The sequence below is a fragment of the Streptomyces atratus genome (assembly GCF_014648655.1).
Lineage (GTDB): Bacteria > Actinomycetota > Actinomycetes > Streptomycetales > Streptomycetaceae > Streptomyces > Streptomyces atratus.
This window is the reverse complement of sequence record NZ_BMRN01000009.1, coordinates 227,634-284,920: the sequence shown is the minus strand read 5'-3', so window position 1 is coordinate 284,920 and position 57,287 is coordinate 227,634. Positions and strand designations below refer to the sequence as shown.

Sequence of the window (57,287 nt, the reverse complement as noted above, 5' to 3'; positions counted from 1 at the left end):
CACTGGCCCTGAACGAGTCGCAGGCGGGGCTGTTGGCCGGACGTACGGATGTCCCGTCGATGAACCTGTATCTGCTCGACGACGGCCCCGGCTACTGTCTTCACGGGCCACTGCGTCGGCACAGCCGGCGCAGTGGTGCCCTGGAGCACCGGGTCACGTCGGTCGGGGCCGATCTCCCACACCAACTGCGCGGGCACGACGTCGTGCACCACGACTTTCACCACGGCAACCTGCTCGCCCTCGACGGTTCGGTCACCGGCGTCATCGACTGGGACGGCGCCGGCCGGGGCGACCGCCGTTTCGACCTGGTCACCCTGCGCTTCGGGCTGCATGCGAACGAGCAGGCCCCGGGCGTCACGAGCCGCCTCGACGAGATTCTGGACGGCCTGCCCGACGATGTCCTGCGTCCCTCCTGGGCGCATATGAGTCTGCGCATGGTCGACTGGGCCATCAGGCACTTCGCGCCGGGTGACGTCGAGCACTGGCTCGACCTGGCGGAGCAACGCGTGTGACGAGCGGAGGGCACGTGTGCTGCGGCGGGGCTGTACTGAGCGAAGCGTTGCAGGTGATGGCAGGGGGATGACCTTCCGCGGTCAGCGGGTTGGCACGAATGGGATCCGCCGCGACCGGCTGCGACCGCCCCCTCACCACCGCCCAGGCACCGAGCTGGCTCGCCGGCCGGGACGGTCCCAGGAGCCGCGGAGCGCGGACCGACCCGGATGCGGGCGGCCGTACACTCACCGCTTCGACTGCTTCCGAGAGCAGGACAGGATCCCGCCGGGCGACTACAGGAGGAACATGAAAGTCGCGATCGAGCAACCGACAACTCCCTTGGGGCCACTGCGAGTTGCCGCTTTCCGGCGGTTCGTCCTCGCCAATCTCATTTCGGCGACCGGGTCCGCGATGGCTCCCCTCGCCCTCGCCTATGCGGTGATCGGACAGGGCGGCGGAGCCGGGTCCCTCGGCATCGTGCTGGCCACGAACTCCGTACCGACGATTGTCTTCACCGTCGCGGGCGGCGTCCTCGCGGATCGTCTGTCGCGCAGCCGGATTCTGTTTCTGAGCAATCTCCTGTCCGCGGCCGCGCAGGGGATGCTCGCCGTGCTGGTGGCCACGCACCATGCGACGACCGCTTCGATCGCCGCGTGCGGCTTCGCGTCGGGGGTCGCCGTGGCCTTCACCGCGCCGGCCGCGATCGGTGTGGTGGGGCAACTCGTCGCGGCGCAGCACCTGCAGCAGGCCAATGCGCTGGTCCGGCTTCCGAACAATGCCGTCAAGGTGCTCGGCCCCGTCGTCGGAGGTCTGATCGTCGCGGTCGGCGGCCCGGCGTGGGCCCTGTCGTGGGATGCAATCACCTTCCTGGTCGCAGCGCTCCTGCTGCTCGGCCTGCGGCTGGGCGCGCCGGTCACGACGGGCAGCGCCCTGGCCGACCTGCGGGCGGGCTGGTCCGGCTTCCGCTCCCGCACCTGGCTGTGGACGTACACCGCCGCCGGAACGGTCGTGGTCGCCGCATGGCTGGCCGGCTTTCAGCTCCTCGGCCCGGTCATCGCCGCCGAGCACTACTCGGGGGCGCGCTTCTGGGGGCTCGTCCAGGGCGCGTTCGCGTTCGGACTGCTTGCGGGGACGGTGGTGTGCCTGCGCTGGAAGCCCCGCCGTCTGCTGGCCGTTGCCGTCGTCACCGGCTCCGGGCTCTGCCTGCCACCGGCGGCATTGGGATCGGGCCTGGACCTGCCCTGGGTACTGCTCAGTGCCGTGCTCGCGGGCGTGGGGCTCGATGTCGCCATCGTGGCGTGGAACACCGCGCTCCAACAGCACGTGCCCCGGGAGGAGCTGGGCCGCATGAGTTCGTTCAACGGTGTCGGGGAGCGCATCGCCATCCCGCTCGGCTACCTCGTCACCGCGCTCGCCGCACATGCCTGGGCCGATCGGACCGTGCTCCTGGTCTGTGCCGGTGCCATCGTGGCCACCACGGTCCTCAACCTCTGTGTACGGGACGTGTACCGCGTCAATCGCGTCTGAGCGTGCAGGCGTGTACTCGACAGCGCACCCGGTGAGCCACCGTCTCAAACAGGCTGGGAGTCGTCCGGCTGGATACCTGCCCTGCGGGACACGTCCTCGCTGTGCTCCAAGTGGCTGCGCCCTTCCTCGCCAAGCTGCCTGAGCACCCCGGCGAGCACCGTCTCGACGGTGGCCAGCGTCGGGACCATGCTGTCGTACGGCGAAGGCGCGGCGACATGACTGGGCAGGACGACGTCGGCGAGGCTGGTCACCGGCGAGAGCCAGGCGTCGGTGAACAGGACGACCTTGCTTCCGCACTGCGCGGCCATCTCGGCGATGACGATCTTGTCCGGTTCGTAGCGCCGGTAGTCGAAGACCACGAGGACGTCCCTTCGGCCGAGACCCGCCAGGACCGCGGTCCGCTCCACGTCGCGGTCCGGCAGGATGACCACGTCGTCGCGCAGTTGCATGAGGTGCAGCCCCAGGTACTGCGCCAGCAGATGCGTGAACCGGCCGCCGGCCAGGATGATGCGGCGCTTGGGATGGCAGAGCAGGGAGATCGCCGCCTGCACGTCGTGGGGCGGGAGCTCCCGCAGCGTACGGACGACCTCGGAGCTGAAGACGTCCTGGCTGCCCTCGGGGTGCGCGTTGTCCCGCCCCTCCTCGTCCGGTGCCCCGGGTGACGTGGTGCCGTATCCCCTTGTGCTGTAGAGCTGCAGAGGTGAGGCGCTGCGTTCCTCCAGCTCCTCCCGCAGCGCCGCCTGGAAGTCGGGGAACCCCTTGTAACCGAGCCGGTTGACGAAACGGATCACCGTGGGCGCGCTCACCGCGGCACGTTCGGCGAGCGTGGCCACCGTCTCGAAACCGGCCGATGGGTAACCGGCGAGAAGCACCCGGGCCACCTTGCGTTCGGCGGGGCTGAGGTCACCGAACCGTTGCCGGATCTCTTCGGCGAGTGAGGACATGGGCCGGGCCACCTTTCCAAAGGGGTTCAGATTACGCGGATCGGCGTGCTCCGGGTATCCGGGTCGGCTGTCGCCGTGGAGCCGAGAGCTGTGATCAGTGCCGCAAGCAGGGCGACCCTGGGCGGGACCGTCGTCACGTCCAGCCACTCCTGCGGGCTGTGGTCACCGCCACCGACCGGGCCGAGGCCGTCGAGCGTCGGCACCCCGGCTCCGGCAATGGTGTTGGCGTCGCCGACGCCGCCGGTGGCAGCGGCTCCCAGGTCGAGGCCGAGCTCTGCCCCGGCTTCCCGCGCGTGGGCGAACACAGCGCGGGCCGCCGGGGTGTCCTCCATGGCCGGACATGCTTCTGTCTGCCGCACGGTGGCCGTGGTGCCCGGTACGGTCAGGTGGGCGGCGGCGGCCTCGATGGCCTGCCGGGCGCGCTGGATACCCGATCCGGTCGAGGAGCGTACCTCCACATGCAACTCGGCCTCGGGACAGACGATGTTGATACGACTGCCGGCCCGGATCACCCCCACATTGACCGTGACGTCGCCCCACCGTCCGTTCATCTGCTGGCAGACGATGAGCAGCTGTGCGGCGGCGAGCGCGGCGTTCGCTCCGCGTTCCGGTTCGATGCCGGCGTGGGCGGCCCGTCCCGTGACGGTGATCAGGAAGTCCGCCACCCCCTTGCGGGCGATGACGAGGTCGCCGTTCTCCCGGGCGCACTCCAGGCCCAGCCCGTAGTCGACGGCCGCGGCGAGCTCCGCGGTCACCCGGCGGCTGGCCGGGGAGCCGATCTCCTCGTCGGGGGTGGCGAGGAAGACGATCTCCGCGAAGTCCGTCATCCCGCGGCGCAGCAGGAGTTCCACGGCGGTGAGGCCGGCCAGCAGGCCGCCCTTGTCGTCGCTGACTCCGGGGCCGTGGGCGAGCGGGCCGTTACGGGTGAAGGGACGCTGCGCCGCCGTCCCGTCGTCGAAGACGGTGTCCAGGTGTCCGGCGAGAAGGATGCGCCGTCCGCCCTGTTCGGCGAGGAGCCGGCCGCGCAGCCGACCCACCACCACGTCACCGAAGTGCGTGTCCCGGCCCGGGGCCGTGACGGGCGACCGGTCCACCTCGAACCCCAGGCCGGTCAGGCGTCGCACGGTCCATGCCGCGATGCGATTGACTCCTTCCGGGCTGTACGAGCCGGAGTCGATGGACACCAGATGTTCCAGGTCCGCCAGGTAGCGGGGCTGGAGGGCGAGGGCGTCGGGGAGCAGCAGGGCTGCCGTGCCCCGCTGTCGTATCTCGGGCATCACAGGACCTTCGACAGGAAGGTACGGGTGCGTTCCTGCTGGGGATCGCCGAGTACCTGCCGGGGGTCACCGGCCTCGACCACGACACCGCCGTCCATGAAGACGGCCGTGTCCGCGACCTCCCGGGCGAATCCGATCTCGTGTGTGACGACGACCATCGTCATCCCTTCCGCGGCCAACTGCCGCATCACGTCGAGCACTTCCCCGACCAGTTCCGGGTCCAGAGCCGACGTCGGTTCGTCGAAGAGCATCAGTTTGGGCTTCATCGCGAGCGCTCTTGCGATCGCGACGCGTTGCTGTTGGCCGCCGGACAGCTGGGCCGGATAGCGCTCGGCACGGTCGGCGAGGCCTACCCGGTCCAGCAGCCGCAGGGCGTCGGCACGTGCCTCGGCCCTGGTGACGCCCGCGACCTTCACGGGCGCCTCCATGACGTTCTCCAGCGCCGTCATGTGCGGAAAGAGATTGAATCGCTGGAACACCATCCCGATGTCGCGGCGGGCGCGGGCGATCTCGCGTTCCTTCAGCTCGTACAGCCGGTTGCCCTGCTGCCGGTGGCCGACCGGGGCACCGTCGACGGAAAGGCTGCCTCCGTCGATCTTCTCCAGATGGTTGATGCAGCGCAGGAACGTGGACTTCCCCGAGCCGGAGGGGCCCAGCAGGCAGCAGACGCGGCCGCGTTCGACGCTCAGGTCGATACCCCGGAGCACGGAGACCTTCCCGAAGTGTTTACGCACGCCCTCGGCGTGCACCATCGGCGTTTCCACTCTCATCTCTCATCCCTTCGAGTCGGTCGATGCGGCGGGGCCGGTGCGGGAGATCCGGAGTGCGGCGCCCGTGACGAGGCGTTGCAGCGGCCCGGTGGCAGGGGTGGCGGGTGCCGTGCCACGGCCGTAGCGGCGCTCCAGCCAGGACTGCGGCAGGCCCAGTGCCGTGACGAGGATCAGGTACCAGATGCTGGCGACCACGAGCATGGGGATGACCTGGTAGTTCTGGGCGTACACGTCCTGGATGTTGGACATCAGGTCGTGGGCGGAGATCACCGAGACCAGAGCGGTCATCTTGAGCATGTTGATCGTCTCGTTCCCCAGCGGAGGGATGATGACCCGCATGGCCTGGGGCAGCACGATGCGCCGGGTGGTCAGGGCCGGTCGCATGCCGAGCGAGTGTGCGGCCTCCGCCTGTCCCGCGTCGACGGACTGGATACCCGCGCGAACGATCTCGCTCGCGTACGCCGCCTCGTTCAGTCCCAGTGCCAGGAGTGCGGCGACCGCGGGGGTGAGCACCGTGTTGGTGTCCATGTCCAGGAAGGTGATGTGGGTGAACGGGATGCCGATCAGGATGTGTTTGTAGAGGGCGCCCGCGTACCCCCAGAAGATGATCTGGACCAGGAGCGGGGTGCCGCGGAAGATCCAGACGAACGCGTTGGCCAGGGTGCGGAGCACTGGGTTGGACGACAGGCGCATCACGGCTACGAGAACGCCCAGCCCGAGGCCGACGGCCATGGCTGCGGCGGTGAGCCACAGGGTGGTGGCCAGGCCGTTGAACACGAGGTCGGCGAAGACGTAGTGCCCGACGATGTCCCAGTGCAGGTTCTTGTTCCCGGCGAGGGAGCCGATCAGGCCGACGAGGGAGGTGAGGGCAGCCGCGGCGGCCAGCCATCGGCCCCAGTGCCGGATCGGTACGACGGTGCGGCTCTCCCCGGCATGCGGTGCGGTGGCCCGGGCGCCGCATACGGCCCCGGCGGGTGTGAGGGCTGCCATGTCAGGACACCGCCGCGTTCTTGGTGGCCTGCTTCACCGCGATGGAGGCGGCGCCGTACTTGTCGCAGATCTTGCCGAGCGTGCCGTCGTCGATGAGCGCCTGTACAACCTTCTGGATCGCGTCGGTCAGCCCGGGAAGCTGTTTGCTGACACCGATGCCGTTGGGGGTTGCCTCGTAGCCGCCGCTCGCGGCGGGGTCCTCGACGACCTCGAAGGCTCGGCCGCCGTCGGCGGTCTTCGCCGTCCAGCCTGCGCCGGGCTTCGTCAGCAGGTCGGCGACCACCTTCCTTGATCGCAGGGCGAGTTGGGCGTCGGAATCCTTCGGGAACGTCTGAATGGAGATGGCGTCCCTGCCCGCTTCGGCGCACTTGACCTGATGAGCCTGCAGCACTTCCAGCTGATGGGTGGCCGCCTCGGTACCGACCTTCTTGCCGCAGAGATCACCGAGCCGTGTGATCCGGTCCGGGTTCCCCTTGACCACGAGGATTCCCGAGCCCGATACGGAGTAGTCCACGAAGTCCAGGACCCGCTGGCGTTCCTTGGTGTCGGTCATGGCCGAGATGACCGCGTCGAACTTGCCGGCCTGGATGGCGGGCACGATGCCGTCGAACTTCTGGGCGGTGAAGGCGAATCGAACCCCCAGCTTGGCGCCGAGCGCCTGGCCGAGGTCGTAGTCGAGCCCGGTGAGCTCGGGCTGCCCCTCGGTCTTGAACATGATGAACGGCGCATACGGTACGTCGGTGGCCACCCGGACCGTACCGCTGGACCTGACGGCCGCGGGCAGGGAGGCGTGGAGTTTCGCGTCGCGGGTGACATGCACACCTGCGACGGTGACATCGCCTGCGGGAGCGGCAGCGCCACCGACGGCGCCATCTTTTCCACATGCGGACAGCGCCGTGGACGATGCGATCAACAGTGCAGTGGCCGCTACTGCGCGGCGGACTGGGCGGGTGTGCAACACGGACCCCTCTCGCGGAACTGCCGTGCGGTTGGTTCACCGCCGACCGGATGCCCGCACGTTACACGTCAGGTGCATTTTCGCCATACTGTAACGCCCGTAACATATCGATAACGGTCGAACCCTGTGGCGACGCAAGCAACCAGCTGCAGATACTCCCATCGCCGACTCATGCCTCACGTCGCAGCTGTCGCCCCAACCTTGTTTCAGAACATCGACCTGCGCGGAGATATGTAACGCACCGAATCCACGCCTGGACCACCTCGCACTCCGCCGGGACGGGTGACATCAGAGGGCCCATTCGTGCCTGGACCCCACATCAACCCGACGACTACAACACCGACGGTCAGAACGCGAAGAGCAACGCGGTCTACAACGTGGCGAGCTGCGCCGCGCCCCGCCGCTGCCGTCCTGGACACGAGGGCGCGGCGATCCCTGATCGCCGCGCTCTTGCGTGTCGCATCGACGGCCGGGTCAGTAGGAATGGTCGGCGGTGACGTCGGCGGAGAGGTGGAGGGTCTGTTCCGCTGTGGTTGCGCGAAGGGTGAGAAGGGTCTGGGTGAGGGCGTCGACGGTGACGAGATGGGCAATCCGGCTGGCCGTGGTTTCCAGCCCGAAGACGAGGTCCTGCCCCCCGGCGACGAGAGTGTGCGTACTGGTCTCGCTCAGGGGCGACTGGGCATAGCTGGTCAGGCCGATGACCTCGGCCCCTGCGTGGCGGGCGCGACGGGCAGTGTCGACGGTACTGCGGGTGGCTCCGGTGTGACTGATGGCCAGGCACACTGCACCCGGGGGCAGTTGGGCGGCGGCGAGTTGAGCGGTGAGGAAGTCGGCCGGGGCGTCGACGATGCACCCGAGGGCACGCAGGCGGTACGCGGCGTCGGCGGCCACGGCGGCGGAGAGGCCGGCCGCCGCGACCACGATGCGGGGCGCGGCGTTCAGCGCGGTGGCCGCGGCGAGCAGCCGGTCGGCGGTCAGCGTGGCACTCGCCCGACGCGGCCGACCCCTGTTCGCGCAGCTCAAGCCGGTCTGCGGGATCGGTCTGGCAGGCGGCGCCATCTCCTTGCTCGCCTATGGCCTCGTCATCTGGGCGCAAGCCCACGGCGACCTCGCAACCGTCGCCGCCCTGCGTGAGACCAGCATCCTCATCGCGGCGCTGATCGCCACGCTCCTCTTCCACGAGCGCTTCGGCCGTCTGCGCCTCATCGCCGGCGCTGTCGTGCTCGCCGGCATCACCGTGCTCGAACTCGCCAGCCCCTGAACGCGACGCCTCGTGCGACGCACTTCCCAGGACACCGCGCGCACCGCCACCAAGTAGCAACTGCCGATACGGAATACGGCCCCGTCGCGCCTCGCCGGTGCCGTGGCACCCCGGCGCGGGGAGCGCAGACGTCGGTCGGGGCCTGAGCGTCGGCGCCCTATGCCGTCCGGCCCGCCACCCGCTGCCCGGCTCCGCTCGGCCCGGGGACCGTGGCGGCCACGTCGGCCGGGGCCGTCGACTCCCGTACGACCAGTCTCGGCCGGATGAGCAGCGACCGTCCCGCCGCAGGCGCGGAGTCGATCCGCGCCCGCAGTTGCTGGAACGTCTCCGCGGCCATCTCCGGCAGCGGCTGGCGGACCGTCGTGAGCGGGGGCTCGAAGAGGTCTGCGAGGAGTATGTCGTCGAAGCCGACCACGGAGACGTCCTGCCCCGCGCTGCGTCCGGCATCCTTGGCGCCCCGGCAGATCCCGATCGCGCACATGTCGTTGATGGCGACGAACGCGGTGGGCGGGCGCGGTCCGCCGAGGAGTTCCCTGGCGGCGTTCCGCCCCAGTTCGGCGGCGTCCTTGTCACCGAACTCGGCGGTGTCGGCGCCGGGCCAGACGATCGCGTCGGCCGGGTCGAGACCGGCGGACTCCAGGGCGGCCCGGAAACCGCGCAGCCGCTCACGGCGGTTGACGCTGTTGACCGAGCCGGAGACGAATGCCAGTCGGCGGTGGCCGAGTTCGATCAGATGACGGGTGGCGAGCTCGGCACCCATCGCGTTGTCGACGCTGATGGAGGCCAGCGACGGCGGATCGCCCGCCTGTGCGGTGCGGTCGAAGGCGACCATCTTCAGTCCGCGGCTGAGCAGCGGTGTCACATGGTCGAGTGAGGGAAGCGAGGAGCAGAGCACCACTCCGCTGACCCCGTCCGCGAGCAGCTCCTCGCCGTACTTGAGCTCGCGGGCGGGATCGCGCTCGCTGTTGCAGAGCAGTACGTGATAGCCCTCGGCGAGCGCGATGGCCTCCAGCTCACGGGCGAGCGCCCCCCAGAACGGGTTGGCGACGGACGGCACGATGAGACCGATGACCTTGATGCGGCCCGTTCGCAGCATCCGGGCCGCGCGGTTGGGCCGGTAGCTGAGCTGCTCGATCACCTGCTCCACGCGGGCCAGCGTGGCCGCCTGCATACGGTCCGTACGCCCGTTGAGGACGTTGGAGACCGTGCTCGCGGAGACCCCCGCGGCCTCCGCGACCTGATGGATCGTTACCCCGCTCATGCCACCTCCGGTTCGGAACGCATCTGACCTTACCAGTGTATCGATTTACTGGATCCTGTTCACCGGTACACCCGTTAACATCCCTGAAAATTCATGCGCATCAGCTGTTGACGTTCCTCTCGGCGCGTTCCTAGCATCAGTGCATCGATTTACCAGCGCATCTCAGCCATGGCTGGGTTGCCATCGCTGGATCGATCCACAATCTAAATCTCCACCTCAAAAGGGGTGTCCCATGGAACTCAAAAGACGGTCGCTGCTTGCTGCCATCGGTGCCGGCACCGCTGCCGCCGCCCTCAGTGCGTGCGGCACCGGCACTTCGACGGCCGGCTCCGCCGACGGCCCCGCCGAAGGCGAGATCACGCTGCTCACCCCGATCTACGAAGGTGCCGACGGCAAGACGCTGTTGGAGAAGGAGATCCTGGGCGGGTTCCGGAAGAAGTACCCGGACGTCAAGGTGAACGTGGACTACACCACGTACGATCAGCTCAACGAGAAGATCACCACGGGGCTCGCGGGCGGTCTGCTGCCCGACGTGCTGATGATGGGCGTGGGCTGGATCCCGCCGTTCGCCGCGAAGAAGGCGATCGCGGAGCTGCCCGAGAAGTTCGCCACCGCGCACGACTACGAGAAGCGGGTCCTCGAACCGTCCCGGTACGACGGCAAGTTGTACGCACTGCCCGTCGTCCTCGACACCCGCATCGTCGTTTACCGCAAGGACCACTTCGCCGAGGCCGGGATCAAGAAGACCCCGGCGAACTGGGCCGAACTGCGCGCCGTGGCCAAGCAGCTGACCAAGGACGGCCGGATCGGGTTCGACCCGTTCTCCATCAATCTGCGCCAGTGCTGGGAGACCTTTCTCTTCGCCAACGGTGGCCAGCTGTTCAGTGAAGACGGCAAGAAGGTGCTGTTCACCGACGCCCGCGGGGTCGAGGCGCTGCAGTTCTTCAAGGACCTGATCAAGGACGGCTCCGCCGTCTACGCCAAGAAGACGGACACCGGCGCCCCGACCAACGTACAGACCGGTAAGGCGTCGATGATGATGACCACCAGTGCGCTGTGGAGGCAGGTCGGCGAACAGACGCCGGACCTGATCAAGGACGACAAGCTCGGGGCGTTCATCCTCGCCAACCGCAAGCCCGCGATGCTCCAGGGCGGCACGCTGGTCACCCAGTCCGCCAGTTCCAAGCACCCGGCAGCGGCCCGTGCCCTCGTCGAGTACCTCGCGACACCCGAGTCGATCCTCGGTGCGGCCAAGCAGCGCGGTTCGGTGCCCGGTCTGAAGGATCTCAGCGACTCCAGCTATGTGAAGGAGAACAAGTTCGTCGATCTCTCCCTGCAGAGCATGGGCCACGCGTGCTCGGAGGGCGGCACCGCTGCCTGGATGGAGATCCGCGAAAAGATCAAGCCCACGCTGGAGCCCGCGATCGTGGGCAACCAGTCGGCGAAGGACGCCATCGCGGAACTCGGCCGGCTCGCCGAGGCCGCAATCGGCCGGATGTAAGGACCCGTCACTGTGGGAGCGACATCCGTATCGAAGGCGCGTCCCGCGCCGCCCTCCGCCCCGGCCGGGCGCACGGTCTCCAAGAGGCGCACCGGCCGGGCCCCGACGGGACCGGGGCGCCGCAGGCAGCGCGCCGGCATGCTGATGGTGGCGCCCGCGCTGCTGCATGCCTCGCTCTGGATCGGCCTGCCGGTCGTCGCATCGGTGGTTCTGGCCTTCACGAAGTACGACGTGCTGACGGCGCCGCAGTTCGTGGGCCTGGACAACTTCCGGGACATGCTGGGCGACGCGGTGTTCCGCAAGTCCATCGTCAACACCGTCGTCTACACCCTCTTCACCGTGCCGTTCGGCATGATGCTCGGGCTGCTCGTGGCCCTGGCGCTGCACACCGGGCTGAAGGCGCGGGGCATCTTCCGTACCGCGGTCTTCATTCCCCAGGTGACGGCGACCGTCGCGATCGCCCTGGTCTGGTTGTGGATCTACAACCCGGGCAACGGGCTGCTGAACACGCTTCTGTCGTTCCTCGGGATCCAAGGCCCGGCCTGGCTGTCGTCGACATCGTGGGCGATGCCTTCGGTGATCCTGGTCGGCATCTGGCAGGGCATCGGCATGAAGATGCTCATCTACTTGGCCGCGCTGCAGTCCCTGCCGAAGGAGCTGTACGAGGCGGCTTCGGTGGACGGCGCGTCCAAGGTGCGGCAGTTCTTCTCGATCACTCTGCCGCTGCTGAAGCCCGCGACGTTCTTCGTGCTCATCACATCGATGATCAGCGCGTTCCAGTCGTTCGACCAGATCTACATCCTGACCGACGGCGGCCCGGCCAACAGCACCACGATGATGACGTTCGAGATCTACAAGTCCGCCTTCCGGGAGTTCCGCATCGGCTACGCCTCCGCGCAGTCACTGGTGCTGTTCGTACTGCTGATGGGCTTCACCCTGGTCAACCGGCGGATCATGGGAGGCACCCGTGGCCACAACTGAGCTGCAAAGGCACGGGGTTGTGGGGAATGACCGGCCCCGGACGAAGGGCAAGCCGCTCTCCGTCGGCCGGATCGCGCTCTATCTGACGCTCACCGTCGTCTCACTGCTGATGGTGGCACCGTTCGTGTGGATGGTGCTCACCTCGCTCAAGACTCCGGTGGAGATCGCCTCGCAGGATGCCGGACTGCTCCCGGAGCACTGGGAGTTCGGCAACTACGTCGACGCGCTGAAGGCGGCGCCGTTCGCGACGTACGCACGCAACAGCTTCATCATCGCGTTCAGCCACACCGTCATCAATGTGCTGGTGGCGTCGATGGCCGGATACGCGCTGGCGCGGATCAGGTTCCGGGGCAGCGAGGTCATCTTCTACGCCTTCATCGCCGCACTGATGATCCCGACATACACCAAGGTGCTGCCCGAGTTCCTGATCGTCCGCTTCATGCCGCTGGCCGGCGGGAACGACATCTTCGGCCAGGGCGGCAGCGGCTGGCTGGACTCCTGGTGGGCGCTCATCATTCCCGGCGCCGTCACCCCGTTCGCCGTCTTCCTCTTCCGCCAGTTCTATCTGGACCTTCCGGTCGAGCTGGAGGAGGCCGCCAGGCTCGACGGTCTGGGCGAGTTCCGGATCTACGCCCGGATCATGACGCCGCAGGTCAAGCCCGCGCTCACCACGGTGGCGCTGCTGACCTTCGAGTCGTCGTGGAACAACTTCCTGTGGCCACTGCTGGTGACCCGCACGGACAGCCTGCGGGTGATCCAGGTCGGGCTCTCCGTCTTCAAGACGGAGAACGGCCCCCAGTGGCACTTCCTGATGGCCGGCACCACGCTGGCCACCCTGCCCATGGTCGTTCTCTTCCTCATCGGCCAGCGCTATTTCGTGCAGGGATTCGCAACTGCCGGTCTCAAGTGACCGGTTCCGGCCCCGAGCGGCCGGTCATCGAAAGGTTTTCACTTCATGTCTGCTGATCTCAACGGCTCCCGCGCACTGGTGACAGGGGCGGGCCACGGAATCGGCCGCGCCATCGCTGTCGCTCTTGCCGAGGCCGGCGCCGATGTCGCCGTCCATTACCACTCCTCCGCCGACGAGGCCGCGAAGACGGTCTCCGCGATCGAGGCACTGGGCCGCAGGGCCAAGGCGTTCAAGGCCGATGTCACCGTGACGGGCGATGTGGACCGGCTCGTCGAGGAGGCGACCGGCTTCCTCGGCGGCCTGGACGTGCTGGTCTGCAACGCGGGCCATCTGGTCGGCCGGGCCACGATCGCCGAGATGTCCGACGACCACTTCGAGCAGGTCATCTCCACGAATCTGACATCGACATTCCGCACCGTGCGGGCCGCACTGCCGCATCTGACGCAGTCGGCGGCCGGGCGCGTCATCACCATGTCCTCGCTGGCCGCGCACAACGGCGGCGGCCCCGGCTCGGTCGCCTACGCGGCAGCCAAGGCCGGTGTCCGCGGCTTCACCAAGGGCCTGGCCAAGGAGCTCGGCGGTACCGGCATCACGGTCAACACCGTGGCGCCCGGCTTCATCAAGGGCACTGCCTTCCACGACACGTTCACCGCGCCCGAGGCGCAGCAGGCGATGGAGGCGGGCATCCCGGTCGGCCGGGCCGGTACCCCGGAGGATGTCGCCGCCGCGGTCGTGCATCTGGCGTCGCCGTCGTCCGGCTTCCTCACCGCCACCACGGTGGACATCGACGGTGGCGTGTGGCCGCGTTGAGGAAGATCGCCCGGGAGCGGGGCGGCTGGTGGCACGCGTACGTCTGCCCGGCGCACGGTATGGAACTCGACCACGGTGACCTGCTCGCCGGAGTCTTCCCGGCGGGCGGTGCACGGTGTGCGTACGGCTGCCGGGTGGACGACGAGGCGGTGCGCGGCGCCTGGCTGGTGCTGTCGCACCAGGCGTGGGCGCGGCACCTGCGGGTGCTCGCCCACCGGGGCGAGCGTGCTCAGGCGGTGGAGCGGCTCGTCGAGTACGCCGGTCTGTACGCCGAGCTCGCCACCGAGCAGCACGGCGAGGCACAGACCTGGATGCTGCGCGGCCGACTCTTCCATCAGGCGCTGACCGACGCGATCTGGGCGGTCAATGTCGGGCACACCGTGATCACACTGGCCGAGGAGTCCACGGAGCATCTGGCGGCGTTGCTGCCACTCCTCGACGGCCTGGAGCGGGCGGCGCTGGACGCCCGGGACGTGCTGACCGGTCAGGGCCACCTCGCCTCCAACTACACCGCGTGGCTCAACGCCGCGGGTGTGGCGGCGAGCCGGGGCGCCGCCGCGGCCCGCGGCCAGGAGTGGGACGGCGCCAAGCAGTGGCTGGAGGGCGAGCACGGGCTGTACGCGCATCTGCGGGTCGCGGTCGCCGAAGACGGCTGGGAGTGGGAGGGCAGCACCTATTACCACGGATTCGTGCTGCGGGCCGCGCTGTTGGCGCTGCGCTCCATCGACCCCGCGGCCGTTCCGTCCGATGTGGTGGACGTACTGGCCGCGATGACGGACGTACTGGCGACGATCGCCACTGCGGGCGGTATTCTGCCCGCGCTGCACGACGGCCCGTATCTGCGCGGTCCGCTCGCGCTGGAGTGGCTCGAACTTGTCGCACTGGCACAGCAGTTGGTTCCCTGCCCCGCTCTCGATGCGGTGGCAGGGCGGGCTCGGGACGAACTCGGCGCACATGACGACGGGCTCGACCGCGAGCTGGGCGGATGGTTCGCGGGCCCCCCGCTGCCGGAGCGTCCGGTGCCGACGCCGGTCACGGTGTTCCCCACCGCCGGCTACGCGGTGCTGCACCACGCGGGCGTCCACGCACTGCTGGACTTCGGTCCGCACGGCGGCTCGCACGGGCACCGCGACAAACTGTCGCTGTATCTGTACGGGAACACCACCCCGTGGCAGCCCGACCCCGGTCAAGTGCCTTACGCTCACGCCGAGTTCCGTGATCTTTACGCATCGACCGAGGCCCACCCCACCTTCCGGGTGGACGGCGCGGAGCAGGCCGAGTGCACCGGGAAGTTGCTCGGCTCGGACGGCTCCCGCGTCACGGCCGAGGTGACGACGGCGTACGAAGGTGTGCGCGCGGTGCGGCAGGTCGCGCTCGGCGACAGCTATCTGGTCGACCTGCTGACCGTGACAGCCGAGGACGAGCGGCAGCTCACCGCGCAGCTGCGTCCCGGAGTCGCGCTGGACATCCAGCTCCAGGCCGCGGGTCCGGTGCGCACCACCTGGTACGGCGACGAGACCCTGCACGGCTGGCACACCCACACCCCCGGCGCGGCCGTGCGTCCGGTCACCCGGCCGGGCCCCGGTCCGGCCGACGATCCGCAGCGCATGCGTACCCGGGTCGACTTCACCGCGAAGTCGGACCGGATCACCTTCGCCTCGGTGTATCAGGCGGCGTCGGCGGGCCCCGCCGTCACCGGCGTACAGCTGGACGGTGACGGACTTCTGACGGTCTCGCTGGCCGACGACAGCACCGCACGGTTCCGGACGGAGGACTGACCCTTGTTGCTCTCGGCGACCCCGCCGCCCGGTCCGCGCCCCGCGCAGGAGGCGCGGTTGTACGAGGAGGCCGCCCGCCACCGCGGGCTGACCCCGCCCCGTACGCACCCTCTGGCCAGCATCACCTGGCTGGGCCCGGCCGCCTCCAACCCGGCGCTGGCCTACCGGGTCGGCGGCGACCCGGCCCATCTGGCGGAGAGCCGCCGCTGGATCGAGGCCGCGGTGCGGCTGCCGCACTGGGGCAAGGCCCATATGCCGGACCACGATCTGGACGCGGGCTGGCTGCTGCACCATCTGTCGCTCGCGTACCGGTGGATCGGCGACGATCTGCCGGACGGAGTGCGGGCACTGCTGCGGTACAAGCTGCTGCTCCAGGGGCGGCGGATGTACGAGTTCGCGGTGGCGAGCGAGGGCGGCTGGTGGTCGTCGTCGTACTGGCAGAACCACAACTGGATCTGTTACGCGGGTCTGGCAACGGCCGGATATGTGCTGGGCAAGGAGGAGTGGACCGAGCGTGCCAGGGACAACCTCGGCACGGTCCTCGATCTGATGCCCGAGGACGGCTCGCACGCCGAAGGTGTCGTGTACTGGCGCTACGGCGTGCCCTTCCTCGCCATCCATCTGGATCTCCTCCAGGAGGCGGAAGGCATCGACTGGTGGGGGCGGGGCGGTTTCCTCTCCCGTACCTTCCGCTACCGGCTGCACCAGACCGCCCCCGGCTTCGCGTTCAATGTCGACCACGGCGACTGCCACGACCGGCGCAGCGGGCACAGCGCCGGTCTGTACTACCGTCTCGCGGCCCAGTACGGCATTCCGGAGGCGCAGTGGATGGGCGATCTCGCCTCGGGTGAACTGCTGTGGCAGGAAGCCGCGGAGAGCGGGGTGCGGCCCGGGATCCTTCCGGAGGCCTACCTCGAATACCTCTGGTACGACCCATCCGTGGCCGGCGCCCGCCCCACCGAGACCAGGGCCTTCTTCCCGGATCTCGGTCTGCTCGCGGCCCGTACCGGCTGGGACGACGACGCCACGCTCGTCTCGTTCAAGGCAAGCCCCGGAGGTGGCCACAAGGCGTGGGAGACGTCGGCGAAGCACCGGGCCGAGCGGGGCTGGGAGACCCTCAACCAGGGGCACCACCACCCCGATTCGGGTTCGTTCGTGCTGGTCTCGCAGGGTGCGTTCCTCGCGGTCGACGAGGGCTACAGCAACCGCAAGCGGGCCGCGCACCACAACCTGCTGCTGGTGGACGGACAGGGGTACGCGGACGAGGACCGCTATCACGTCTACAAGGACATCCCGTACGAGCGGCAGGCCCGGCAGCGTGATGTGCTCGCCGCCCCCGACTGCGGCTGGGCGCATGCCACGGCGGAGATCGCGGCGATGTACGACCCCGGCCTCGGCGTCCGGCGGCTGGACCGGACGCTGGTGTTCACCCCGTCGGGGCGGCTCGTGCTGCTGGACCTCACCGAGGCGGACGTGGAGCGGGAATGGACGTTCCTGCTCCAGACCGACCGGCCGACCGAGCCGCAGCCGGACGGCAGCCGGCTGATCCGGTCCGGGGCGGCCTCGGCGCTGGTGCGGCAGTTCGCGCCGCTCGACGGTCCGTTCATCTCCGAGGCCACGGAGGTCGAGGCCAATCCGACGTCGAGTACGCCGGAGCTGCGCCTCACCCGCACGCTGCACACGCTGCGTGCGGCGACCGCGCGGACGTCGACCGGTCTCTTCCTCACCGCGATCACCCCGGGCGGCGGACCGGTCGCCGCCGAGCGGGTCGTGTGCGTGGAGGGCGAGGGCGTCACCTTCGGTGAGGAGACCGTGCTCCTCTCCCCCGTCGCCCGTCGCATCCGTACCGCCGCCGTCTCGGCCGATGCGGCGGCAGTGCTGCTAGGCGGCGACAACTGCGCCCCGTATGTGGTGGCGGCCACCCGGCTGGAGCTGGACGGCCGCGTGCTGCTCGATGTCCCGGAGCCGTACACAGGAAAGGTCGGCTGATCATGCAGGCAACCCTCTCGTCCGGCTGGCCGACGCTGCTGCGGCGGCTGGAGTTCGTGGCCTACCCGGCGGCCGCCGGGGCTGCCTTCACCCTGCTGTCGCTCGGTGTCGTGACCTGGCTCCCCGCGCTCGCCGCAATGGGGCACGCCCTCCAGCGGTGGCGGGTGGAGGGTGACAGCCGCTGCTTCACCAACACCTTCGCCGCCTTCCCGCAGTACTGGCGGTCCCTGTGGCGCCACAGCCTGGCGTCCACCGCGGCGGGCATCGTCCTGGCCGCCAACATCGTCCATCTGCTGGGCCGTCCGGAGCCGTGGACGTTCGTGCTGCTCGCCGCGCAGGTGGGCATCGCGGCCGCGCTCACGATCCACCATGTGGCGCTCGCGGCCGAGGCGGGCCGCTCGCCGCACGGCACGGTCCGCACCTGGTCGCGCGGTGCGCTGGCCCTCGGCTTCGGCTCGGCGGCCCGTGGCACCGCACTGCTCGGCGCGGTGGTCTCCGCCGCGCTGATCTCCCTCGTCGTACCGCTGGGACCCCTGCTCCTCGGCCCCAGCATCCCCGTACTGCTCGCCCTGTCCTTCGCAGACCCCAGGAGGCACACCCCATGAGCCGTGTACTGCGCACCACCCTCGTCGCCGCGCTCGCCGCCGGCGCACCGCTCGCCTTCCCCCCGCCTTCGGTAGCCGCCGAGGCCGCCACCGCGTACTACGTGTCGCCGTCCGGCAGCGACTCCAACGCCGGTACGTCGGCGGGCGCCCCGCTCGCCACCATCCAGAAGGCGGTCGACCTGGCGCCGACGGGCGCGGTGGTCAACCTCGCCGCCGGTACGTACAAGCAGGACGTCGTGACCAAGCGCTCCGGTGTCACCATCACCGGCCCGGCGAACGCCGTGGTGAAGGGGGCCGGCGACGCACGGATCATCCAGGTGCAGCACGACTCGACGACGCTCAGCGGCTTCACCGTGGACGGGCTGCACGGGTCGGCCGGCGACGTGTCGGGGTACCGCCTGAAACTCATCTATGTCATGAGCACGACTCCCGGTAACGGGGTGGGCGCGCTGCGGATCACCGGGATGACGCTGAAGAACGCCGCCGACGAGTGCCTTCGGGTGCGCTATCTGGTGACCGGGGCGGACATCTCCGACAACACGATCACCAACTGCGGGGTCGCCGACTTCAAGTTCGGCGGTGGCGGCAAGAACGGCGAGGGCATCTACCTCGGCACGGCCCCCGAGCAGCAGGGGGCGAACGGCGCCCCGGACGCGTCCCCCGACATCAGCAAGAACAACCGCATCCATCACAACACCATCGCCACCCAGGGCAACGAGTGCGTCGACGTGAAGGAGAACTCGACCAACAACTACGTCGAGTACAACGACTGCAGCGGTCAGAAGGACTCCAGCTCCGGCGGTCTGGACGCGCGCGGCAGCGGCAACATCTTCCGCTACAACACCATTCACGACAACGTCGGCGCGGGCATCCGGCTCGGCGGCGACACCGCGACCGACGGCATCGACACCAGTGTCTACGGCAACACCATCACCGGTAACGCGGGCGGCGGCATCAAGTTCATGCGCACCCCGCAGGGTCCGGTGTGCACCAACACGATGAGCGGCAACACCGGTGGCGACTCGGTCGGCACCTACGGCAGCGAGTACACGCCGACCGGTGCGTGCCCCCAGTGAGCGGGCGGGGACCCGCGAGACGCGGGGTACTGACAGCGGCCGCAGGTCTGGCGGCGGTCGCCGCGACGGCGCCGGGCGCACAGGCCGCCGAGGCGTCGAACAGCGGCATGGGCCGGTCGCGCTGGACGACGTCCTGGGCGACCGCGCAGACCGCGCCGACCGTCACCGACACGGTGGCGAGCGCCGGTCTGAGCGACGGCACGTTCACCGCCAACGTACGGCTGTCGGCGGGCGGAACGGTCCGGCTGCGCTACGGGCACGCCTTCGGCACGGTTCCGGTCCTGATCGGCCCTGTGACGGCGGGCGGCCGGCCGGTGACGTTCGGCGGGCGGCGGCAGGCGTGGATCGCCGCGGGCGCCTCGCTGACCAGTGACCCGGTCGCCGGTCTGCGTGCCACCGAAGCGGCGGTTCTGACGGTGGAGACCCGGCTCCCCGGCCCCACCGGGCCGCTGTCCTTCCACCGCAACACCCATGCCTCGCACACCGTGGACGGCGTGCGCACCCCATCGGTGTTCCTGCTGACGGGTGTCGAGGTGACGGGTGCGCACGGACCGGTGATCGCGGTGCTCGGCGACTCCATAGCGGAGGGCGTCGGCACACCCGACGACGCCGATCTGCGCTGGCCCGACCAGCTGGCCAGGCGCCTTCCCGGTTCGGCCGTCGCCAATCTCGGCATCAGCGGCAACCGGGTGCTGCTGGACGACGCCCGGTTCGGGCCGAGCGGACAGGCACGCTTCGACCGCGATGTGCTGTCGCTTCCGGGGCTGCGGACCGTACTCGTCCATCTCGGCGTCAACGACCTCCAGCAGCCGCCGAGTCAGACCGATCCGGCGCGGGTTCTGGCCGGGTACCGACAGCTGGTGCTTCGCGCCCGTAACGCCGGGCTGCGGGTGGTCGGCGCGACCATCACCCCGTTCGGGGGCTGGACCCGCTGGACGCCGGAGCTGGAAGCGGTACGGCAGCAGGTCAACGCGGCGGTCCGGACCGGCCGGGTCTTCGACGCCGTCGCCGACTTCGACGCGGCACTGCACAACGCGGAACAACCGTCGCGGATGCTGCCCGCGTACGACAGCGGCGACGGACTGCACCCCAACCCCGCCGGTCATGCCGCGCTGGCCGCGGCCGTCGACCGCCGACACCTTCTGTGAGGGCCGCATCATGAACCCAGGCACCACTTCGGGAACCACCCGACGCAGCGTTCTCGCCGGGGCGGCGGTGCTCGGCGCAGCCGCCGCCCTGCCGATCACGCTCACCGCGGCCACCGCGCACGCGGCGGCCGGGAACGCGGCGGCCGGGAACGCCGTCGTCGATGACGCCGCCTCCCTGCGCACCCGCTGGCACACCCTGCTCACAGGAGGCCCGGGGCTCGACCTGACGGACCCGCAGATCGCGGCGGCCGTGGCCAGGATCGGCAAGGCCGCCACCACCTCGGCGAAGGGTCTCGACCCGACCCGTACCGACGGGCTGTTCCCCGATCTGACCAGCACCACGCTCTCCAACCACGTCACGACATCGTTCAAGCGGCTCGCCACGGTCGCGACCGCGTGGGCCGTGCCCGGCACCCCTCAGTACGGTGACACCGCGCTGCGCGATCTGCTGCTGGCGGGCATCGACTGGATGCTGACGAACCGGTACGGCCCCGGCCACACCCGGTTCGACAACGACTGGGACTGGGAGATCGGCTCCGCCCTCGCCCTCAACGACGCGTCCGTGCTGCTGTACGACGCGCTCGGGACGGAGCGGCTGGGCCGGATCAACACCGCTGTCCGGCACTACACGCCCGACCCGAACCTCTGGCGGGCCGACCGGCAGATCGCGACCGGCGCCAACCGGGTGTGGATCTCCACCGTCGTCGCCGTCAACGCCGTGCTCAGCGACAACGGCGGCGATCTGGCCCGGGTCCGTGACGCTCTTTCGGACGTCGAGGGTTCGGGTGCCAACAGTGTCCTCGCCTTCAACGACGAGGGCGCGGCGGCGGAGGGTACCGGCGAGGGCTTCTATTCCGACGGTTCGTTCCTCCAGCACTACAAGCACCCGTACAACGGGGGGTACGGCAAGGAGCTGCTCAACAATCTCTCCCGGCTGCTGAACCTGCTCGCGGGTACGGCGTGGACGGTCACCGACCCCGATCTCGACAACGTCCGCAGCTGGATCGACGACGGTTTCGACCCGCTGCTGGCGCGCGGCGATGTGATGGCATCGGTGTGCGGGCGCGAGATAGCCCGCCCCAGCAAGCAGGGCCATGTCTCGGCGCAGACGGTCATCGAGGCGGTGGTGCGACTGATCCCGAGCTTCCCCGGCAAGACGGCCGACCGGTTCACCGCCCTGGTCAAGCAGTGGATCGCCGAGGACACCTACCGGGACTTCCTGGCCGTCACCGACCTCGCCTCGCTCGTCGCCGCCCGGCAGGTCATCGCTTCCCCGGTCCCTGCGCGTGGTCCGCTGGTCGCGCACAAGCAGCACCCGCGGATGGACAAGGCGGCCCACCACCGGCCGTCCTTCGCGCTGGGCATCTCCGCGTACTCGTCCCGGATCTACAACTACGAGTCGATCCAGAACGAGAATCTGCACGCCTGGCACCTCTCCGACGGCATGGTCCTGCTCTACACCGACGACCTCGGGCACTACAGCGAGGACTACTGGCCGACCGTCGACCCGACCCGGCTGCCCGGCACCACCGTCATCGCCGGCCGACCCGCGGACGCGGCGGGGCAGCGCACCACCAGTACGGCTGACTGGGCGGGCGGCACCGCACTGCCCGGGACGACGCTCGGTGCGTACGGCATGGAGCTGCGCGCATACGGAAGTTCGCTGCACGGTCTGAAGAGCTGGTTCTGCCTGGACGACGTGATCGCCTGTGTCGGCTCGGGCATCACCTCCGACGCGGGCACGGCCGAGACGGTCGTGGAGAACCGGAAGCTCCGCGACCCGAAGGCGGCCCTGCTCGTCAATGGCACGGCCGCGCCCACGGACGCCGGCTGGTCGGCAGAGCTCGACCAGGTGCGGTGGCTGCATGTCGCCGGGACCGGCGGCTACGTCTTCCCCGAGCCCGCCACGCTCCACGGCCTGCGTGAGGACCGCACCGCGACCTGGCGCGAGATCAACCTCAAGTACGGCACGGACACCCCGGTCACCCGCCCGTATCTGACGCTGTGGCAGGACCACGGCACCGCACCGAGCGGGGCGGGCTACTTCTGGCTGCAGGCCCCGGCAGCCTCCGCCGAGCGCACGAAGCAGTGGTCGTCCGCGCCTCCGGTGAAGCTGATCGCCCGCTCCAGCGCTGTGCATGCGGTACGCCGCTGCGCGGATGGTCTGGTCGCCGCGAACTTCTGGACCGCGGGCACCGCACAGGACCTGACCTCGGACGGACCCGCCTCGGTGCTCGTACGACCGGAGGGAAGGACGGTGGAGGTGTCGCTTTCCGACCCGACACAGCTGCGGACCTCGGTCGTCCTCGACCTGGCGCAGCGCGGGCTGCGCGTCGTCTCCGCCGATCCGGGTGTCAGCGCCGCACCCACCGGCAAGGGCATCCGGATCACCGCCGACACCACTGGACGCCACGGTGCAACCCTCAACCTCACCCTGAAGAGGAGCTAGACCCTTGCTGTTCGACATGCCCCTGGACCGGCTGCGCGACTACCGGCCGGAACCGGAGGAGCCGGCCGACTTCGACGCCTTCTGGGAAAAAACGCTCACCGAGACGGCCCGCCACCCCCTGGACGCCGAGTTCGTCCCGTACGACGCCGGATTCGCGACCGTCGATGTGCTCGATGTGACGTTCCGCGGCTGGGGCGGGCAGCCCGTGAAGGCATGGCTGATGCTGCCGAAGGCACGCTCGGGTCCGCTGCCCGCCGTGGTCCAGTACATCGGCTACAACGGCGGCCGGGGCATTCCGTACTCCTGGCTGACCTGGAGCGCACTCGGCTACGCACATCTGGTCATGGACAACCGGGGCCAGGGTGGCGGCGGCAAGAACACCGCGGACACCCCTGACATCGGCCCCGACGGGCACGGCTCGTCCTCGCCCGGCTTCCTGACCCGCGGCATCGAGGACCCGTACCGCCAGTACTACCGGCGGCTGATCACGGACGCGGTGCGGGCGGTGGACGCGGCGAAGGCCCACGAGGCGGTGGACGCGTCCCGGGTCGCGGTGCTCGGGGGCAGCCAGGGCGGCGGGCTCGCCCTGGCCGTCGCCGGGCTGCGGGACGACATCGCGGCGGCCGTCGCCGATGTGCCGTTCCTCTGCCACTACCGGCGTGCCTCGCAGATCACGGACGCCGGGCCGTACGCGGAGATCGCCCGCTGGCTGTCCGGGCACCGCTTCCGGATCGACGAGGCGATGGAGACCCTGTCCTACTTCGACGGGGTCAACTTCGCGGCACGGGCGAGTGCCCCGGCGTGGTTCTCGGTCGGTCTGATGGACCGGATCTGTCCGTCGTCCACGGTGTTCGCCGCGTATCACCGCTATGCGGGTCCGGCCGAGATAGAGGTGTTCACGTACAACGGGCACGAGGGCGGCGCGGAGTACGACCTGCCGCGCAAGGTCGGCGCGCTGCGCGGCGTGTTCGGTCGATAGCGCGGCCCGGTCACCGGCCCAGCGCCACCATCGCGGCGTTGTGGCCGGGAACCCCGCTGACTCCACCGCCGCGTACGGCGCCCGCCCCACACAGCAGAACATTGGCGTGCGCCGTCTCCACACCCCACCGGCCGGTGGATTCGGTGGCGTACGGGAAGGCGAGGTCCCGGTGGAAGATGTGGCCGCCGGGCAGCCGCAGGTCCTGTTCGAGGTCGAGCGGTGTCTTGGCCTCGATGCACGGCTCGCCGTTCTCGTCGCGTGCCAGGCAGTCGGTGATCGGCTCGTCCAGGTGCGCGTCGAGTTCGGCGAGCGTGGCCGTCAGCAGCTCGGTGCGCGTCGCCGCGTTGTCGGCGGCGAAGAGCCGGGCGGGGGTGTGCAGGCCGAAGAGGGTGAGGGTCTGGTAGCCGCGGGCGGCGAGGTCGGGGCCGAGGATCGACGGGTCGGTCAGCGAGTGGCAGTAGATCTCGGACGGCGGGGCGGCGGGCAGCCGGCCCGCCGCCGCGTCCCGGTAGGCGTCGGCGAGCTGCCCGTACCCCTCGGCGATGTGGAACGTGCCGGCGAAGGCCTCGCGCGGGTCGACTGAGCGGTCACGCAGTCGGGGCAGCCGGGTGAGCAGCATGTTCACCTTCAGCTGCGCGCCCTCGGCCGGGGTGGGCGGCTCGTCCCTCAGGAGGGCCGCGAGCGCCTGCGGCGAGGCGTTGACGAGGACCTTGCGGGCCGAAACGACGTGCTCCGCCTCGGGTGAGCGGACGGTGATCTCGGCCCGTGCTCCGTCGGTCTCGATACGGGTCGCCTCGTGCCGTAGGCGGATCTGAGCGCCGGCCTCGCAGGCGGCACGGGCGAGGGCGTCGGTGAGCGCACCCATGCCGCCGACCGGGACGTCCCAGTCGCCGGTACCGCCGCCGATGACGTGGTAGAGGAAGCAGCGGTTCTGGAGCAGGGACGGATCGTGCGCATCGGCGAAGGTGCCGATCAGGGCATCGGTGAAAACGACTCCGCGTACGAGGTCGTCATGGAAGTTCTTCTCGACGGCGACACCGATGGGCTCCTCGAACAGTGTCCGCCAGGCCTCCTTGTCACCGATCCGCTCGCGCAGCGCGTCCCGCGTCGGCAGAGGTTCGGTGAGTGTCGGGAAGGCCCGCTCGGCGACGCGTCGCGTCATGCCGTAGAAGCGCTGCCACGCCTCGTACTCCCGGTCCGAGCCGGTGAGTGCGGCGAAGGATTCCCGGGTGCGGTCCCCGCCGACGAGCAGCCCGGTGGCGCGGCCGCCGCGCACGGTCGGGGTGTACGAGGAGACGGTCCGCTTGCGTACGGCGAAGTCCAGGCCGAGATCGCGGACGATCTTCTGCGGCAGCAGGGACACGAGGTACGAGTAGCGCGACAGTCGGGCGTCGACCCCGTCGAAGGGGCGGGTCGAAACGGCCGCTCCGCCGGTGGTGGCGAGGCGTTCCAGGACCAGGACGGACTGTCCGGCGCGAGCGAGGTAGGCGGCGGCGACCAGACCGTTGTGGCCGCCGCCCACAATCACTGCGTCATAGCTGTCGGGTGCGGGCATGACCCTTCGTAGCACGGGACGATCACCCCTGACCAGAGGCGGTGGCGTCCGGTCGGTGCGGAGGTACTCCCCGCCCGCGGCGCAGCGCCGCGACCCGGCGGTACAGCTCTACGGCCTCCGGTCCCCGGCCGAGCTGCTCCAGGCAGTGTGCCTCGTCGTTGCGGGCGGCGAGGGTGTCGGGGTGGTCGGCGCCGAGGACCCGTTCGCGGGCCGCGGCGACCTGGCGGTAGACGGTGAGGGCGTCGGCCCAGCGGCCGAGCCAGCCGAGGCCGACGGCGACCTCGCGGCGACTGACGAGGGTGTCGGGGTGGTCTGGGCCGAGGACGCGTTCGCGGACCGCGCACACGTCGCGCGCCTCGGCGAGCGCTTCCTCCCAGCGGGCGAGGCGGCCCAGATTGACGCCGAGGCCGTGGCGGGCGCGGAGCGTCTCGGGGTCGGCGGGACCGCCCACCCTGGTCCGGTCGTCGACGAGGGCGCGGTACAGCTCCAGGGCCTCCGCGCTGCGGCCCAGGCGGCCGAGGCTGATGCCGACCTCGTAGCGGGCGCAGAGCGTGTCGGGATGGTCGGCGCCGAGCGACCTCGACCGGGCCTGGGCGACTTCGCGGTAGGTCTGCAGGGCCTCCGTCCAGCGTCCCAGCCGGCCGAGCGTGTACGCCACTTCGTAGAGCGTGACCAGGGTGTCGGGGTGGTCGGCACCGAGCAGGCGGGAACGGGCCGACGCCACGTCCCTGGCCATCCGGTACGAGTCCTCCAGGCGTCCGAGCCTGCTGAGGTTGAAGGCGAGGTTGTGGCGGCAGCGCAGGGTGTCGGGGTGGTCGGGGCCCATCGACCGTTCCCTGGAGGCGAGGACCGTCGCGTACACCTGATGGGCCTCGAAGTGCCGGCCGAGCTGGCCCAGGACGTACGCCATCTCCTGGCGGGCCGCGAGGGTCTCCGGATGGTCGGGTCCCAGGGTGCGTTCGCGCCCCTGGGCGACCCGGCCGAACTCCCGCAGGGCGTCCGACGCGCGCCCGGTGCGGCTGAGGGTGAAGCCGACCTCGTACCGGCTGGAGAGGGTGTCGGGGTGGTCGGGGCCGAGGGCGTGCTCGCGTTCGGCGGCGACCGCACGGTGTACTTCGCCGGCCTCCTCCCAGTGGCCGAGCCTGCCGAGGTTGAGGCCCGCGCTGTGCCGGTTGGCGAGGATGGAGAGCAGTTCCGGCGACGGGGTCGGCCGCTCGGCCCTGACCTGTGGCAGTTCTCCGGTGAGGTATCGCATGTCGGTGCCGGTGGTCCACTCGCCGGTGAGGTCCGCCAAGTGGTCGGGCGGCGCGAGCCCGAGGGCGCCGGACGCCTTGTGTCCGGTGGTCATGCCGCGGGTCCAGGCCGGCAGCTCCTGCCCGGGCCGCACGACGGGAACGGGCGGCGCGAGCCGTACCTGTCCCGAAGGCTGGAGCTGCGGCTGCTCGCCGGTGCGGCCGACGGCGATCCGCTGCCGCAGGTCGCCCGCGTCGACGGGCCGCTCCTCCGGGGTCTTGGCCAGCAGTTCCAGGACGACACGGTCGAAGAATCCGGGGAGTTCGGCCCGGTGGGTGCGCAGTGGCTCGGGCTGGGTGTCACGGTGTCCGACGAGCACGGCCCAGGCGTCTTCGAGGTCGAACGGCGGTGCTCCGGTGGCGATCTCGTACAGGACGCAGCCCAGTGAGTACAGGTCGCTGCGGTGGTCGACATGGCCGCCGCTGATCTGTTCGGGCGACATGTAGTGCGGGGTGCCCATGGCGATGCCCGTACCGGTGAGGCGGGAGGTGAAGCCGATGTCGTGGCCGAGCCTGGCGATGCCGAAGTCGCAGATCTTCACCGTGCCGTCGGCCAGCCGCATGATGTTGGCGGGCTTGAGGTCGCGGTGCACGATGCCCTGCTGGTGGGTGTAGCCGAGGGCGTCGGCGACCTGTTCGGCGATGTCGACGATGTCGGGCACCGGCAGCGGATGCTGCTTGTTGTCCTCCAGGAGCTGGCTGAGGTTACGGCCGTCGAGGAGTTCCATCACCAGGTAGAGAACGCCCTCGTGCTCACCGAAGTCGTGGACGACGGTGACGCCGCGGTGCTGGAGCGCGGCGGCGACGCGGGCCTCGCGGCGGAAGCGTTCACGCAGGATGCGGGTGAAGGACTGGTCGTGCTGGGGCCCCATCGGCTTGAGGCATTTGACGGCCACGTGGCGGCCGAGCGACTCGTCGCAGGCTCGCCACACCTCGCCCATGCCTCCGCGCCCGATCAGATCGAGCAGTCGGTACCGGCTCTGGATCAGCCTGGTGTCCGCCATCGCCTGCTGTCGCCCCCGTCGCTTCGCCTACCCCTGTGCCCTCCCCGGCCCGTCCAGTATGGCGGCCTGGCTGCGCAGTTTGTACGGGGTGGGGCGGCTGCCGGGGCCGAGTCGGGCCATCGCGTTCAGAATGTGACCGGGCGGGAGTTGCCAGCGAAGCCGGGAGGGAATGCAGCGCAGGGCGGTTCCGGCGGTGCGCAGGCGGAGGTCGACGGTGCGCACGGGCCCCACGGGTCTGCCGTAGAGCTCGTGGGCGTACGGGGGCAGTGACTGGTAGGCGAGTGCCGCGACGCGCCGCCACATCAGTGCGCGCGCCGGTACGAGCAGCGGATGAACGGGGGGACGGCGCAGGAAGTCGTCCACGTCCAACGCCTCCGGGGATGCGGCGAGTTGTGGCCGCACCCGTTCGAAGTAGGCGGCGAGCTGCGCGGTGCCGGCCGGCACGTCGGCGGGGTCGAGGCCGACGAGACGCGCGCTGTGGCGGTGCTCGTCGATGTAGCGGTCGGCCTGGGCGTCGGTGAGCGGGAAGCCGGAGCGGCGTTCGACCTGGAGGTAGGAGTCGACCTCGGCGCAGTGCACCCACAGCAGCAGCTCGGGTTCGTCGACGCCGTACGTCTCCCCGGTCACCGGGTCGGTGACCTTGAGGAGCCGGTGGATCCTGCGGACCCTGGCACCCGCCTTCTCGGCCGCTTCAGTGGTGCCGTAGGTGATCGTTCCGACGAAGCCGGCCGTACGCATCAGCCGCCCCCAGGCGTCCTTGCGGAAGTCGGAGTTCTGCATGACGCCGCGTACGGCGCGCGGATGCAGCGCCTGGAGGTAGAGCGCACGCACCCCGGCGACCCACATCATCGGGTCGCCATGCATCTGCCAGGTGACGGATTCGGGCCCGAAGAGCCCGGGATCGGCATTCACCATGTCGCTCGCGCCTCCCACCATGTGGCGGTCCTGCTGGGCGGCAGGGTGCCGGCCGACCCGATGCTGGCGACAGGAATGCCGACGCCGTCCGCAATCACCCCGGATATGGTGCCCGCCGGCCTTCCGCGCCAAGCCGATTCCATATCCCGAATGCGTACGAATATGGCCCTCACCTCAGGCGCTGCCACCGGCGGGGGCATCGTCCCCTCCGCAGGGGCGGCACTGACGAGTCTCAGCGTCCGGAACCTTCCGTGCGGTTGCTCGTATCAGGCACGGGGGACGACGGCGACTGGGCACCGCGCGTGATGGATGGCAGCTTGGGCTACGGGGCCCAGGTGTGACGCCAGGGCGGAACGGTGCTTGCGTCGGCCGACGACCAGCAGCCCGGCGCCCTCGGCGGCCCGTACGACGGCCTTGGCGGGGCTTTCGAGTGCGATGCTCTCGGCCACCTCCACGAGGGGGAACTTCTCACGCCAGGGGCGGAGGGTCTGGCTGAGGCGCTTCTGCGCGTCGTGAGTGATTTCTTCCGTCACATCGTGATCCACACCCCAGGGCACATAGGCATCGAGCGGCAGACTCTGGCCATGGACGGCCCGAAGAGGCATGCCCCGCGCTGCTGCGGTACCGAAGGCGAATGCGAGCAGGTCGTCGTGGGAGCCGTGCAGTTTCAGTGCCACCACTACGCCGCCTGCGGCAGCTGGGACGGACTGTGGCCCTTCTCCGCTCGCTTCGGCCCGCACCAGGACCACCGGCCTCTCGGCCCGTGCCACGACGGACATGCTGATGTCTCCCAGGAAATAACTTTCGACAGGCATCAGCCCTCGCGAACCGAGCACGATCATCTCGGACTCCGATGCCGCTCGCAGCAGTGCGTGCTGGGCGTCGTCGGCAATCAGCTCGCCGACGACAGGGAGGCCGGGGTGGCGCGCCTGGAGCTCGGCCCGCGCGTTGTGCACAATCCGCTTCGCCCAGTAGTTCTGATCCGTCGCCGCAGGAATGCCCGGCGTATCCGGCACCAGCAGAGGCCACGCGTGCAACAGGCGCAGCGTGAGTCTGCGCCTCTCGGCTTCGTCCGCGGCCCAACGGGCAGCGGCAAGACTCTCGGGTGAGCCGTCGAGGCCCACGGTGACAACTGGCTCCATGACGACTGCCTCCGTCTCGTAAGAAGCTGGAACGACGTGAACGAGCCCGCTTGTCCGGACTGCTGTCGTCCGTGTGTCCTGGTCCGAAACCAGGCAGGCGACGGTGAGGGGTCACCGATGGTGTGAGCATCTGCGCCGAACACGGCTTCTTCACTTTCGAGGAGTACCCCAGATCTCCTCGTGGCGCATGCGGGCCCTGATGGGGCAGGGTCCGGCGGGACGCGCGTCGGGGCAGGGACCGGGTCCTCCTCCGAAGACTCCGGCCACCGCGACCGGAGACCTGCCGGACGAGCCGTTGCGCTACGGCCACTGCGGAGGGCTGTCCGCCGTCGCGCCACGCCCCGCTCCTCGTCCGCAGGAGCAGCCGCGACACCGCAGCGACATCATCCTCTGCGTGATGCGTTCGCGTAGGCCCATGGCGTCGTGGCTCACCGCCGTTCGGCGCTGATGCTTGACTTTGAACGTGGTCTCCTCCGTAACGTCGTCCCATGGCAGACGAGAAAAGCGCGGGCAAGCCCGGAAAGCTGCCGCGCTCGCTGTACGAACGGGAGCTGTACCGACTCCAGACCGAACTCGTGAAGCTCCAGGAGTGGGTGCGGGCGGAAGGCGCACGGCTCGTCGTGGTGTTCGAGGGGCGTGACGCGGCAGGCAAGGGCAGCACGATCAAGCGCGTCACCGAACACCTCAATCCCCGCGTTGCGCGCATCGTCGCGCTGCCGCGGCCGACCGAGCGCGAGCGCAGCCAGTGGTATTTCCAGCGCTACGCCGAGTACCTGCCGGCTGCGGGGGAAGTGGTTCTGCTCGACCGGAGCTGGTACAACCGCGCGGGCGTCGAACGCGTCATGGGTTTTTGCACCATGGAGGAACACCAGCGGTTCCTTCGCCAGTGCCCGATCTTCGAGCGGATGCTGGTGGAGGACGGCATTCTGCTGCGTAAATACTGGTTCTCCGTGAGTGACGCGGTGCAGGAGGAGCGGTTCCGACGTCGACTGCAGGATCCCACCCGCCGGTGGAAGCTCTCGCCGATGGATCTGGAATCGATCACCCGATGGGAGGCGTACTCGCGGGCGAAGGACGAGATGTTCGTCCATACGGACATCTCGGAGGCTCCCTGGTATGTCGTCGAGAGCGACGACAAACGCCGGGCCCGGCTGAACATGATCGCCCATCTGTTGTCGACCGTGCCGTACGGGACAGTGACTGCACCGGTGATCGAGCTGCCCCCGCGGCCGCCGGCCACCGGGTACCAACGGCCGCCGAGGGACCTTCAGACGTATGTTCCCGACCACGCGTCGGAACTCAGGGGGTGAGGCGGAACGGTCGCCACACGATCAGGCTGCCAGAGGTAAGACAGCCACCGGCGTGGTGGTGCCCGGCACCGGCCGCGCCGCTCTCGCACCCGACGAGAGCTTCGGGAGAGACTGGAGATGGATTCGCCGGACTTCCTCGACCTCGCCGAGGCACTCAGCGAGCAGACGGCTCTCCTCCTTCAGGAGGCCCCCACGGCGTAGTGGGGCTGGTCGGCCCCACAACAGGCCACAAGGCCCCACCTCCGCCCCTGCTCCGCCGGGCGGGGCTCGGAACAGAGCGCAGACCTGCGGCGCGCAGGAGGTGCCCGCCATGAAAGACCCCGTGACCGTCGGTGTCGATGGCTCTCCCGAGAGCCGGGCGGCTGTCGCTTGGGGCGCCCAGGAGGCGTCCTTGCGGCAGGTGCCGCTGAGACTCGTCCACGTCATCGACTGGCCCATCAGCCCCGCCGTTCCACGGCTGGGCCGCGAGACGGCAGGCCGATGGGCCGACGAGGCGCTCACCGAGGCCCTGGGGGAGGTACGCCGCCGGCACCCACGCCTGGAGATCACCGCCCGGTGCCTTTCCGGCAGGCCGGCAGCAGCCCTGGCTGTCGAAGCTGCCGACGTCGGCCTGCTCGTCCTGGGTTCCCGCGGCCTGGGCAGTCTGGTGGGCTTTCTCGTCGGCGCGGTGGGCACGGCGACACTCGTGGCCACCGATACGCCCGTGGTCCTCGTGCGGGTCGCGGATGAACCGAAGCACGCCGATCCCACCCCGTACGGCGAGATCGTCGTGGGTGTCGACACCCACGACGCACCCGACAAGGTTCTCGCCTTCGCCTTCGAAGAGGCCGCCCGCCGCGGTTGCGCCTTGCGGGCGATCCACGGCTGGAAGCTTCCGCCCGCCTACAGGTCCTTCCCGTTCATCGACTCCTACGACGAACGGGCAGCAGGCCGAAGTGCCGCGCAGCTGCTGGACGAACTGCTGCTGCCCTGGCGCCACGAATTCCCGTCCGTGAGCGTGGACCAGACGGCGTTCATGGGCTCCGCGGGCGGTCAACTCGTCCAGGCCGCGGCAGGCGCGGACCTCGTCGTCGTCGGCCGACACCTGCGCCGCTCTCCTCTGGGTGCGCACCTCGGACCGGTGGCCCATGCCGTCCTGCATCACGCCACCGCCCCCGTGGCCGTCATCGCCCACGACTGACGCCCCCGAGCGAAGGGGAATTCGGACCATGATGCATCGCACTGTCTCCGAGGTCATGACCCGGGATGTGTCGACGGCCGCCCCCGAGGCGTCACTCGAGCCGGTCATCCGGATCCTGGACCACAACCATGTATCGGCCCTGCCCGTAGTGGACACGCGTCCGTCGAATACGCCGTGGACGACCTGGCGCCGGATCACGGACCAGCGCGTAACACCGGCGACCGCCGAGTGCCCACGCCAGGGGGCGAAAGGAGCCGACCGCCTTTCGCGCACGGTGCCGGGAGTCGTGGACGTGACGGCTCGGTTCGACGCCGAAGTTCCGGCGTGAAGGAGTGCGACGATGAGGCATCGCAGTGTCTCCGACCTCATGACACCCGCAGCCGTCAGCGTGCAGCGCGGCACCTCGTTCAAGGAGATCGCCCGGCTCCTCGACGAATTCGGCGTCACCGCCGTGCCCGTCGTGGACGAGAAGGAGTGTCCCGTAGGCGTCGTCTCCGAAGCCGACCTGCTGCGCAGGCGCAGTTCCGGGAGCGGCGCGAACACCGCCGTTGGTCTCATGAGCCACCCGGCGATCACTGCGGCGCCCGAGTGGAGCGTCGTCCGCGCGGCCCGCATCATGGAGAAGCGCAAGGTCAAGCGACTCCCGGTCGTCGACGGCGAGGGCCGGCTCATCGGAGTCCTGAGCCGCAGCGACCTCCTGCAACTCTTCCTGCGCAGGGACCGTGCAATCCAGGAGGAGATCCTCGAAGACGTCCTGACCCACACGCTCCGGCTCAGTCCGTCGTCGCTGACCGTCGAAGTAGCCGATGGTCTCGTGACCCTCAGTGGCACCGTGGAACGGCACAGCCTCGTCCCCATCGTCCTGCGTCTGTGCCGGAGCGTCGACGGAGTCGTGGACGTGATCAATCGGCTCAGCTACGAGCAGGACGACATGCCGGTCGATGTACGAACGGGCACCTAGCGGCGGGAGGCGGCGGGAGAAGGCCATGCCACATCGACAAGTACACGAGTTCGTGGCCCGCGGGTGGTCTCCGTCCCGGAAACGCCGTCTTCGGACAAATGGGCGAGGCGCGCCCCCTGACCGCAAGCCAGGGCCAGTCCGAGGGAGGTCATCATGGACCCACGCATTGTCGTCGGGCTCGACGGATCCGCAGAAAGCGCCGCGGCGGCCCATTGGGCCGCGAGGGAGGCGCTCCTTCGCAGCGTGCCGCTGCACCTTGTGCATGCCGAGGAACGGTCATCGCCACCCGGCATTCCTGCCGCCAGGTCCGATGTGGCCCGCGAGTGGGTAAAGGCCCTGCTGCGCGACGCCTCCGACGAGCTTCGGGAGAAGCACCCCCAGCTGGACATCAGCACCCAGTCGTTCGACGGTCGGCCGGCTGACTCTCTTGCCGGTGTCACGGCCACCGCGGGCATGCTGGTCCTCGGCTCCCGAGGACTGGGCACGCTCACGGGTTTCTTCCTCGGTTCGGTCGGCATGGCAGTCATCCACGCCGTGGAGCGGCCCGTTGTCCTGGTACGCGCGACGGAGGACGCGATCCCGCACGCCCGGGGCCTCCACTCGGACCGTGACGTGGTCGTGGGCATCGACATCAGCCGACCCTGCGATGCTCTCCTCGCCTTCGCATTCGACGTGGCATCACGGCGGGCCTGCAGACTCCGTGCGCTGCACAGCTGGATGCTGCCCCCACTGGCCGGGTCGGGATTCGCGTACAGTCCGGAAGTCAACGCGCAGATCGCTCAAAGCATGAACACCGGCCTGGACGACATGCTGAAGCCCTGGCGGGACATGTACCCGGCGGTCACCCTCGACGCACAGGTGCCGATCGGACATGCTTCCGAGCAACTCCTGGATACAGGTTCCGAAGCGGGCCTCATAGTCGTCGGCCGTCGCATCCGCCGGTCCCCGATCGGCGCGCACGTCGGCCCGATCACTCACGCGGTCCTCCATCACTCCACCGCACCCGTCGCCGTCATCGCCCACGAATGAGGTCCCGCGGCACCGCGCCCCCGTGCTGCTGGGCGAAGGAATCGGAGTACTGGACCTGGCCCCCTCACCCGGGACCGTGCGGGCACTCGCCGAGGTCACGCTGGTCTGGGTGCTCTTCGCCGATGCCGCGCGGCTGTCTTCCGGGCCCTGCTCCCTGAGCTCGGTCTGTGTGTACGACTTCTGCTGCTCGGGGCTGCCGGTGTGCGCCGGTCTCGGCACTCTGCCGGCCATGGCCCTGCTCCCCGGGGTGTCGGGCTGGGCCGCGCTGTACGTGGCGGCCGCACTCGCTCCGACACACGCCGCGCTCGGCGCCATGATGATCAATCCGGTGGTGCCTCGCCCGGTGCCCCGGACGGTCCCCGCTCAGACTGACTTCTGGCGGGACCGGCTGGACGGTGTCCCGCCATTGGACCTGCCGGATCACCGGCCGCGCCCTGTGATCCGTCAAGCGGCACCGCCACGCACGAGCGCGAGCTGCCAGCCCCCGCCGCCGCCCTCGCGGAGCTGAGCCGGAGCCACGGCATCGCCTCGACCGCGATCCTCGCAGCCGCCGTCACCGCCCTGCTTGCCCGCTACTCCGGCCAAGAGGACGTCTCGCTCGGCACCGGTCTCCCCATGCTCCGGCTACTCCGTCGTCGTCCGCACCGGCGTAGACACGGCGGACATCCACGCGACCTATCTGCGCGACGGAACGGGAGCCGCGATGGCGAAGTTCATCGCGATGACGAGCCGGAAGGGCCCCTTCCCGGACAACGGGAACGAGGAGCCCGTCCCCGCACCGGCCGACTTCGGGCTGCCCGCCCAGGACGATGGCTCCCGCGACGACCCGCTGCTGGGTCAGAACATGCTCGGCTGTACGGGCTATGGGCCCGACTTCGCCGCGCTCCAGGCCGCCTCGACGCGTCGTCGTCGCAGCGGGCAAGGAGTCCGACGGAGAGTTCGCCGCCCGCGCCGCGGCGGAGATCGCGGCGCGGCTGGGCACCGGGCCCGCGGTCTTCCCCGGCAATCACGGTGGTTTCCTGGGTGGCGAGTTCGTCCGGCACGGGGCTCCGTCGGAGTTCGCGCAGACCCTCCGCGAGGTACTGCGCACCGACCGCTGATCCGACGCGGAGTCAGCTGCCGCGAGGGTTCGCGCGTCAGCCCTCGAAGACCAGGCGGATGTTCTGGTGGGTGATGTAGGAGAGCGCCTCTCCGGCCGGGAGGACGGGCCGGAGCGCTTCGTACACCGCCCGGACGCGCTCGGAACCGTACGCGCGCATGTCCCCGGTGGCCTGCAGGAGCAGGCCACCACCGGGCAACGGCTTCACCGCCGAGAACGCTCCCCTGGACTCCACTCCGCCCTGGCCACCGAGCTGTCGGGCGACACCCGGTGAGCAGACGGTGATCCAGGAGTAGCCCCGGAGCTCGTGGTTCAGCTCCGGCAGCGTCTCGTACGGGAAGACGCCGAGCGCCACTTCGAAGGCGCTGCGCCCGGTCGCCACCTCGACATCGTCCGCGATGCAGCCGTACAGACACGCCCGCCCTTCGGCTCCCGCCACTTCCAGCCGGCGGTCCAGGAAATTCCTCCAGCGCTGCTGGACCGCCGGCGACGTGTCCGGCGCGGCGAATTCCTGGCTCAAACCGTCGACCGCGAAGGTCACCCACTCGGGGGCGTCGTACTGACGCCTCATGGAAAGGGTGATCCACGGGCTGCCCGGATATCCGTCCGCGCCGAGCCGGCACAGACGGACATCCGCCCCCAACGGAACGTCCTCGACGCCCTGGAGGAACTTCTGCCAGCCACGGGGGGACCACACGCTGGAAGAGATCTTCCGCCCCTTCGCCGTGTTGCGGGTCACCGCGAAGGACCCCCAGAGTTCGCCGGGTTCCCCGAAGGGAATTCCGCTCTTCCTCAGCACATTCGAGCGTCCCGTGAGGTCCAGGGATGCCGCGAAGGGGTTCAGATCGGCGCCGGCCAGTTCGGCGAGCGCGTCCTCGAACCACCCCTCGGTCATTTTCCGCAGATCCGAAGCCGCATCAGGAAGCTCGAACACGGCCTCCACGCGAATGTTCGCATTGAAGCGGAATTCGGATTCTGCAGTTCTCATTTCCCCTACCCGTTTCCGTTCAATTTCCCGCCCGCGTGCCTTTTGGGCACCTATGCCACCGGCGGGATCATACCGCGCGTACCGAATAAGGCCCCACGCCGTCGCGCATCCGCCCTAGAAGACCGGAATGAACGGCATGGGTAGCGGACCGGTTCCCGGATTCGGCGTAAAGGGATTGTTGGACCAGTCGTGGTTCTCCACGTCGCGGTGCCGCAGACCTGTTGAGCCAGTGGGACGATCACAGCAGTTGGGAGGAACGGCACTTGCGCCGAGTGGCATCCCTCAAACTCGCTGAAATGAGCGGCGGCGGCACGTGGCCCCAATGCGCGCAAGCACTTCACGTGCCATGGAACACAGCACAACAGCCAGAAGGTACTCAAGCGAGAACTCTCGCCCCGCAGCCTGTGGCCAGCGTTCCATCAGTCCGTTGAGTCCCTCGCCCGCTGCCTCGACGACACCTTCCCCCGCATCGATTATCAACGCCGCCGTGAAGCGCTCCAGCCCTGGCACCTGCCGCATGCGCATTGGATCGAACTCTGCAACGGACTCGACACGTTCCGCCAGGGCCGCACATCGCCCAGCCAAGAAGCAGCAACCGTTCTTATCTGGGTCGAAACCACACACAAAGACCACCTCCACAGCACCATTCTGAATTCCTTGCGGAAATCAGGCCGCAGCACTCAACAAGTGGTCGCCTCAATTAATCAGATGCGCACACCCGCAAACTGCAAGGGCGCCAAACGCGAGCTGCTTCACCGTATCGCGGCGCATGCCGCCTGCCTTGCCGCCCAGTGCGATCAAGCGACGAGCATCCTTCCAGCCAGTCTCGGCAGGCCCGACTCCCCAAGTCCCGGACTCAGCAGCCCCGAGTAGCGAAAGAGTCCAGGCTCGTGCTATAGAGCCTCTTTCAACCTGACGGCTGGTTCAACAGGGACGAGGACGCGAAACCCCTTGAACCTCCTCGGTCGGTAACCCGCCGCGTACGGAAGCCGGTCTTCCGAAGGCGGAGTCCGCCCCGGCGTCGGCGATGCCAGGTTCTTCTCCTGAGCGACAGCTGGCCCCCGTCGGACTGGAGCGGAGCCGCAGCCCGGGTCCGCGTGCCACCATGACTCCCGAGCGCTTCGCGACCGACGCAGGGGAGGGAACGTGGGCAGCACCACGTCCGCTAAATGGTCCGACTGGCGCAGCCGGATTGTCGAGATACCGGGCGCAGGGGACGGAAATCCGGTCCTTTTTGGAGTTCCGCGCGGGCTTCACCACGAGCTTCAACCTGTCGACCGTGCGCAAGGGTCCCTATCATCAGCGGGCCCATGACACGCTCGTCACCATCGGCCGGACTGGGCCGTCGCACATCGTCCTGCCGGCCGACTGCGACGCCCTCGCCATCTGGCGAATCATGGTGGGCAACGAGGCCGCCAGTGGCCTGGGCCGGTGGAAGGTGCGCATCGTGGACAGCGGCGCGCTGCCTCAGCTCCCGACCAAAACAGCCCGGGGAAAGGGAACCCAGACCTTCGGCTATTTCAGCCTCAAGCCGTACTTCGAATACGCCCCGGTTGTGCACTACGACTTCATCGACTCCCCCGGCACCATCATCTACACGCCGGCCAACGGTGGGAAGCAGCTGATCCGCTTCACCTCCGCTGTCAACCAGAAGGGCACCCTGCGCCTTCCGCAGCACGGATACGTCACCCTGTCCGAACACGGCAAGTGGCAAATCTCGGTGACCTGACCTACCGATTTGAACGCTCTCCATCTTGATCAGATGGCGAGTTCGAGGGTGGCGACGGCTCTGACGACGGCGGTGATCCGGGTGGTGGTGCAACGGAGCTTCCGAAGGACCCGCCAGCTCTTCAGGATCGCCATGGCGCGTTCGACGAGGCTGCGGATCTTGGCGGTCCCGGTTGTGACGCCGGCGCCAGCCGCGCAGGTTCCTGCCCCGAAACGGGACACGGATGCTGGGGCTCGCACCCAGATACGCCTTGTCCGCCCCGCACTTGATGTCGCCGGCGGTCAGAGCGGCCGGGATGTCGTGGGTCCGGGCCGCGGTCAGGTCGTGCGTGGCTCCCGGCAGTGCGTCCAATGCCCAGATCAGGCGTCCGGCTGGGTCGGCGAGAACCTGCACGTTCATGCCGTGATGCTTCTTCTTCCCCGAGTAGTACGGGCGGTCGGCGGCGATACGGTCGATCGGCAGGAGCGTGCCGTCGAGGATCACGTACGCCTTCCTGCGGACCGTGTCCATGGCCTGCTCCAGCGTCGGAGCGAGCGAGGCCAGGAGTTCGACGATTTCGCGTATGTAGCGGCAGACCGTCGCGATCCCGATGTGGAAACCCGCCGCGAGGCGGGCGTAGGTGTCACCGCAGCGCAGGTGCGCGAGGACGAGCAGGGCCTGCCGGCCACAGGTAAGACGGCGCCAGCGGGAGCCGATCTGGCGCCGGTGGCCCGCGAGCAGACCGGCAAGACGCTACAGGGTGCCGCTGGACAGATCGATGGCAGGCGGGTAGACAAGCACGAGAGCTCCTGACGGACTGGTGATCTTGGTCGTGAACCCATCTACGAGGAGCTTTCTTCATGCCCGCCACCGGGGCGCAGACCCAACCACCCGTCAGGTTGGAAGAGGCTCACTGAGTGCGGTAGTTGGCCCGAACGGACAACTCGGGTGCTCAGAGTCCGCGTCCGCAGAGGCTGCCCCCTTGGCCCGCCTCACGGAGAGGATCGGCGGTGTAGTCGCTTGGTCCACAGGGATCTGAGCCGACTGCGGCCGGGACGGCGCTGTCAGAGCCGGCCCCTGCCCTGCCCGCATGGAGCGCGAGATCAACATCTCTGAGGAACCGGGGGTGACCAAGGTCTGCCGGGAGTGCAGGAACCCGTACAAGCCGCTTCGGAACGGGATGTGCCAACCCTGCTACAGGCGGGCGGTAAAGTATGGCTTTGCGATCTACGTCCGCGACGAGGTCGAGGACATCACCGTTGCGTGGGTTCGGGAGAAGTGCGCCGAGACCGGGGACTGCCTGGTGCGGGGCGGAACGGTCGGCAAGGAGGGGCGGCCACAGGCGGGCGACCGGCGGTCGTACCGGGAAGAGGGCCCGCACCTCCATCCGCCTGGGCAATCTCGCCGACCTCGATCCGCAGGCCGGTGAGATCCCGGAGGTCCCACCGAACGTCAAACCTCCACAGCAACCACGGAAGAGGGCCGGCAGACCACGCAACACGGTCTTCGCTGACCACGGTGACAGGCCGACCGCTGATGGATGAAGCACTCGCCAGCCCGAGGGCGCGACCACTGGCACGGAGCCTGGACCCGCTCGATGGGGAGTCCCTGGGCGGCTATCTACTGAGACTCGCCCACCGCCTCCACCTCTCGCCCATCCGGCTGGCCCGTTCGACCGGGTGCACCATCCGGCCCACGACCAGCCAGCTCGGCCGCCACAACACGGCTCTGCGGCAACTCCTCATCCGGCACGCGGAGGATCTCGCCACGAAGATCGATGCGTCTCTCCATGCCTCGCCGGTCACCGGGCGAGATCCGGGCGCAGCTGCCCCACCGCATCAACCGCGGCACCCGAGCCGTCATCCGCGGCCTCTCAGCCGCCACGAACCGTCAGATCGGCCGGTTCGAGCGGAAGAACGGGCTCTACTCGGGAGACGTGGCTCACGCCTTCCGGGCCTGGTCCCAGACCGTACGGCGGTCCTATCCGTCCGTGGAACTCTCCTGCGAAGGCACGACAGGCTGGCGCGACATGCACGCCCGCACCCTGCTCGAAGCAGCCATGCGAACGATCAGTGCCAAGGCGCGGCGCGAACTCCGCAAGGCCGTCGAGCCTCTCGACGCCCGGTTTCTCGCGCGCACGTTGAACAATCCCTTAACACCAACGGACCTCCCCTGGTGGCACCGCCGGATCCGCAGCTGACCTCCAGGTTCCTCCGGGGACAGCTACCGATCGATGTCGACGTGAACCCCGCGCACCTGCAGCCGGGCCTTCAGGAACTCCATCTCCGACAACGTCCCCGCGAGGCCATCGTGGCTCAGTTCCCCGACCAGCTCACGAGCCCGCGACAACGAGGCCGCTGAGACCTCCCGAAGGACCTTCAAAGCTGGGACGAGACTGGGAAGCGGATCGACCAACCGCAGCCTGACAGGTCCGTGCGCTGCGAGTAGAGCCTCCCGGACATCATCAGGTGCTGGTCCCGGACCGGCGTGTTCGCACAGGTAGGTGCCGCAGGACCCGCAAGAGAACTCCGAGTCCCACCACAACTCATCGCGAAGGATGAACTGGTTCACCTGTCGCACCGCCATGCTGCCGCACTCGCAACGCGATGCGATCTTCGCTGTCTGACCAGTCACCCGGGCTCCCTGACGTTCCACTCCCGCGGCAGATCCTCGCCGCAGAAGACGCAGACGAAGTCCTCCTCTCGCACGATGTTGAGCTCCCGGCAGGAGCGGCATCGGCGGAAGACCACCTCGTGCGTGAACCCGGACGGGTAATGGATCCCGATCCGCTCCAGGGCCTCGGCCACGGCCGGCCATGAGCCGACGTCCGGGCAGTAGCCGGTCGACTGGTTGCTTACCTCCTCGACCACCCACCGCCCGGACTCCTCACGGAAGCTCATCTCGCCAGCGCTCAACACCTCTCCACCGCCAGCACACACCACGTGCTCGCTGCGGCGCGGAGCCAGTCGCAGCACCCCGCCGCTGTCGACGACGAACGTGAACGGCTCGGCCAACTCATCCAGCAGCGCAGAGACCCACTCGCCGAAGTCCGCCGACGAACGGATGCTCCGACCCTCGCCACCCGTCCGGACGAGCGCCTTCAGCTCCGCCGGACCCACATACCGATGCCTCTGCCCCCGCGTCTCCACGCACACCAACCTAGTGGCTCACGCAGCCAGGACCTGGGGGATTACGGGCTCTGGCGAAGACCACGAGCGTCGATAGGGACGGGACCGCGGCCTCGGCGTTAGCCATCAAGCCTCGGTGCCAACAATCAAGACCAGGTTCCAACCACCGTGTCCCGGCTGAATCAGCCGCGAGATCGATGCTCACCCTGGACGACAGATGTCGTGCTGACACGACAGTTAGCGTGCTGAGTCACAGCTGGATGCTTACGCGAATCCATTCAGTGCCAACTATCCCCGGTATGTGACAACCAAAATCTGTGGTCGCACCCGCTCACCGCCGTACGCGCGGCATCCCCAGGCCGATCCACGAGATGATCTCCCGCTGGATCTCATTGTTGCCGCCGCCGAAGGTGAAGATGACGGCGGACCGGTATCCGCGTTCGAGCTCGCCGTGCAGTACGGCGCCTGCCGACCCTTCCTTCAGCGGTCCCGCCGAGCCGACGACCTCCATCAGCCAGGCGTAGGCGTCACGGCGTGCCTCGGAGCCGTAGACCTTGACGGCGGAGGCGTCCTGCGGGGTGAGGGTTCCGTTCTGGACCGCGGACACCATCTGCCAGTTGAGGAGCTTCATGGCGTCGAGCCTGGTGTGGGTGCGGGCCAGGAGGGCGCGGACCCAGCCGAGGTCGATGACGCGGCGGCCGTCGGTGAGCCGGGTGTCCGCCGCCCAGCGCTGGACGTTGTGGAGGGCGCGGACGGCCATGGTGCCGTGGGCGGCGAGGGTGACGCGTTCATGGTTGAGCTGGTTGGTGATGAGCCGCCAGCCCTTGTTCTCGTCGCCGACGCGGCGGGAGACGGGGACGCGGATGTTCTCGTAGTAGCTGGCGGTGGTGTCGTGCGAGGCGAGGGTGTTGATGACGGTGCAGGAATAGCCGGGGTCGCTCGTCGGGACGAGGAGCATGGTGATGCCCTTGTGGGGCGGGGCGTCCGGATCGGTGCGGACGGCGAGCCAGACCCAGTCGGCCGTGTCGCCGTTGGTCGTCCAGATCTTCTGCCCGTTGACGACATAGTCGTCGCCGTCGCGCACGGCCCGGGTCTTGAGCGCGGCAAGGTCTGTGCCCGCGTCGGGTTCGCTGTATCCGATCGCGAAGTCGATCTCGCCGGCAAGGACCTTCGGCAGGAAGTAGTCCTTCTGTTCGTCGGTGCCGAACTGCATGATCGTCGGGCCGACGGTGTTGAGGGCCATCAGCGGCAGCGGAACGCCCGCCTGGGCGGCCTCGTCGAAGAAGATGAACTGTTCCATCGGCGACAGTCCGCGTCCGCCGTACTCCGTCGGCCAGCCGACGCCGAGCCAGCCGTCGGTACCGAGGCGGCGGATCGTCTCACGGTAGAAGTTCTTCTGTGAGGAGGGGTCGGCGTAGCGCGCGTAGGCGTTGTCGGGGACCAGTCCGGCGAAGTACGTACGCAGTTCGGCGCGCAACTGCTGCTGTTCAGGCGTGTATTCGAGGTGCACGGCCCCTCCAGGAGTCTCGCGGTCGCGTCGCCCGTGTGCGGCGGCGCACACAGTAGAACGTGTTGCAAGAATCCGGAAGGGCCAGGACGTCTCCGGCGGGCGTCAGCGCTTGACGGCGCGCAGGACGACGAACTTCGGGTCGCCCGCGACCGTGGTGCAGTTGCCGAAGGTCCGGCGCAGCTGGGTGTGGTAGCCGAGGTGCCGATTGCCGACGACCCACAGCTCGCCGCCCTGCCGCAGTGCGGCGCGCGCCCCGTGGAACATGTTGCGGGCCGTTGCGTCGGTGGTTGCCTGGTGGGAGTGGAACGGCGGGTTGTTGAGCACCAGGTCCACACTGGCCGGCGGCAGCTGTGCCAGCCCGTCGCCGACCACGAAGTCGGCCTTGGCGTCCGGACCGGCGTTGGCCCGGAAGGTCTCCTCGGCGGAGGCGACCGCCTGGTACGACTCGTCGATGAAGGTGACCGTCGCTTCGGGATTGGCCAGCGCGGCGGACAGCCCGACGACCCCGTTTCCGCAGCCGAGGTCGACTACCCGGTCGGGGCCGCTGCGCGCGGGGAGATGACCGAGGAAGAAGCGGGTGCCGATGTCGAGGCGCTCGGCGCAGAAGATCCCGGCATGGTTGGTGACCGTCCGGCCGGAGACCGGACCGACGCCCTCGGGCAGGTCGTAGCGGTGCGGCCAGGGGCTCGGCGTGCGGGCCAGGGCCGGGTCCGGGGTGCAGAAGATGAGCCGGGCCTTCTTGACCGCGAGGGAGGTACGGGTCGGGCCGATGATCCGCTCGAAGAGTTTGAGGGTGGAGGTGTGGATCTCCTTGACCATGCCGGTGCCGATGACGACGGTGCCCGCATGGACGGCCGGCGCGAGCCGGTGGAGCTGGTCCTCCAGGAGCGCGAGGCTCTTCGGGACACGTACCAGCAGGACGTCGATACGGTCCGGCGGTGTGTCCCTGGCCGACAGGAGGCGTACGGCATCCGCGTCCACGCCGTTGCGGTCCAGATTCGCCAGAGTCGCGCGCTGCGCCAGGTAGGAGTCGGTGATCTGTACGGGGCGGTGCCCGGCCAGCACGGTGCTCAGGGCCCCCCAGCGGTCGCCCACCACGACCACGGCGCCCGACAGGTCGACCGGTGCCGACTCGTCGGTTCCCTCCAGCCGCCGCAACAGATACTCATCGGCAGCGTCCCAGGCACGGAACGGGTCGCGCGGGTCCTCGGGGAAGCGGGCGAGGTCATACCCCGCCCCTGACGTAGTCAAACGGTTCATTGTCCACCCAGGCTAGCCGAGCTGCGGGGAGCGCCCACACACTCCCCGCGCCGACTGCCGGGCCATGCGCTACGGCAGCGCCTTGTCGATCGCCGACCGGCCCTCCCGGGCGAGCCTGCGCTCCGCCCACTGAAGATTCTTCGGAGTCAGGTCTCGCCCGGAGGCGAGCACCAGGTCCTCTGCCGACGGATTGTCGCTCCCGCCGGTGTGCAAGAGGCTGTCGGGAGTCACTCCCCGAGCTGCGGATACGGATTCGGGCTCGTCGCTCATGCCGCCTCCTCGTCCTTTCGGTCATTCTCGCCCCGTGCCCGGCCCGCCGCATCCGATGCCTCTCCGATCCCCTCCCGGCGCCACGGACAGCCGCTCACTTGACCTGCACATGATAGGTACACAGCGTTCACACCATGGTCACGGTGCGTGTGGAAGGCTCCCGCTGACCACGTACCACACGACCGCTGCGGCGCCGCCCCCCACCTTGTGACGGCTTCGTGGTGCCCGCATTTTCGGAGAGGACACCCCCATGTCCCGTCGTCACCTTCATTACCGGCGCCCCCTGCTGGCGACCCTTGCCGCGTTCGCGGTACTCGCCGGCACCGCGGCCGCCGCGCCCGCCGCCACACCCCGGGCCGCGCCGGTCGCCGCGACACCGCTCGGCGCTCTCGACGACACGTACTACCAGGACGCGCTCGGCAAGTCCGGAACCGCGCTCAAAACCGCTCTGCACACAATCATCAGCAGCCAGACCAAGATCTCCTACAGCCAGGTCTGGGACGCGCTCAAGAACACGGACGAGGACCCCTCCAACCCCTCGAACGTGATCCTCCTCTACTCCGGGCGCTCCGAGCCCAAGAGCGACAACGGCGGCTCGGTCGGCCAGTGGAACCGCGAGCACGTATGGGCCAAGTCCCACGGCGACTTCGGCACCGCCACCGGCCCCGGCACCGACATCCACCACCTGCGCCCGGAGGATGTCACCGTCAATTCCATCCGCGGCAACAAGGACTTCGACAACGGTGGCAGCGCGGTCAGCGGCGCACCGGGCAGCTACACCGACAGCAACTCCTTCGAACCGCGCGACGCGGTCAAGGGAGATGTGGCCCGCATGATCCTCTACATGGCGGTGCGCTACGAGGGCGACGACGCCTTCCCCGACCTCGAACCCAACGACAGTGTGTCCAACGGCTCCGCACCGTACATCGGCCGCCTCTCGGTACTGAAGGCGTGGAGCCAGGAGGACCCGCCGGACAGCTTCGAGAAGCGGCGCAACGACGTCATATTCGACAAGTACCAGCACAACCGGAACCCGTTTGTCGATCACCCGGAATGGGTCGAGTCCATCTGGTAGAGGGAACGGACCCGGACCAGCTCCTTCCCCGTTTCAGTCGGCCAGGCCGCTCGCGCACCAGGCCACGGCCTCCTCACGGGAGTCGAAGGGCCGAAGGGCTGTGCGCTCGCCCTGCTCCCCGGCGCCGGGGAGCAGGACGAGGTGGCCCGCCGGGTCGGCCACGGCGGTGCGCACGCCGCCTTCCACGAGCCGGCCGAGTCCGCTCTGCAGCACCGCCCGGGCCACCGGGTCGATGTCGGTCACCTGCCGCAGATCCAGCACCGCGGCCCCCGTCTCCTGCGGTCGCGCCTCGTCCAGGGCGTACAGCACCCGTTCGGCCGCGGTGAAGTCGAGAGCGCCCTGGGCGGCGACGACCGCGACCCGTTCACGCCGGGCGCGCTCCCACGGCCCGGCCTGGGCGGACGGCAGATCGTCGGCGGTCGTGACCAGGGTGACGGTGGACCCGGCCAGTGCCGGATTGTGCATCAGATGGAGGCCGAGCCGCTCCGACAGGGCCCCGAGCGCGGCGCGCCCCCGAACGGAGGTGCCGGTCGGATCCAGCAGTGGGCTGTACGTCGCCAGCCCGAACCGGGCGGGGCCCGAGGCGATCAGTCCGCCGGACACACCGCTCTTCGCCGGCAGCCCGACCCGTAGCAGCCAGTCGCCCGAGGCGTCGTACATGCCGCAGGTTGCCATCACCGCCAGCACTTGGGCCGCGACCGGCTCCGGCACCACCTCGACGCCGGTGAGCGGGTTGACACCGCCGTGCGCGAGGGTCGCGGCCATCGCGGCGAGGTCCAGCGTGGTGACCCGTACCGCGCACTGTCTGAAGTACGTCTCCATCGCCGCCACCGGGTCGACGGGCAGTGGGCCGGCGCTGCGGATCAGATAGGCGAGGGCGCGGTTCCGGTCGCCGGTGACGGCCTCGGAGGCGTACACCTGCTCGTCGACGTCCAGCTGCCGTCCGGCGAACCGGCTCAGGCAGTCGAGGATGCGGTCGAATCCGGGGGCGTCGGGGGTGTCCGGGATCAGCGCGGTGGTGACGATGGCGCCCGCATTGACCATGGCGTTGTCGGGCCGCCCTGTGGCCGGTTCCAGACTGATGGCGTTGAACGCCTCGCCACTGGGCTCGGCGTTCACCCAGCGCCCCACCTCGTCGAGCCCGAGGACGGACAGGGCGAGGGCGTAGACGAACGGTTTCGACACGGACTGCATGGTGAACGGGACATCGGCGTCACCGGTGCTGTAACGATGACCGTCCATGCTGATCAGCGCCAGTCCGAACGCATCCGGTTCGGCCAGCGCCAGTTGCGGGATGTAGTCGGCGAGTTGGCCGTCCCGCAGCCCGGCGAACCGCGTGTGCAGTTCGCGCAGGGCATCGGTGACGGCTTCGGCGGCGGCGCTCACCCGGCCCGGCCGTCAGCTGCGCTCGGCCTGGGCGATCCGGGGAAACGTCTTGACGCCGGCCGCCTTGCGGCTGTTGGCGTGCTGACTGACGGTCCGGCCGGGCGGGACGTCCGCGAAGCCGAGCACCACGGTGTCGAGCACCTTCTGGGACGAGTCGACGAACTCCACCTTGACGGCGTAGAAGGCGGCCTTGTCCGTGCGATTGGTGACGCGGACAAGGGCGCTGCGGAACTGCTCCGACTTCACGACCGGCAACCCCGTCACCGAGACGTCCTTGACCGCGTTGCCCCGTCCTTTGACGCCTGCGACCTGCTTGGCCGCCTGCTGCCGGTTGCGCTCGGCGGCGGCGGAGACCGAGGCCGCGAATTCCTGCTGGGTACGTGGACTGGCGCTCGCGGACCGGGTCATGGCCGGTTCCGGGGACACCGTACGGGTGCTCCTGGCCGTGCCCTGCGAGGAGGTGCCGGAGCCGCCGCAGGCGGCGGTACCGGCGATGATCGACACGGCCAGCACGGCTGGGGTCAGGTTGCGGGCTGCGCGGCCGCCGAGGGCGTGCCGCAAGGGGCTGGTCGGGTTCACGGACGCTCCGTCTGCTCGGAAGGGCGTAAGGGAGATGGAGAGGTAGGGAGAGATGAGGAAAATGGGGGTGAGGCAGAGACGGTGCGGGAAACCCGGACCGCCGGGCTCCCCGGTCGGTCAGGCCGCGTCCTCGCCGAAGATCTCGCGCAGCCGCGCCTCGCTCTGCTTGTCCAGGTTGCTGTGGAGCAGTTCGGCGCCGCCGTCGGGCAGGGCGTCGCTGATCCGGTCGGGCACCTCGTTCACGGTCAGCAGGAACAGGGCAGAAGTCCCGGGCGTCACCTTCTTCTTGACCTCGGCGATGAAGTCGTCGTCGATGCCGACATCGGCCAGCTTGCCACCCAGCGCCCCGGCCGCCGCACCGATCGCGGCGCCCAGCAGCGGCATCAGGAAGATCAGCCCGAACAGCATTCCCCAGAACGTGCCGCTCAGTGCGCCGGCACCGACGAGGTTGATCAACTGCTTGGTCCTGGGCTTCGCCCGGTCGGCGGGCCAGCTGACCACGGCCGCGTCGAGGATCTTGATCAGCCCCTCCTTCTGGAGGGACTTGAGCATGGTCTCCACGGTCTCCGCGCCCTCGGCCGACTGGAACTTCCACACGGTGAGCGTGGACATCGTGCGTACCTCCTGAGACCAACATTGAAGAACTCGCCCATATTAGGATCAAAAGGTATGAATTGACTCGTCGAATTCACCCGCTTCACTCAGGAGCGGATGCCAGCCGAAGCCCCTGGGAGAGAACGATGGATGCGGACGCCCTGACCGCCGGCCTGTTGCAGGAACTGCGGGTGGCCAAGCCCTATCCGGCCCTGTCCCTGACCATGCCGACACACCGCCGCGCTCCGGACAACGCCCAGGACGCCGTTCGGCTGCGCAACCTGGTGTCCGAGGCCGTCAGTCGGCTGGAAGCCGATCCCGCGGTCACCCGCGAGGCCCGTAACGCCATCAAGGAGCGGCTCGACCGGGCGGTCGACGAGGTGGACCTCCGCCGGGCCCTGGACGCCCTGGTCGTCCTCGTCACCGCCGACGAGCACCAGATCTGGCAGCTTCCCCGTGCTGCACCCGAGCGGGTGGTTCTCAGCGACACCTATCTGACCCGCAACCTGGTCGCGGCGAAGGCCCAGGCCCAGCCGTTCTGGGCGCTCACCGTGTCGGCCGAGCACGCCGCCCTGTGGAGCGGCACGACGGACGCCCTGCACGAGGAGCAGACCGGCGGATTCCCGCTGACGGCTCCGAGGGAGGCACCGAACCCGCAGCGCGAGGAGCGGATCGGCGACACCCCGAGCACCTTCAGCGACGAGGAGACGCGCAACTTCCTGCGCACCGCCGACGAGAAGCTGCGCGCGGTACTGGCCACGGACCCGCGCCCGCTGTATCTGATCGGCCTCGCCCCCGCGCTCGCCCTGCTGGACGAGGTCGGCGAGGGCGCCAAGTCGGCCGTGGGACGGGTCACCAAGGGCGTACCGGCCGACACGACACCGGCCGGCCTGCTCAAGGAGCTGCGGCCGGCGCTCGACGAGCGGCAGCAGCGGTTCGCGGCGGAGATCGACGGCAGACTGGACGAAGCGCGCGGCCGTCGTGCCTTCGCCGGTGGTCTCGACGAGGTGTGGGCCGCGGTACGGGAGGGCCGCGCCGGACTGGTCGCGGTGGAGGAGCACTTCCAGCAGACGGTGCGGGTGACGGACGAGCACCTCGAACCGGTGAGCGGTGAAGCGGCGGACCTCACGGACGGCTCGGTCCGAGAGGACGTGGTGGACGAGCTCGTCGAGGCGGCGCTGGACAGCGGCACCGACGTGGTCTTCCTCGCGGACGACTCGCTCGCGGAGTACGGGCGGATCGCGGCGGCCCTGCGCTACTGAACAGGGCGGCAGCGCGCCGTACGCCGCATCGGGTACGTCGCAGGCATGCGGGCCCCGGGGGCCGCTGGGAGACTGGGGAGGGCCCGATCGAGCCCCGGGCCGAGTCCTGGGGCCCCAGGGAGAGGAGCGCACCATGCCACGCGGATCGAACGCCAAACGGGAACGGCAGTACGAACACATCAAGGAGAGCGCGCAGGAGCGCGGGGTCAGCGAGGAACGGGCCGAGGAGATCGCGGCCCGTACGGTCAACAAGGAGCGCGCCCGCGCCGGCGAGTCGAGGACCGCGAGCCGTACCTCCATCGAGGACATGTCGTCCTCGCGGCGCGGCGGTCTGCGCTCCCACAGCGGAGCCGAGGGGCCTACTCGCGACCAGCTCTACGAAGAGGCGAAGAGGAAGAACGTCCACGGACGGTCCCACATGACGAAGGCCCAGCTGGCAAAGGCTGTCGGCCGCTGAGCCCACGCCGCAGGAACCCGGGGCGGTGTCAGCCGCTCCAGGTCCAGTCGGCCACCTCGGGCAGGTCCGTGCCGTGTTCACGGATCCAGGCGTGGTGTCGGGTACGGACATCCGCCATCGCCTGGCGTACCGCCACGGCACGGACGCCGAGGCCGGGCACCCGGTCGATGGCATCCATGACCAGCCGGTAGCGGTCCAGGTCATTGCGCACCACCATGTCGAAGGGCGTGGTGGTGGTGCCCTCCTCCTTGTAGCCCCGCACATGCAGATGGGCATGGCCGGCCCGCCGGTAGGCGAGCCGGTGGATCAGCCACGGATAGCCGTGGTAGGCGAAGATCACCGGGGTGTTCCTGGTGAACACCGCGTCGTACTCGGAGTCCGGCATGCCGTGCGGGTGTTCCCCGTGGGGCAGCAGCCGCGTCATGTCGACCACATTCACCACCCGTACCGACAGTTCCGGCAGATGCCTGCGCAACAGATCGGCTGCCGCCAGAGTCTCCAGCGTGGGTACGTCACCGGCGCAGGCGAGCACCACGTCGGGTTCGCGGCTGCCGTCCTCCGTGCCCGCCCACTCCCACACACCCGCTCCACGGGCACAGTGCGCCCGGGCCTCGTCCATGGTGAGCCAGTCGAAGCTCGGCTGTTTGCCCGCCACGATCACATTGACGTAGTCCCGGCTGCGCAGCGCATGGTCGGCGACGGAGAGCAGGGTGTTGGTGTCCGGCGGCAGATAGACCCGTACGACTTCGGGGCTCTTGTTGAGGATGTGGTCGACGAAACCCGGGTCCTGGTGGGAGAACCCGTTGTGGTCCTGGCGCCAGACGTGCGAGGTGAGCAGATAGTTGAGCGAGGCGATGGGGCGGCGCCAGGCCAGCCGGCGGGATGTCCTGAGCCATTTGATGTGCTGGTTGACCATCGAGTCGACGATGTGGGCGAACGCCTCGTAGCAGGAGAAGAGACCGTGGCGGCCGGTGAGGAGGTACCCCTCCAGCCAGCCCTGGCACAGATGCTCGGAGAGCACCTCCATGACACGTCCGTCGCGGGAGAGGTGCTCGTCGGTCGGCAGGATCCGCTCCTGCCATGCCTTGCCGGTGGACTCGTAGATGGCGTCGAGCCGGTTCGACGCGGTTTCGTCGGGGCCCACGACCCGGAAGTCTCGGCGTTCGGAGGTGGCGGCCATGACGGCCTCCAGCAGGCCGCCGAGCACCCGCGTCGGCTCGTGCAGCACGGTGCCGGGCTTGTCGACCTCGACGGCGTGGTCGTCCAGCGGCGGGATGGGCAGATCGCGCAGGAGCAGACCGCCGTTGGCGTACGGGGTCGCGCCGAGTCGGGCGGTGCCTTCGGGCACGCAGTCGAGCACCTGGGCAGTGGGGCGCCCCGATGTGTCGAAGAGTTCCTCCGGCCGGTAGGAGCGCATCCACACCTCCAACTGGTGCAGATGTTCGGGGTTGTCCCGGACGCCGGGCAGCGGGACCTGGTGTGCGCGCCAGGTGCCTTCGACGGGCACCCCGTCGACCTCGGCCGGGCCGGTCCAGCCCTTGGGGGTGCGCAGCACGATCATCGGCCAGTGCGGGCGCTCGGTGTCGCCGCCGGTACGGGCGGCGGCCTGGAGCTCCCGGATGCGGTCTACGGCCCGGTCCATCGCGGCGGCCATCGCCCGGTGGACGGTGAGGGGATCGTCGCCGCCGACATACAGGGGGTCGTGCCCGTAGCCGCGCAGCAGGGCGTCGAGTTCCGGCTCGGGGAGGCGGGCGAGAACGGTCGGGTTGGCGATCTTGTAGCCGTTGAGGTGGAGGATCGGGAGGACGGCTCCGTCGTGCACCGGGTCGAGGAATTTGTTGGAGTGCCAGGACGCGGCGAGTGGTCCGGTCTCGGCCTCCCCGTCGCCGATGACGCAGGTGACGAGCAGGTCCGGGTGGTCGAGGGCGGCACCGTAGGCATGGGTGAGGGCGTAGCCGAGTTCGCCGCCCTCGTGAATGGAGCCGGGAGTCTCCGGTGCAACATGGCTGGGCACCCCGCCGGGGAAGGAGAACTGTTTGAACAGCAGCCCCATGCCCTGGGCGTCACGGCTGACGTCGGGGTACGTCTCCGAGTAGCTGCCCTCCAGCCAGGAGTTGGCGAGAACGGCGGGTCCGCCATGGCCAGGTCCCCATACGCACAGGCCTTGGATGCCGCGGGATTTGATGACGCGGTTGAGATGGGTGTGGACCAGGTTCAGTCCGGGTGAAGTGCCCCAGTGGCCGAGCAGGCGCGGTTTGATGTGCTCCCGGGTGAGTGGCCGGGTCAGGAGCGGGTTGGCCATCAGATAGATCTGGCCCACGGCCAGATAGTTGGCGGCCCGCCAGTGCGCGTCGAGGGCCGCGATCTCTTCGTCCGAGGGGCCGGGCGTCACTGCCGGGTGGGCGGCACGACTCATGTTGTGTCTCCTAGGACGTGGCGCCGACGGGATCGGGGCCGTACCAGACCGTGGTCGCGTTGCAGAATTCGCGGATGCCGTGCCCGGAGAGTTCACGTCCGTAGCCGGAGCGCTTCACGCCGCCGAAGGGCAGCGCGGGATGGGACGCCGTCATGCCGTTGAAGAAGACACCACCCGCCTCCAGATCGCGCACACAGCGACGGGCCTCGTCCGCGTCGCGGGTCCATACGTTGGAGCTGAGTCCGAAGGGGCTGTCGTTGGCGAGCGCCACGGCTTCGTCCAGCCCTTCGACGCGGTAGAGCGTGGCGACGGGGCCGAAGGTCTCCTCGCGGTGGATGCGCATGCCGGTCGTGATCCCGGTGAGGACCGTGGGGGCGTAGAACCAGCCCCGCTCCAGCTCCGGGCCCAGGTCGTCGGGCCGGCCGCCTCCGCAGAGCACCCTCGCGCCCTTCCGTACCGCGTCGTCCACCAGCTCCTCCAGGTCGGCACGGCCCTGTTCGCTGGAAAGTGGTCCGACGTCGGTGGATTCCTGCAGCGGGTCGCCGACCGTCAGACCGCGCATGCCCACGGTGAACCGCTCGGCGAACTCGTCGTACACCTCCGTGTGCACGATGAACCGTTTGGCGGCGATGCAGGACTGGCCATTGTTCTGCACCCGGGCGGTCACGGCGGTACGGGCGGCCCTGGCGACATCGGCCGACGGCATGACGAGATACGGGTCGCTGCCACCCAGTTCCAGCACGGTGCGCTTCACCTCGTCGCCGGCGATCGACGCGACCGAGCGGCCGGCCGGCTCGCTGCCGGTGAGGGTGGCGGCGGCGACCCGGCGGTCGCGGAGGATCGACTCGACCGCTCCGGATCCCACCAGCAGTGTCTGGAAGCATCCCGCGGGGAATCCGGCCCGGCGGAACAGACCTTCCAGATACATCGCCGTCTGCGGGACGTTCGACGCGTGCTTGAGCAGGCCGACGTTCCCGGCCATCAGCGCGGGGGCGGCGAATCGTACGACCTGCCAGAGCGGGAAGTTCCACGGCATCACGGCGAGGACGGCGCCCAGCGGGCGGTAGCGGACAAAGGCCCTGGAGGCACCGGAGTCCTGCACATCGTCCGCCGGCGGATGCTCGTCCGCGAGGAGTTCTTCGGCGTGGGCCGCGTACCAGCGCATCGCCTTCGCGCACTTGGCGGCCTCCGCTCGGGCCGCCTTGACGGGCTTGCCCATTTCGGTGGTCATGGTGCGCGCGATGTCCTGTACGTCCTCGTCCAGAAGACCGGCGGCCAGATTCAGCAGACCGGCCCGCTCGTCGAATCCGGTGGTGCGGTACTGCCGGAACGCGGTGTCGGCGGCATCGAGCTTCTGCTCGATCTCCGCCTCTCCCAGTGCGTCGAACGTTCTGAGCGTCTCGCCGTTCGCGGGGTTGACCGTCGCGATGGGCATGACTGTGGCCTCCTTGCCTCGGTACTTCGACCGTGCAGCGCCGCGCGCCGTGCCGCAACGCGGGCCCTGCCGGGCGGACACCCGACCGGCGCGGACCATGCGTGCGGTGCGCACGCCGTCCGCGCCGGGAGGTGAAGCGTTCAGCGGGTACGGAAGTCGGCAGTACCGGTCCTGGTGGCCCGGTTCAGACGAGAGCGGGGGCGGAGTCGGATGCCGTCGCGGTTTCGGGAACGGGTTCCGGAACGGCGACGGGCGGACGACGGAACTCGCCCGCACCGGGCAGCGGCGGCAGCGGCACCAGGACGACGGTGCGCGGCTCCTTCGCGTACCGGGTGAACCAGACGACTTTGCCCTCGGCCGTGCGGCAGGTGCCCCAGCTGTCGCTCAGGGCCATGACGCGGCTGAGGCCGCCGCCGCCGGTGCTGAGCAGCCGCGGCATCTCGGAGCCGTTGTCGGCGACAGAGACCGTGAGATGCCGCCCGGACCAGCGGAGTTCGACGACACAGTTGTTGTCGTCACCGACATGCCGGTGGACATTGGTCAGCAGCTCCTCCACACCGCGGCACACCGGCCGGATATGAAGTTCGAGACTCCAATGGCGGAGGTGCGCGGCGATTATCCGCCGCAGCTGCGATACACGCTCTGCCGAAACCTGGAGTTCGACCAGATAGTGCCGGTCGAATTGAACGGTCATCGTCGAGGCTCCTCACATCGAGGCCCACTGACTTCGCCCCATTGAACCAACGACCCCCCGAATACGAAGAGTGAGCAGATGTCACTTATGGGTCACTCAACAGGGTGACCCCGCAGAGCCGGACGCGCAACACAGGGGCCGACGGGCCTGCCATACCACAAGCATCTTCCCAGGTCAGAGCAGATACGGCAGCAGCGTGTCCGGAGTGAGAGGAAGGCTGCGCAGCCGGACGCCGGTGGCGTGCCGGACAGCGTTGCCGACGGCCGCCGCGGCGCCGACGATACCGATCTCGCCGATGCCCTTGCTGCCCATCGGGTTGAGATGCGGGTCGTCCTCGTCGATCCAGTGCACCTCGATCTCCGGTACGTCGGCGCAGACCGGCACATGGTAAGAGGCGAGATCGCTCTCGGTGAAGTCGCCGAAGACGGGGTCCATGGTGCTGCCCTCGGTCAGGGCCATGCCGATTCCCATGGTCATACCTCCGATGAACTGGGAGCGTGCGGTACGGGGGTTGAGGATGTGCCCGGCGGCGAAGACACCGAGCATCCGGCGCACCCGTACTTCTCCGGTGCGGGAGTCGACAGCGACCTCGGCGAATTGCGCACCGAACGCATGCCGTGCGTACGGAGACTTCTCGGAGGTCTCCTGCTCGGTGTCCGCGAAGATCGTCAGTCCCTCGGCGGGAAGGGGGCCGGTGCACTCGCGCAGTTGCCGCAGGAGGGCAGTGGAAGCCTTGTGCACGGACCAGCCCCAGGAGGCCGTACCCGAGGATCCGCCGGCCAGCGGGGCGTCGGGCAGTTCGCTGCTGCCGATGTCGATCCGGATGTTCTCCACCGGGGTGTTCAGTACGGAGGCCGCGATCTGCGCGAGTACGGTGCGGGCCCCGGTGCCGATGTCGGTGGCATTGACCTGGATGCGGTATGAGCCGTCGGTTGCGGCGTGTGCCGAGGCACTGGAGCCGGCGATGTACACGGGATACGTGGCGGACGCGACGCCCGTACCGACCAGCAGCGGACCCTCCTCACGGACCGCGGGGCGCGGATCACGGTCGTACCAGCCGAAGCGTGCGGCACCCTCCTCCAGACAGGCGGCGAGGCCCCGGCTGCTGAACGGGCGGCCGGAGTCGGGCTCGTCGGCCGGATCGTTGCGCAGGCGCAGTTCGACGGGGTCGATGCCGAGGGCCGCGGCGAGTTCGTCCATGGCGGATTCCAGGGCGTACATGCCCGGGGCTTCGCCCGGCGCGCGCATCCAGGAGGGGCTCGGCACATCCAGGGCGGTCACACGATGGGTGGTACGGCTGTGAGCCGACCCGTACATGATGCGGGCCGGGACGGCCGCCTGCTCCACGAACTCCTTGACGGTGGAGGTCTGGGTGATGACCTCGTGGGAGACCGAGGTGAGGGTGCCGTCGAGTTCGGCACCGAGCCGGAGGCGCTGCACGGTGGGCGGGCGGTGGCCGACCACGGCAGCCAACTGGCGCCGGGGCAGGGCGATCTTGACGGGGCGTCCGGTGTGGCGCGCGGCCATGGCCGCCAGGACGGCCTGCGGGCGTGTGGTGCCTTTGCAGCCGAAGCCGCCTCCGACGTGTTCGGAGACCACGGTGACCTGCTGCGGCCGGAGCCCGAAGGCGGCGGCAAGGCTCTCACGGACTGTGGTGGAGCCCTGATTCGAGTCATGGACGTGCAGGTGCCCGTCCTGCGTCCACTGCGCGGTGGAGGCGTGTGGCTCCATGGGGTGGTTGTGCAGGGCGCCGATGGCGTACGTGGCGTCGACCTGTACGGGTGCCATGGCGAAGGCCCTGTCGGCGTCGCCGCGTTCGCGGACGGCGGGGTACTCGCCGTTGACGGTCTCCGGCGTGTACAGGCCGGGGTGGTTCTCGGACAGGACGACATCGTGCTCGGTGGTCTCGTACGCGATCCGCAGTGCCTCGGCCCCGGCGCGGGCGTGGTCGAGCGTGTCGGCCACCACGAGCGCGATGTACCAGCCCCGGTGCGGGACCCGGTCGTCCTGGAGGACGGCGAGGATCGGATCGTCGGGCTGTTTCAGCCGCGGGGCGTTGTCGTGGCTGAGGACGGCGTGCACGCCCGGCAGGGCCAGGGCCTCGTCGGTGTGGACGGCGCTGACGCGGCCGCGGGCAATGGTGGCGGGGACGGGCCAGCCGTACAGACAGCCCGGCGGGGTGTGCTCGGCGGCGTAACGGGCGGTGCCCGTTACCTTGTCCCGGCCCTCGCGGCGTGCGGCGGGGGTGCCCAGTGGTGGAGGGGCCTGGCTCATGACGGGGTCCTCACGTCTGCGGGTCGGCGTTTGTGCGGTTGCTCAGCTGTCGGCGGCGAGTTCGGCCAGCGCGTCGACGGCCAGACTGCGGGCGAGGCCCACCTTGAACGCGTTGTCGCGCAGCGGCCGGGCCGCGGCGAGTTCGGCGTCCACGGCCCGTTCGAAGGTCTCGCCGGTCGCCGGTGCGCCCCGGAGTGCTTCTTCTGCGGCGTATGCGCGCCAGGGCCGGTGGGCAAGCCCGCCGAAAGCCAGCGCCGCATGCTCGATCCGGCCGTCGCGGACCCCCAGTACCGCGGCGACGGACGCGAGGGCGAACGCGAACGAGGCGCGGTCGCGGGCCTTTCGGTAGAGGGAACCGGCGCCGTCCGGGCGCGGCGGCAGGACCACCTCGGTGATGAGCTCACCGGCCCGGATCTCGGTGTCCCGGTGGGGGGTGTCGCCCGGCAGCCGGTGGAATTCGGTGGCGGGTACGGTCCGTTCGCCGTCCGGCCCGTGCAGCTGGACGGTGGCGTCGAGCGCGGACAGGGCCACGGCCATGTCGGACGGGTGCGTGGCGACGCAGTGCTCGGAGTGGCCGAGTACGGCGAGATCGCGATGGGCGCCTTCGAGGGCGGGGCAGCCGGTGCCGGGTTCCCGCTTGTTGCAGGGCTTGGAGGTGTCCTGGAAGTAGGGGCACCGGGTGCGCTGCAGCAGGTTGCCGCCGGTCGTGGCGGTGTTGCGGAGCTGCCCGGATGCGCCGGACAGCAGTGCCTGCGACAGGACGGGGTAGCGGGTGCGTACGGCGGGATGGGCGGCCAGGTCGCTGTTGCGTACGGTCGCACCGATGCGCAGTCCGCCGTTGTCGGTGTCGCCCACCTGGTCCAGGGGCAGTCGACTGATGTCGATGAGCAGGTCGGGGGTTTCCACTCCGAGCTTCATCAGGTCGACGAGGTTGGTGCCGCCGCCGAGGAATCCGGCGCCTGGGTGGGCGGAACTCTCACGGACCGCTTCGGCGGTGGACCGGGCGCGGAGGTAGCCGAATGGTTTCACGGCGCCACGTCCTCGATCGCCTCGACGAT

The 57,287-nt window shown here is 69.4% G+C and carries 53 protein-coding genes and 1 pseudogene (2 of these 54 cut by a window edge); 27 read left to right on the top strand and 27 right to left on the bottom strand.

Annotated elements, in window-relative coordinates; translation table 11 throughout:
* On the top strand, nt 1–512 hold the 3' portion of the coding sequence (locus tag IEZ15_RS18400; RefSeq protein WP_189278121.1) for a phosphotransferase. Its footprint begins 364 nt before the window's first position; only the last 512 of its 876 coding nucleotides appear in the window; its start codon lies beyond the left edge, outside the window; it ends in the stop codon at nt 510–512.
* Between the two features lie 286 nt (nt 513–798).
* Entirely contained in the window at nt 799–2,019 is a 1,221-nt protein-coding gene (locus tag IEZ15_RS18395) for an MFS transporter (RefSeq protein WP_189278119.1), read from the top strand.
* Between the two features lie 44 nt (nt 2,020–2,063).
* On the opposite strand, the gene IEZ15_RS18390 is transcribed toward IEZ15_RS18395, so the two are convergent.
* The 6 genes from IEZ15_RS18390 to IEZ15_RS18365 all read right to left on the bottom strand — a co-directional run bounded on the left by IEZ15_RS18390 (nt 2,064) and on the right by IEZ15_RS18365 (nt 8,017).
* Entirely contained in the window at nt 2,064–2,963 is a 900-nt protein-coding gene (locus IEZ15_RS18390) for a MurR/RpiR family transcriptional regulator (RefSeq protein WP_189278117.1), read from the bottom strand.
* A gap of 26 nt (nt 2,964–2,989) precedes the next feature.
* The gene (locus IEZ15_RS18385; protein ID WP_189278115.1) at nt 2,990–4,240 is read right to left on the bottom strand and encodes a M20/M25/M40 family metallo-hydrolase; all 1,251 of its coding nucleotides are present in this window, start codon (nt 4,238–4,240) and stop codon (nt 2,990–2,992) included.
* Nucleotides 4,240–5,010, bottom strand: coding sequence for an amino acid ABC transporter ATP-binding protein (locus IEZ15_RS18380; RefSeq protein ID WP_308427418.1), 771 nt, complete (start codon nt 5,008–5,010; stop codon nt 4,240–4,242). The genes IEZ15_RS18385 and IEZ15_RS18380 overlap by 1 nt, the downstream gene beginning before the upstream one ends.
* 3 nt (nt 5,011–5,013) lie before the next feature.
* Nucleotides 5,014–6,000: an amino acid ABC transporter permease gene (locus tag IEZ15_RS18375; protein ID WP_189278113.1), complete on the bottom strand. Its 987-nt coding sequence runs from the start codon at nt 5,998–6,000 to the stop codon at nt 5,014–5,016.
* Between the two features lies 1 nt (nt 6,001).
* Nucleotides 6,002–6,820, bottom strand: coding sequence for an ABC transporter substrate-binding protein (locus IEZ15_RS18370; protein WP_229845952.1), 819 nt, complete (start codon nt 6,818–6,820; stop codon nt 6,002–6,004).
* Between the two features lie 612 nt (nt 6,821–7,432).
* Nucleotides 7,433–8,017, bottom strand: a complete 585-nt coding sequence (locus IEZ15_RS18365; protein WP_189278109.1) for an SIS domain-containing protein — start codon at nt 8,015–8,017, stop codon at nt 7,433–7,435.
* On the opposite strand from IEZ15_RS18365, the gene IEZ15_RS44770 reads away from it, so the two are divergent.
* Entirely contained in the window at nt 7,905–8,219 is a 315-nt protein-coding gene (locus IEZ15_RS44770) for an EamA family transporter (RefSeq protein WP_229845951.1), read from the top strand. The genes IEZ15_RS18365 and IEZ15_RS44770 overlap by 113 nt on opposite strands.
* 157 nt (nt 8,220–8,376) lie before the next feature.
* Here IEZ15_RS44770 and IEZ15_RS18355 read toward each other — a convergent pair whose 3' ends face one another.
* Complete coding sequence (locus tag IEZ15_RS18355) at nt 8,377–9,480, bottom strand: LacI family DNA-binding transcriptional regulator (protein WP_189278108.1); 1,104 nt, start codon at nt 9,478–9,480, stop codon at nt 8,377–8,379.
* 232 nt (nt 9,481–9,712) lie between these two features.
* Here IEZ15_RS18355 and IEZ15_RS18350 point away from each other — a divergent pair, with 232 nt between their 5' ends.
* The 11 genes from IEZ15_RS18350 to IEZ15_RS18300 are packed head-to-tail and all read left to right on the top strand — an operon-like array spanning nt 9,713 to nt 23,706.
* Nucleotides 9,713–10,981, top strand: coding sequence for an ABC transporter substrate-binding protein (locus IEZ15_RS18350; RefSeq protein ID WP_189278106.1), 1,269 nt, complete (start codon nt 9,713–9,715; stop codon nt 10,979–10,981).
* A 12-nt stretch (nt 10,982–10,993) separates the two neighbouring features.
* Nucleotides 10,994–11,962 (top strand): carbohydrate ABC transporter permease, encoded by a 969-nt coding sequence (locus tag IEZ15_RS18345; RefSeq protein WP_189278103.1) that lies wholly within the window; start codon nt 10,994–10,996, stop codon nt 11,960–11,962.
* Nucleotides 11,949–12,872, top strand: coding sequence for a carbohydrate ABC transporter permease (locus tag IEZ15_RS18340; RefSeq protein WP_229845950.1), 924 nt, complete (start codon nt 11,949–11,951; stop codon nt 12,870–12,872). The genes IEZ15_RS18345 and IEZ15_RS18340 overlap by 14 nt, the downstream gene beginning before the upstream one ends.
* 45 nt (nt 12,873–12,917) lie before the next feature.
* Nucleotides 12,918–13,682, top strand: coding sequence for an SDR family NAD(P)-dependent oxidoreductase (locus IEZ15_RS18335; RefSeq protein WP_189278102.1), 765 nt, complete (start codon nt 12,918–12,920; stop codon nt 13,680–13,682).
* Entirely contained in the window at nt 13,670–15,460 is a 1,791-nt protein-coding gene (locus IEZ15_RS18330) for a heparinase II/III domain-containing protein (RefSeq protein WP_229845949.1), read from the top strand. Before IEZ15_RS18335 ends, IEZ15_RS18330 begins: the two co-directional genes overlap by 13 nt.
* 3 nt (nt 15,461–15,463) lie before the next feature.
* Nucleotides 15,464–17,449, top strand: coding sequence for a DUF4962 domain-containing protein (locus tag IEZ15_RS18325; RefSeq protein ID WP_189278099.1), 1,986 nt, complete (start codon nt 15,464–15,466; stop codon nt 17,447–17,449).
* 2 nt (nt 17,450–17,451) lie between these two features.
* Nucleotides 17,452–18,054 carry a DUF624 domain-containing protein gene (locus tag IEZ15_RS18320; protein ID WP_189278097.1) on the top strand — a complete coding sequence of 201 codons (603 nt, stop codon included), beginning with the start codon at nt 17,452–17,454 and terminating at the stop codon, nt 18,052–18,054.
* Nucleotides 18,051–19,130 (top strand): DUF1565 domain-containing protein, encoded by a 1,080-nt coding sequence (locus IEZ15_RS18315; RefSeq protein WP_189278095.1) that lies wholly within the window; start codon nt 18,051–18,053, stop codon nt 19,128–19,130. The genes IEZ15_RS18320 and IEZ15_RS18315 overlap by 4 nt, the downstream gene beginning before the upstream one ends.
* Nucleotides 19,127–20,278, top strand: a complete 1,152-nt coding sequence (locus IEZ15_RS18310) for an SGNH/GDSL hydrolase family protein (protein ID WP_189278093.1) — start codon at nt 19,127–19,129, stop codon at nt 20,276–20,278. Before IEZ15_RS18315 ends, IEZ15_RS18310 begins: the two co-directional genes overlap by 4 nt.
* 10 nt (nt 20,279–20,288) lie before the next feature.
* The gene (locus IEZ15_RS18305) at nt 20,289–22,727 is read left to right on the top strand and encodes a polysaccharide lyase 8 family protein (RefSeq protein ID WP_189278091.1); all 2,439 of its coding nucleotides are present in this window, start codon (nt 20,289–20,291) and stop codon (nt 22,725–22,727) included.
* Nucleotides 22,728–22,731: 4 nt separating this feature from the next.
* A complete protein-coding gene (locus IEZ15_RS18300) occupies nt 22,732–23,706 on the top strand; it encodes an acetylxylan esterase (RefSeq protein ID WP_189278090.1) in 975 nt (324 codons plus the stop codon).
* A 10-nt stretch (nt 23,707–23,716) separates the two neighbouring features.
* On the opposite strand, the gene IEZ15_RS18295 is transcribed toward IEZ15_RS18300, so the two are convergent.
* The 4 genes from IEZ15_RS18295 to IEZ15_RS18280 form a co-directional block, all read right to left on the bottom strand.
* A complete protein-coding gene (locus IEZ15_RS18295; RefSeq protein WP_189278088.1) occupies nt 23,717–25,261 on the bottom strand; it encodes a phytoene desaturase family protein in 1,545 nt (514 codons plus the stop codon).
* A 22-nt stretch (nt 25,262–25,283) separates the two neighbouring features.
* On the bottom strand, nt 25,284–27,557 hold the full coding sequence (locus IEZ15_RS18290) for a serine/threonine-protein kinase (protein WP_189278086.1): 2,274 nt from the start codon (nt 27,555–27,557) through the stop codon (nt 25,284–25,286).
* 27 nt (nt 27,558–27,584) lie between these two features.
* Nucleotides 27,585–28,472 (bottom strand): oxygenase MpaB family protein, encoded by an 888-nt coding sequence (locus IEZ15_RS18285; RefSeq protein ID WP_114248794.1) that lies wholly within the window; start codon nt 28,470–28,472, stop codon nt 27,585–27,587.
* Between the two features lie 266 nt (nt 28,473–28,738).
* Entirely contained in the window at nt 28,739–29,614 is an 876-nt protein-coding gene (locus IEZ15_RS18280; protein WP_114242799.1) for a universal stress protein, read from the bottom strand.
* 488 nt (nt 29,615–30,102) lie between these two features.
* Between IEZ15_RS18280 and ppk2 the strand changes: the two genes are divergently transcribed.
* From ppk2 to IEZ15_RS44760, 7 genes are all read left to right on the top strand, one after another.
* Nucleotides 30,103–30,924 (top strand): polyphosphate kinase 2, encoded by an 822-nt coding sequence (gene ppk2 / locus IEZ15_RS18275; RefSeq protein ID WP_114242800.1) that lies wholly within the window; start codon nt 30,103–30,105, stop codon nt 30,922–30,924.
* Between the two features lie 310 nt (nt 30,925–31,234).
* A complete protein-coding gene (locus tag IEZ15_RS18270; protein ID WP_189278085.1) occupies nt 31,235–32,104 on the top strand; it encodes a universal stress protein in 870 nt (289 codons plus the stop codon).
* 28 nt (nt 32,105–32,132) lie between these two features.
* Nucleotides 32,133–32,432: a CBS domain-containing protein gene (locus tag IEZ15_RS18265; RefSeq protein WP_189278083.1), complete on the top strand. Its 300-nt coding sequence runs from the start codon at nt 32,133–32,135 to the stop codon at nt 32,430–32,432.
* 12 nt (nt 32,433–32,444) lie between these two features.
* Entirely contained in the window at nt 32,445–33,065 is a 621-nt protein-coding gene (locus tag IEZ15_RS18260; protein ID WP_114242802.1) for a CBS domain-containing protein, read from the top strand.
* Nucleotides 33,066–33,218: 153 nt separating this feature from the next.
* Nucleotides 33,219–34,094: a universal stress protein gene (locus IEZ15_RS18255; protein WP_189278081.1), complete on the top strand. Its 876-nt coding sequence runs from the start codon at nt 33,219–33,221 to the stop codon at nt 34,092–34,094.
* A gap of 22 nt (nt 34,095–34,116) precedes the next feature.
* A complete protein-coding gene (locus IEZ15_RS44765; protein ID WP_229845948.1) occupies nt 34,117–34,602 on the top strand; it encodes a hypothetical protein in 486 nt (161 codons plus the stop codon).
* Nucleotides 34,603–34,957: 355 nt separating this feature from the next.
* Entirely contained in the window at nt 34,958–35,194 is a 237-nt protein-coding gene (locus IEZ15_RS44760; RefSeq protein WP_229845947.1) for a hypothetical protein, read from the top strand.
* 36 nt (nt 35,195–35,230) lie between these two features.
* On the opposite strand, the gene IEZ15_RS18240 is transcribed toward IEZ15_RS44760, so the two are convergent.
* Together IEZ15_RS18240 and IEZ15_RS18235 are read right to left on the bottom strand one after the other, a co-directional pair.
* A complete protein-coding gene (locus IEZ15_RS18240) occupies nt 35,231–36,181 on the bottom strand; it encodes a hypothetical protein (RefSeq protein ID WP_189278079.1) in 951 nt (316 codons plus the stop codon).
* Between the two features lie 282 nt (nt 36,182–36,463).
* Complete coding sequence (locus tag IEZ15_RS18235; RefSeq protein ID WP_189278077.1) at nt 36,464–36,820, bottom strand: hypothetical protein; 357 nt, start codon at nt 36,818–36,820, stop codon at nt 36,464–36,466.
* Between the two features lie 466 nt (nt 36,821–37,286).
* Here IEZ15_RS18235 and IEZ15_RS18230 point away from each other — a divergent pair, with 466 nt between their 5' ends.
* Nucleotides 37,287–37,910, top strand: a complete 624-nt coding sequence (locus IEZ15_RS18230) for a hypothetical protein (RefSeq protein WP_189278075.1) — start codon at nt 37,287–37,289, stop codon at nt 37,908–37,910.
* 29 nt (nt 37,911–37,939) lie between these two features.
* Here IEZ15_RS18230 and IEZ15_RS18225 read toward each other — a convergent pair.
* Nucleotides 37,940–38,630: pseudogene (locus tag IEZ15_RS18225) on the bottom strand (transposase family protein).
* 349 nt (nt 38,631–38,979) lie between these two features.
* Between IEZ15_RS18225 and IEZ15_RS18220 the strand changes: the two are divergent.
* Entirely contained in the window at nt 38,980–39,318 is a 339-nt protein-coding gene (locus IEZ15_RS18220; protein ID WP_189278073.1) for a hypothetical protein, read from the top strand.
* 360 nt (nt 39,319–39,678) lie between these two features.
* Nucleotides 39,679–40,089, top strand: a complete 411-nt coding sequence (locus tag IEZ15_RS18215) for a hypothetical protein (protein WP_189278071.1) — start codon at nt 39,679–39,681, stop codon at nt 40,087–40,089.
* Between the two features lie 430 nt (nt 40,090–40,519).
* Here the strand turns inward: IEZ15_RS18215 and IEZ15_RS18210 are convergent, their stop codons facing one another.
* From IEZ15_RS18210 to IEZ15_RS18195, 4 genes are all read right to left on the bottom strand, one after another.
* Nucleotides 40,520–41,038 (bottom strand): hypothetical protein, encoded by a 519-nt coding sequence (locus IEZ15_RS18210; protein WP_189278069.1) that lies wholly within the window; start codon nt 41,036–41,038, stop codon nt 40,520–40,522.
* 310 nt (nt 41,039–41,348) lie between these two features.
* Nucleotides 41,349–42,527: an acyl-CoA dehydrogenase family protein gene (locus IEZ15_RS18205; RefSeq protein ID WP_189278067.1), complete on the bottom strand. Its 1,179-nt coding sequence runs from the start codon at nt 42,525–42,527 to the stop codon at nt 41,349–41,351.
* Nucleotides 42,528–42,629: 102 nt separating this feature from the next.
* A complete protein-coding gene (locus IEZ15_RS18200) occupies nt 42,630–43,787 on the bottom strand; it encodes a methyltransferase (protein ID WP_189278065.1) in 1,158 nt (385 codons plus the stop codon).
* Nucleotides 43,788–43,856: 69 nt separating this feature from the next.
* Complete coding sequence (locus IEZ15_RS18195) at nt 43,857–44,057, bottom strand: hypothetical protein (RefSeq protein ID WP_114242806.1); 201 nt, start codon at nt 44,055–44,057, stop codon at nt 43,857–43,859.
* Between the two features lie 250 nt (nt 44,058–44,307).
* On the opposite strand from IEZ15_RS18195, the gene IEZ15_RS18190 reads away from it, so the two are divergent.
* Nucleotides 44,308–45,132 carry an endonuclease I family protein gene (locus IEZ15_RS18190; RefSeq protein ID WP_189278063.1) on the top strand — a complete coding sequence of 275 codons (825 nt, stop codon included), beginning with the start codon at nt 44,308–44,310 and terminating at the stop codon, nt 45,130–45,132.
* 33 nt (nt 45,133–45,165) lie between these two features.
* Here IEZ15_RS18190 and glsA read toward each other — a convergent pair whose 3' ends face one another.
* The 3 genes from glsA to IEZ15_RS18175 all read right to left on the bottom strand — a co-directional run bounded on the left by glsA (nt 45,166) and on the right by IEZ15_RS18175 (nt 47,709).
* The gene (gene glsA, locus IEZ15_RS18185) at nt 45,166–46,518 is read right to left on the bottom strand and encodes a glutaminase A (protein WP_189278061.1); all 1,353 of its coding nucleotides are present in this window, start codon (nt 46,516–46,518) and stop codon (nt 45,166–45,168) included.
* Nucleotides 46,519–46,530: 12 nt separating this feature from the next.
* Nucleotides 46,531–47,097, bottom strand: a complete 567-nt coding sequence (locus IEZ15_RS18180; protein WP_189278059.1) for a hypothetical protein — start codon at nt 47,095–47,097, stop codon at nt 46,531–46,533.
* Nucleotides 47,098–47,214: 117 nt separating this feature from the next.
* Nucleotides 47,215–47,709 (bottom strand): DUF1269 domain-containing protein, encoded by a 495-nt coding sequence (locus IEZ15_RS18175; protein ID WP_189278057.1) that lies wholly within the window; start codon nt 47,707–47,709, stop codon nt 47,215–47,217.
* Between the two features lie 128 nt (nt 47,710–47,837).
* Between IEZ15_RS18175 and IEZ15_RS18170 the strand changes: the two genes are divergently transcribed.
* Together IEZ15_RS18170 and IEZ15_RS18165 are read left to right on the top strand one after the other, a co-directional pair.
* Complete coding sequence (locus IEZ15_RS18170; protein WP_189278055.1) at nt 47,838–48,953, top strand: baeRF3 domain-containing protein; 1,116 nt, start codon at nt 47,838–47,840, stop codon at nt 48,951–48,953.
* A gap of 133 nt (nt 48,954–49,086) precedes the next feature.
* Nucleotides 49,087–49,410, top strand: a complete 324-nt coding sequence (locus IEZ15_RS18165; RefSeq protein WP_114242812.1) for a plasmid stabilization protein — start codon at nt 49,087–49,089, stop codon at nt 49,408–49,410.
* Nucleotides 49,411–49,438: 28 nt separating this feature from the next.
* Here IEZ15_RS18165 and IEZ15_RS18160 read toward each other — a convergent pair whose 3' ends face one another.
* The 6 genes from IEZ15_RS18160 to IEZ15_RS18135 form a co-directional block, all read right to left on the bottom strand.
* A complete protein-coding gene (locus tag IEZ15_RS18160) occupies nt 49,439–51,826 on the bottom strand; it encodes a phosphoketolase family protein (protein ID WP_189278054.1) in 2,388 nt (795 codons plus the stop codon).
* 10 nt (nt 51,827–51,836) lie between these two features.
* The gene (locus IEZ15_RS18155) at nt 51,837–53,261 is read right to left on the bottom strand and encodes an NADP-dependent succinic semialdehyde dehydrogenase (protein ID WP_189278052.1); all 1,425 of its coding nucleotides are present in this window, start codon (nt 53,259–53,261) and stop codon (nt 51,837–51,839) included.
* Nucleotides 53,262–53,445: 184 nt separating this feature from the next.
* Nucleotides 53,446–53,955: an ATP-binding protein gene (locus tag IEZ15_RS18150; RefSeq protein ID WP_114242815.1), complete on the bottom strand. Its 510-nt coding sequence runs from the start codon at nt 53,953–53,955 to the stop codon at nt 53,446–53,448.
* Nucleotides 53,956–54,129: 174 nt separating this feature from the next.
* Complete coding sequence (locus IEZ15_RS18145; protein ID WP_189278050.1) at nt 54,130–56,229, bottom strand: xanthine dehydrogenase family protein molybdopterin-binding subunit; 2,100 nt, start codon at nt 56,227–56,229, stop codon at nt 54,130–54,132.
* 42 nt (nt 56,230–56,271) lie between these two features.
* Nucleotides 56,272–57,258: an FAD binding domain-containing protein gene (locus tag IEZ15_RS18140; protein ID WP_189278048.1), complete on the bottom strand. Its 987-nt coding sequence runs from the start codon at nt 57,256–57,258 to the stop codon at nt 56,272–56,274.
* A protein-coding gene (locus tag IEZ15_RS18135; protein ID WP_189278046.1) for a 2Fe-2S iron-sulfur cluster-binding protein crosses the window boundary here: on the bottom strand, nt 57,255–57,287 show its 3' portion. 534 nt of this gene lie beyond the right edge of the window; 33 of the gene's 567 nt are visible here — the last part of the coding sequence; the start codon falls outside the window, past its right edge — the gene reads right to left on this strand; its stop codon occupies nt 57,255–57,257. Before IEZ15_RS18135 ends, IEZ15_RS18140 begins: the two co-directional genes overlap by 4 nt.

Bases quoted from the DNA above. Each gene is read 5' to 3' on its own strand.
- IEZ15_RS18320 (WP_189278097.1), top strand. From the start codon at position 17,452: ATGCAGGCAACCCTCTCGTCCGGCTGGCCGACGCTGCTGCGGCGGCTG.
- IEZ15_RS18375 (WP_189278113.1), bottom strand. From the start codon at position 6,000: ATGGCAGCCCTCACACCCGCCGGGGCCGTATGCGGCGCCCGGGCCACC.
- IEZ15_RS18355 (WP_189278108.1), bottom strand. From the start codon at position 9,480: ATGAGCGGGGTAACGATCCATCAGGTCGCGGAGGCCGCGGGGGTCTCC.
- IEZ15_RS18195 (WP_114242806.1), bottom strand. From the start codon at position 44,057: ATGAGCGACGAGCCCGAATCCGTATCCGCAGCTCGGGGAGTGACTCCC.
- IEZ15_RS44760 (WP_229845947.1), top strand. From the start codon at position 34,958: ATGGGCCCGACTTCGCCGCGCTCCAGGCCGCCTCGACGCGTCGTCGTC.
- IEZ15_RS18165 (WP_114242812.1), top strand. From the start codon at position 49,087: ATGCCACGCGGATCGAACGCCAAACGGGAACGGCAGTACGAACACATC.
- IEZ15_RS18285 (WP_114248794.1), bottom strand. From the start codon at position 28,472: ATGGTGAATGCCGATCCCGGGCTCTTCGGGCCCGAATCCGTCACCTGG.
- IEZ15_RS18350 (WP_189278106.1), top strand. From the start codon at position 9,713: ATGGAACTCAAAAGACGGTCGCTGCTTGCTGCCATCGGTGCCGGCACC.
- IEZ15_RS18390 (WP_189278117.1), bottom strand. From the start codon at position 2,963: ATGTCCTCACTCGCCGAAGAGATCCGGCAACGGTTCGGTGACCTCAGC.
- IEZ15_RS18280 (WP_114242799.1), bottom strand. From the start codon at position 29,614: ATGGAGCCAGTTGTCACCGTGGGCCTCGACGGCTCACCCGAGAGTCTT.
- IEZ15_RS18260 (WP_114242802.1), top strand. From the start codon at position 32,445: ATGAGGCATCGCAGTGTCTCCGACCTCATGACACCCGCAGCCGTCAGC.
- IEZ15_RS18150 (WP_114242815.1), bottom strand. From the start codon at position 53,955: ATGACCGTTCAATTCGACCGGCACTATCTGGTCGAACTCCAGGTTTCG.
- IEZ15_RS18270 (WP_189278085.1), top strand. From the start codon at position 31,235: ATGAAAGACCCCGTGACCGTCGGTGTCGATGGCTCTCCCGAGAGCCGG.
- IEZ15_RS18365 (WP_189278109.1), bottom strand. From the start codon at position 8,017: ATGGCGCCGCCTGCCAGACCGATCCCGCAGACCGGCTTGAGCTGCGCG.
- IEZ15_RS18155 (WP_189278052.1), bottom strand. From the start codon at position 53,261: ATGCCCATCGCGACGGTCAACCCCGCGAACGGCGAGACGCTCAGAACG.
- IEZ15_RS18255 (WP_189278081.1), top strand. From the start codon at position 33,219: ATGGACCCACGCATTGTCGTCGGGCTCGACGGATCCGCAGAAAGCGCC.
- IEZ15_RS18395 (WP_189278119.1), top strand. From the start codon at position 799: ATGAAAGTCGCGATCGAGCAACCGACAACTCCCTTGGGGCCACTGCGA.
- IEZ15_RS18265 (WP_189278083.1), top strand. From the start codon at position 32,133: ATGATGCATCGCACTGTCTCCGAGGTCATGACCCGGGATGTGTCGACG.
- IEZ15_RS18295 (WP_189278088.1), bottom strand. From the start codon at position 25,261: ATGCCCGCACCCGACAGCTATGACGCAGTGATTGTGGGCGGCGGCCAC.
- IEZ15_RS18160 (WP_189278054.1), bottom strand. From the start codon at position 51,826: ATGAGTCGTGCCGCCCACCCGGCAGTGACGCCCGGCCCCTCGGACGAA.
- IEZ15_RS18380 (WP_308427418.1), bottom strand. From the start codon at position 5,010: ATGAGAGTGGAAACGCCGATGGTGCACGCCGAGGGCGTGCGTAAACAC.
- IEZ15_RS18190 (WP_189278063.1), top strand. From the start codon at position 44,308: ATGTCCCGTCGTCACCTTCATTACCGGCGCCCCCTGCTGGCGACCCTT.
- IEZ15_RS18175 (WP_189278057.1), bottom strand. From the start codon at position 47,709: ATGTCCACGCTCACCGTGTGGAAGTTCCAGTCGGCCGAGGGCGCGGAG.
- IEZ15_RS18315 (WP_189278095.1), top strand. From the start codon at position 18,051: ATGAGCCGTGTACTGCGCACCACCCTCGTCGCCGCGCTCGCCGCCGGC.
- IEZ15_RS18305 (WP_189278091.1), top strand. From the start codon at position 20,289: ATGAACCCAGGCACCACTTCGGGAACCACCCGACGCAGCGTTCTCGCC.
- IEZ15_RS18335 (WP_189278102.1), top strand. From the start codon at position 12,918: ATGTCTGCTGATCTCAACGGCTCCCGCGCACTGGTGACAGGGGCGGGC.
- IEZ15_RS18290 (WP_189278086.1), bottom strand. From the start codon at position 27,557: ATGGCGGACACCAGGCTGATCCAGAGCCGGTACCGACTGCTCGATCTG.
- ppk2 (WP_114242800.1), top strand. From the start codon at position 30,103: ATGGCAGACGAGAAAAGCGCGGGCAAGCCCGGAAAGCTGCCGCGCTCG.
- IEZ15_RS18200 (WP_189278065.1), bottom strand. From the start codon at position 43,787: ATGAACCGTTTGACTACGTCAGGGGCGGGGTATGACCTCGCCCGCTTC.
- IEZ15_RS18215 (WP_189278071.1), top strand. From the start codon at position 39,679: ATGCCTCGCCGGTCACCGGGCGAGATCCGGGCGCAGCTGCCCCACCGC.
- IEZ15_RS18145 (WP_189278050.1), bottom strand. From the start codon at position 56,229: ATGAGCCAGGCCCCTCCACCACTGGGCACCCCCGCCGCACGCCGCGAG.
- IEZ15_RS18230 (WP_189278075.1), top strand. From the start codon at position 37,287: ATGACTCCCGAGCGCTTCGCGACCGACGCAGGGGAGGGAACGTGGGCA.
- IEZ15_RS18220 (WP_189278073.1), top strand. From the start codon at position 38,980: ATGGAGCGCGAGATCAACATCTCTGAGGAACCGGGGGTGACCAAGGTC.
- IEZ15_RS18170 (WP_189278055.1), top strand. From the start codon at position 47,838: ATGGATGCGGACGCCCTGACCGCCGGCCTGTTGCAGGAACTGCGGGTG.
- IEZ15_RS18240 (WP_189278079.1), bottom strand. From the start codon at position 36,181: ATGAGAACTGCAGAATCCGAATTCCGCTTCAATGCGAACATTCGCGTG.
- IEZ15_RS18385 (WP_189278115.1), bottom strand. From the start codon at position 4,240: ATGCCCGAGATACGACAGCGGGGCACGGCAGCCCTGCTGCTCCCCGAC.